This window comes from Microcoleus sp. PH2017_34_RAT_O_A (assembly GCF_020737885.1).
GTDB lineage: Bacteria > Cyanobacteriota > Cyanobacteriia > Cyanobacteriales > Microcoleaceae > Microcoleus.
Window position 1 is genome coordinate 289,500 of sequence record NZ_JAEQDD010000001.1, and the last position, 56,778, is coordinate 346,277.

Here is a 56,778-nt window from a genome sequence, read left to right on the forward strand (position 1 = left end):
CATTCTTTGCCGGCAACTGAAGCACAAAAGCCCAAACAGTTAAAGTATCATTTTCGGTTTCGCCCGTGAGTTGCACGAACACTTCAACGCTCCCGTACTTGAATTTCCAAAGATGTCCGCCAGCTTCATTTTGACCGACCATCACTTTTTGGTCTACAGCCATGCTGGCAATCACAGTTTCAATTTCTTCGGCATAGCTCACTGCTGTGGCTTTTTCGACCTGCTCGGAGGCGATCGCGCTTTCGCTAGAGAGGCTTTCTGCGGAAGGTGTTTGTGGGTTTGGCTCGCTGTTAGTCATGATTAATATTTAAACGGAAAAGTGTTCCAATAATCTTTACCAATACAGTTTACTTCCTCTTCAGGACTTAGCAAAATAGGACTTATAGGATTTTGGATTTTAGGTTTTGGATTTTACATTAAAGAATTCGGTATGACTTAAATAATGAGTGGTTCCCAGGCTGTGCCTGGGAACCCATATCCTGAGCTCTCCCTCACCTGTATCTAAGCCTTGGGCTTAGCAGCCGCGGGCTTCTTCTCAATCGGTTTTAATCCATTGAGGAACATCGGCACAAATTTCTCCACAAATGCTTGCGGATCTCGGTTCCAGGCCCGCTGAGCTACATCGACTCTGGTCATTTGCAAATCGGGGGCGAGCAGAGTGGCTGGCAAGCGTTCCATCAGGTATTGTGGGCGTTCCCACATCGGCATCGTGTTGGCAATGTCCACGAGACGGGTGACGCGACGCAGTTCTGCTCCCAGCATGATATCCATTCCCGATGCAAATGCTGCTTGTTCGATCGCTGCATACTTGCGTTTCGCCTGTTCCACCTTCTCGCGGTGTGCCGGGCTCTTCGCAGCAATTTTACCCAGCCAGCGGTTGCCCCAGCGGACGTGACCAGCTTCTTCGGGAAAAATCTTTTCGATGGTTTCGCGGATTTTGACGTTTTCGTCGGTTTGAGGAGCATTTTTGAGGGCGTGGATGTGCGCTGAGAAATACTCGCATCCCCGCTTCTCGGTGACGTTAATCGCCGCTAGGGAAGAAATTACAAAATCTTCGCGGTCTTTGGTAGGGTCTTTTTGGTCGCTGTCGAGCAACCTTTCAAATTCGTCAATGTAGGAGACTCCTGGCGGCGTTCCCACCTTCTCGCCGATGTCTGCGAGCAAGTCTGTAAGCCACATGGCGTGTCGCGCTTCGTCCGAGATATGCCGAGAAAGATCGCGCACGAGTTCGGCCGGTTCGCCGTCTAGCTGCTCGATCAAGTCGGTGAGGTCTTTGCAACTGCGCTGTTCGCTGTAGCGGTAGCGGTTGAGGGTAATCAAGTGGATTTCGCGATCGCGCACCACTTGACTTAAAATCTCGCGCGCTCCCATGCCGTTGCGAAGCTTGCGGGGATAGGCAACTGTCATGTTTGTATGTTGTTTTGTAAAGATACCTGTATAAGTGTAACGCAGTTTTTAGGATACCAATGACCTCAGCAGGCAGAAACTTTGTGTGCGCTTTTGGCAAAGATCGATCTTGAAGGTTTTGCCAGCTCAGTTATTTATGTCGATCGCTCTGCGTTTACATTTCATACTGCGCCTGGGCGATCGCACGATTCGCGATCGGCTTACCAATGTATTTAGGAACAGGTTGTTTTGCATTAAAATACAATAAAATTTCGATATTTTTATCTACCTTTAGACAGGTATTTTATAAGTTATTTCTAGAAGAATATTTTGCTATTTATATCAGAATAACTGAATAAATAAAAGAAAAATTTAGGTAGCTAAATTAACTTTTAAGCGTTATATTGATTTATGGAAGACAAAACCTAGGTGACTCACTTGGCTGACATCGTTGATACCGCCGTTTCGGCAGGCTCTTTTACAACTCTGGTTGCTGCCGTCAAAGCTGCTGGTTTAGTCGATACTCTCAAAGGCACCGGGCCCTTCACAGTTTTCGCACCCACAGACGAAGCTTTTGCTAAGCTTCCCGCAGGTACTGTAGAAGCACTGCTTAAGGACATTCCTAAGCTCACAAAAATCTTGACTTATCATGTCGTTGCTGGCAAAGTTATGGCTGCTGATGTAGTCAAGCTGAAATCTGCCAAAACAGTTGAAGGTTCAGAAGTGAAAATTGATGCTTCCAATGGCGTCAAAATCAATGATTCTACCGTTACCACAGCCGATGTTGCTGCTGATAATGGCGTCATCCACATCATCGATACAGTCTTGCTTCCTGCGTAAGCACAGATTTAGATAGTGCAATAATACTATCTTGAGGGCGGTGGCTGTTGTTAGCCACCGCCCGATTTTAATTGATAGTTAAAAATAAATATCTTACCATAAAGAATTGGGGTGCATCTCACTTTGGTAAATATGTTTGTAGGGGCGAAGCATGACCGAAATCAATATGAGATTATAACTAATAACTTATATGCGGTCATGCTTCGCCCTCTTCAAAAACCAGATGCACCCAAGAATTGGTTAAAAGCCGGAACCCTTTTAAGGAGAAATTAAAATCAGACTATTCATTACTCCAATCCTCGGACTTCCAGGTAGATGTCGCTATCAACTGTCAAGCGGTCAACCCTTCGACTTCGCTCACGACAAGCTGTCAAGCGGTCAACTGAATGAAGCAGCGCGATCGCAAAAACCATCATAGAGCAGGGGGAATTGGTCGATCGCACGAAGCGATTGTCTGCCCCAAATTTGTCGCCGCTGGATTTACCGGAAAAACAGGCTGTAAGCCAATAGCATTCGTACTCTGAAGCTTATTTGCGGTTGATGCGTAGATGCCATGCCGCGAAACCCAAAATTTCTCCCAGAAACCGGGTTGATGGGGGCTGAGCTTAAATAAGATACAATAAGAACCACAAGGAAAGTGCGATCGACATTATTTGACAGTCAAGTTATGCAATCTACAACTCAGTCCGAGACAGAAACGGCGATGGACGCTCCCAAACACGGATTGCCCGTTACAATCATTACAGGATTTCTCGGCAGCGGCAAAACAACCCTGCTCAACCACATCCTGACCAACCAGCAAGGTTTGAAAACAGCAGTTTTGGTCAATGAATTTGGTGAAATCGGCATCGACAACGAACTGATTGTCACTACAGACGACAACATGGTCGAGCTGAACAACGGCTGCATCTGCTGCACAATTAACGAAGATTTGGTTAATGCAGTTTACAAAGTTTTAGAACGTCAAGAAAAGCTCGACTATCTAGTAGTCGAGACCACCGGACTCGCCGACCCGCTGCCAGTAGCTCTGACTTTTTTAGGCACAGAACTGCGCGACATGACCCGTCTAGATTCAATAGTTACAGTAGTAGACGCAGCCAACTACAGCTTAGATTTGTTCAACTCAGAAGCAGCCTACAGTCAAATAGCTTACGGCGATATTATTATTCTCAACAAAACAGATTTGGTTGAAGAAGCAGATTTAGATTTGTTGGAAGTTAAGATTCGCGATATCAAAGAAGGCGCTCGAATTTTGCGAACGGTAAAATCGCAAGTTCCCTTACCTTTAGTCCTCAGCGTCGGATTGTTTGAATCTGACAAATATTTTCAATCTGAGGAAACTGCTAGCAGTCACGACCATCACGATCACGGTCATCACGATCACGACCATCACGATCACGGTCATCACGATCACGATCATCACGATCATCACGATCATCACGACCATCACGATCATCACGATCATCACGATCATCACGATCATGCCCATCACGACCACTCCGGCCATTTAGACAATGACGGATTTACCTCAATTTCTTTCCAAAGCGACAAGCCGTTTTCTCTGAGGAAATTTCAATATTTCTTAGACCACCAAATGCCAACAAACGTGTTTCGCGCGAAAGGGATTATGTGGTTTGAAGAAAGTCCGAAACGGCATATTTTCCACTTGAGCGGCAAGCGATTTTCAATGGATGACGATCAGTGGAAAGGTGAGCCAAAAAACCAACTTGTTCTGATCGGTCAGGGTTTGGATACCGAGACTTTGCGATCGCAAATCGAAAACTGTCTCTGTATGCCTGCACCCAATCGCGGCAAAGGATTCGGGAAAAACTAACCTGGACGCAACTGTCACATTAAATCCAGGTACGTAGTTGCGCTTAAGCGCTCTTAAAATCCAGGTATGTAGTTGCGCTTAAGCGCTCTTAAAATCCAGGTACGTAGTTGCGCTTAAGCGCTCTTAAAATCCAGGTACGTAGTTGCGCTTAAGCGCTCTTAAAATCCAGGTACGTAGTTGCGCTTAAGCGCTCTTTTTGGGATATCGGAAAGAGCGCTGAAGCGCAACTACGTACCTAAGAATTTATCCCTATATATGTCCAGGACTGTTTGAGATTCCCATGCGAGTCATCATCCAGCGAGTCAAATCATCTCAAGTCCAAGTTAACGGTAAAATTATCGGCAAAATTGGCTGCGGACTCAACTTGCTTGTAGGTATTGCGGACACCGACACCGAAGCAGAACTCGACTGGATGGCTCGGAAATGCCTATAATTGCGTTTGTTTCCCGACTCGGCCAGCGACGGCGGGCGCTGGGACAAGTCCGTACAAGACATCGGCGGCGAGTTCCTGGTTTTGACATACTCCCCGGCGTAAACGCGCGGGGATTCTTTACGCTTCATCGAGATGTGCCTCCTTCGTGGTCTTACCTTCTCTCTGCGTACATTTAGAGTCGTGGCAATGCCCTATCCCGACTTTTTCTATATTTCTCGCAGCGTTTAAATCCCTGTCTTGCTGAGTACCACAATTAAGGCACACTAGCGAACGAACAGATAGGTCTATTTTACCCCACTTAAACCCGCAATCTGAGCACACTTGGCTAGTTGGTTAAGAGCGACTAATTACCCTGAATTCTCTGCCAAACTTTTCAGATTTAGCCTCACATAAAGCTCTAAACTCGTACCATCCTTGCTGACTAATTACTCTGGCAAGTTTCCGATTTTTGACCAGACCCGACACATTCAAATCTTCCAAAATAATAGTTTGATTCTCACTAACAACTTTGGTCGATAGTTTGTGCAGAAAGTCTTTACGGGTATCCCCCATTTGGTTGTGTAATTTAGCAATCTGAATGCGAGTTTTGTTTCGGCGCTTTGAGTCCTTGGGCTGCCTTGCCAACTTGCGTTGCAATCTGCGATTTTTTCGGTCTAACTGTTTGTAGCTTGGACTTTTAGCTGATGTTCCGTCGCTCATTGCTGCAAAGGTTTTAATACCCAAATCGATGCCGATGCTGTGTTTTTTAGCTTCGACTATATCGGGATTTATCTCTACAACAAAGCTCAGGAAGTAGCGGTTAGCACAATCATTGATGATTGTGACAGAGCTAGGAACTGACGGCAGTGCTCTCGACCAAATTGGCTTAACAATACCAATTTTAGCTAAATAAACCCCATCTTCTTTGATTGAGAAGCCTCCGCGAGTCAACCGGGCAGACTGGCTATTCGTGCGTTTTTTGAACTTTGGATAACCGACTTTGCGCCCTTTTCTTTTTCCCTTGCATGACTCAAAAAAATTCTTAAAGGCTGTCTCCAAATCTGCTACAGATTGCTGTAGTGCAATATTTGAGACTTCACTCAACCATGCTCTTTCCTCAGTTTGTTTGGCTTGAGTGATAACCTGATGAAGAAGGTTTGCCGATTTCGGTTTTTTTTCGGATTGTTTGCAAACGGCTAAAGCATCATTCCATACTACCCGCACACAACCAAACAACTGAGCTAAACTCTGTTGCTGTTGGTTGCTGGGATAGAAACGGAATTGATACCTTGCTTTCATTTTTACTGGCTATTTATTTACTCTATTATACTGCTATAGCCTTTATCAAAAAGATGAGGTATGACTGACAGCTTATATAACCGCTTAAACCAAGAGGGCCCAAGCCCAACAACATCCGCGAATCTTTCTGAGAACCGCTATATACTGCCAGTTGCTAACAATATCCAGAATTAAAGCCGTCCTAAAAAGACGGGGCTTGTATCCCAATTTTTTCGGTCAGTCAGTTTACTCTCTACGGCGACTGTCGCAAAGGTCGGCTTCTGGTCGTTCGATCGCTCTGCCGCCCCAGAAGCCGCCGAAAAACTTTATGAAAAATTTGTCGAAAAGTTGCGCCAGAGTGGCTTAAAAGTTGAAACAGGGCTGTTTGGAGCCATGATGCAAGTGTCGATCGAGAATGACGGCCCAGTCACTTTGGTATTAGAGTAGGTACGTTGTTGCGCTTGAGCGCTCAAGCGCAACAACGTACCTTTTTTTAATGTGCCAGTTGCGTCCAAGACTGACACTAATACTTCTTGTTCTCTTCTTTAGTATCTTCGCGGTTCGTTCAAAAAAAGCCGTTGCCCCTTTTAAAAGAAAATTTCTAAATTGACCGGGTTTCCCAACTGCTGTGGCGTAGGTTCTGAAGACATTGCAGTTCGCTACATTCTGCCGAGTCTCAATTCCGCAATCTCCGACGCCGAAAACCCCCTCAAAAGGCCAGTTGCTAAATTGTCCACTCAGCGGCCCCGGAACACCGTCCATCTTTGTCGCGATCGCCACACCCGCATAACAGCTCAGAAGGCTTGTACAGTAAGGCTTTGAAGGCAATAAAATCTATCGTCAACAGCCAGCGCTTAAAATCAGATTCGGCAGCCAAAAAATGTTGCATGAGAGAGTGGAACACTGGCATCACTGTGCCTATCTGTATTTCCCTATATTCAATACATAGAGAGTTGAATCAGCCGTGCCAAGCGAAACCGCCAGCAACTGCCGCCTCGCTCCCTGAAAAATGTCCTCGCACTGCGCTACCACCCGATAAACGCCATGACTGTCACAACTGCCACCAACCCCGTCAACTGCAACACTGTTTCTAACCTCAACTTCATTCCAGCCGCCTCCACCGAACAAACCGCCGAAATCAATACAGTTTCCAGCATCGATGTCTTGGCTTTGGCTGAATTCGCCCTCAAAGAGTTGGAAGCAGAAATGAAAACTGCCAGCCGCAGCGCTCAAGCAGTGGCGATGCGAATTGCTAAGGAAGTCGAACGGATTTGCCAAAAAAGCGATCGCATCCAAATTTCCGGCGAAGTTGAAGCTTGGCAAATCACCTTGGCCGAACACCGGTTGCAAAAAACTCTCGAATTCTACCGCCTCGGTTCCAAACAAGGCCGCGTCCAACTGCACTCTCACCTCGCATCGATGATTTACCGTCATGTTGCTTCCTTCCGATCGAACTTGAACTTCCAAGCTCGCTACAACATGATTGAAGACTTTTTGCAAGGCTTTTACATCGAAGCTTTGCGCGCTTTCCGCCGCGAACACCAACTGGATCTCAACTACACTCCCCGCACCCAGATTGAATTGGCTGAGTACATGGCTTTCACCGAACAATACGCCAAGCGCCAAATCGGTTTACCCGGCCGCAACCGCCAACGCCTGATCGTGCTGCGCGCTCAAGGATTTGCTAAGGGCCAACCTCCTGAAACTGCGATCGACATTGAAATGGCTGTAGAATCCGGCAAGGGAGAAGATGCAGAAATGTACAGCCGCTCTCCGGCGCTGCAACAAGTCCGCGAACAAATGGTTTCGGAAACTGTCGATCCGGCTGATGCTGTGTTGCGCGATCGAGTAGTCACCGAATTGATCGCCTATCTGGAAGCTCAAAATCAGCCCGAATGCGTGAACTACTTGACTTTAAAATTGCAAGATCTTTCGGCTTCAGAAATCGATCGAGTTCTCGGTTTGTCCTCCCGCCAGCGCGACTACCTGCAACAACGGTTTAAGTACCACGTCGAAAAATTTGCCCGCACTCAAAACTGGAAACTCGTCCACGAATGGCTGGGTGCTGATGTCGATCAAAAGCTGGGCATGACTTCAGACAAATGGAAAGATTTTCGCGCTCAACTGTCGCCCGAACAACAACAACTGTTAGCAATGAAGCGGAATCAAGAATGCGACAAGGCGATCGCCACTGCACTCAACTGCACCCCCAAACAAGTCCAAAAACGTTGGGCGCAACTGTTGGATCTGGCAAGCCAGACTCGCAACAGCAGCCAAGCATAACGGGTGATCCAACATGAACGCAAGTGTTTTATTGAGATTGGAAAATGCGATGGGTGCGGCACCGGAACCGGAATGCCCGCCCCGCAGTCCGCTCTCAAATCTACCAGTGCTGCTCGATTATTACCCAAATTATCGCCGCTTTCCGGCAAATTCAATTTATTAAAACAACATTACTTTTATTAATATTTCCCATTCCCAGGTTATGCCTGGGATTTTTTTTATTAGTAATCATTAATCATAATTTATTAAAAATACAGGTAAAATTGGTTCGTAGTGAGGACTTCAGTCCTCATAAAAATTAGAGGACTGAAGTCCTCACTACGAACTTATAAAGATGATTTTACCAGACGTGATGTCAGTCATAACTTATTAGAAAATACCAGCCCAAAGGAGAGTACATCCCTGGGTTGAAAAGTGCTGTATCCGCTGCCTCCCCCCAATAAAAGATCTATAATTTTTATGCAGGTCTAAAAATTTTTGCTTTGAGGTGCGTAGTCATGTTTCCAGTGTGGTTGCAGGCAGAATTTTGGGGTTTAGTGGGTGGTTCGGCGCTGCTACTGGGAGCGGCGGTGGGTTACTTTATCAGGATTCCCCAGCGCGCGATCGCCACAATTATGGCTTTTGGCGCCGGTGTGCTGATTTGGGCGCTATCTTTTGAGTTGATGGATGAAGCTTACAAGCGCGGCGGTTTTGACTCAACGGCGATCGGCTTTTTGGGCGGCGCTGCTGTTTATACAGCCGCCAATTGGTTTTTGAATCAGCAGGGAGCAAAACACCGCAAGCGATCGGGCTCTTTGCACCCTGCTAAAACAGAATCAAGCGATAGCGGATTGGCGATCGCCGCAGCAGGGGGTATTTTAGCCACGATCTCAGATACGATGATTCCCGAAGCATTCGAGGAAACTCACGATTTTGCTGGCTTAATTACTGTCTGCGGGTTTTTAGCTGCTTTTGTTCTTAGCAAGTTAGGGGAAACATAATTAGTCATTGGCGATCGATCATCAATCATCATTATTTATTAGTCAGTGACAACTGGAAATGAGAAATTGCTGAAAGTTATAATGTTTTTGATATGGGCACAGACGAACTTGATATGTTGCCAAAGTGTATCTAGGAACAAAAAAGCGTATAATCAACATCAAAGACCGGAGCCAGTCAACAGGTGCTGAAAAATATATGTGTCTAGAGCCAGGGTATATCCTTCACGAAAGGTACCAAATTATCAAGAAATTGGGACAGGGAGGGTTTGCGATTACCTACAAGGCTAACGATCTAGCCAAACCCGGAAATCCCGAGTGCGTTGTTAAGGAAATTCCTTTTCCTTCATCGAATGCTCCGCACGTCTTGGAGAAGGCAAGGACGCAATTTGAAAAGGAAGCTAGTGCTTTGCGCTGTCTCGGCAATCACCCGTGCATTCCCCAATTATTCGCTTACTTTGAAGAAAACGACCATTTTTACTTAATTCAAGAATACATTGAAGGACATCAGCTCAAGGAAGAACTCACTCCAGGTACACAGTGGGAAGAGGATCGGGCGATCGCCTTGTTGCTGGAAATTCTGGAAATTTTAAAGTTCGTCCATAAACAAAATATTATTCATCGCGATATTACACCTTCTAACTTAATTCGGCGCACAACAGATAACAAAATTGTTTTAATTGATTTTGGGGCTGTCAAAGAAATCAGCACTTTGACTGCTGACTCTACAGGTAGAATATTCACATCGCAGGCGATCGGCACCAGCGGTTATATGTCTCCGGAACAATCAAATGGGCGTACTGCCCATGCTGGTAATGATATTTACTCCGTAGGGATGATCGTGATTCAAGTTCTCACCGGGAAGCATCCCACAGAGCTCAAAAACTACGATGGTGCTGGTGAAATTATCTGGCATGACTCCACGTCCGATCGCACTCCGCTACCAGTGAGTGATAATCTAAAAAATATTCTCGATCGGATGGTTCGCTTCCACTATCGAATAAATCGATATCAATCTGTGACTGAGGTTTTGCGAGACTTGAACGCGATGCGATCGCCTCTATTACTCGAACCTGCGCCGAATTTGGGAGCGTCTGATTCTGATGAAGTTTCGCCAAACCAGGATTCGCCACCGAGCAAAGAACCCGAGTCAGGCCAAACTCCGCCGCAGGGGCGATCGCGCTTTCGCTGGCTGCTGTTGGGTGTTGCGGTAATTGCCGCAGGGGCGATCGTAATTTCAAACATCAAAAAATCCCCGATAATCCATAAAAATTCCCCGCAATCGACCCTACCTACAGCCTCACCTGCACCCTCCCCAGATGGTGTAAGTTCCGGCGAAAAACTCCTAGTAAAAACCGCCGCCATGTGGTCAAAACAAAGGGCAATAAATGAATTTGCGGAACCAAATTATCCTGAAGCTTTAAAATTGTTCAAACAGTCCTGGCAGGAAGACCGCAGAGATCCAGAAACTTTAATTTACACCAACAATGCTCTGCTAGAGGCGATAGGTGCAGAGTATTATACCATCGCAATTGTTGTTCCCATTCGCAGAAATCAGGACGGGACAGGAACTATAGTCAATGCAAGTTTAGCCGAAGAACTGCTGCGCGGTATTGGTCAAGCTCAAACCGAAGTTAATTTAGGTCTTCTGTCTGCAAATAACAGCGAACGAGATTTTCCCGGTCAAGGCTTTCTCGAAGCAAAATCGATTAAAGGAAAAGGTCTAAAAGTAATCATTGCTGATGATGCCAATATCAAATCCTACGCAGTTCAAAGGGCAAATTACCTAGTCACTCAACCAAATATTCTAGCAGTCATCGGACACTACACCAGTGACATGACGGTAGAAACAGTAGATATTTACAATCAAAATAAACTGGCCCTCATTTCTCCGGGAAGCACAACAGAAGAACTAACGCGCAAACCTCGGAAATTTTTCTTTCGGACAGCCCCAACAACTAGCAAAGAAGCTGAAGGCTTAGTAAATCAACTGATTAAAGTCGGTCAAAAAAGAGTTGCCGTTTTTTACAATCCCAATAGTCCGTTTAGCGCATCTTTGTGGGAAGAATTCAAAAAGCAATTTGAAGCCGAAGGAGGTTCGACTTTTAGATCCAGTAATTACGACTTATCTAAAAATGATTTTAACGCCGAAGCAGCTATCAAAGAAGTTGAGAAAGCCAAAATAACAGCCATAGCTCTCTTTCCCGACGGTCAAGTCACTAATTCTCTCGAACACGCGCTCGATATGATTAAAATCAACGATGGTCTCAATTGGATTGTTGGCCCTTGGACTCTATACGATCCGAGAACTTTAGAAGCAGTAAAACAGGTAAAGTCTGTTGAAAAACTCGCCGTATCCGTGTTTTGGCATCCGTTAATCAGTTTTGATAAAAAGTTTCCAGTTAATGCTGAAAAATTGTGGGGAGGCCCAGTCAATACTCGATCGGCTTTAACCTACGATGCCGCTAAAACGCTGATTAAATCCCTAGAATTACAGCCAGAACCCAGCCGTGAAGGAATGCAAAAAACCTTAGCATCTCCAGACTTTAAAGCTGACGGTGCCACGGGTATAATTGAGTTTGACTTGACAACTGGAAATCGGAAAAACCCTCCTAAAGCTTTAGCGCACGTTGTTCCGTGTGCTAGAGAACAATTTGGTGTTACGTTTGTGCCGATCGAATTTCCGACAGCCGCCGCCGCAGGTTTAAAGTGCGACTAACGCTTTGCCAGAAAGAATTGGTTGAAAGCCCGCCCGCCCGGGAGAAATTAAACTCAGACTATTCATTACTTCAATCCTCAGACTTAAGGGTAGAGGTTTCTCTCAAACTGTCAACTGTCAACTGTCAACTGTCAACTGTTGAAAGTACCTGTGGGTATCAGCCCCCAACATTTAAAGAAAAAATTAGATATAGTTAACAAAGCTAGTTTTTTTTATAATAATGCTTATGACGGTCAATCTCGCTCCCTCAACAAGTTCTAGCCTCAAACCAGAATCCCAGAATATCTCGGCACTCAAACAAGTCTTGCAGACGATTGATGCCGATAGCTGTCCGGGTTCCTATAACTTCCATATGCACACAGTCTACTCCGACGGGCGATTGAAGCCCGAGAAATTGATGGAACTTGCGATCGCAGGCGGCCTCAAAGGCTTCGCTATCACCGATCACCACAGCACCAAAGGCTACGTTCAAGCTCAAATTTGGCTGGATAACTGGAAATTAAAGCATCCCGACAGGACTACCGCAGCGCCGACTCTTTGGACTGGCGCTGAAATTAACGCTGAATTGCTCAAAAACGACGTACACATTCTCGCTTACGCCTTCGATCCTGAACATCCCAGTCTCACACCTTACTTGCGAGGTAAAGGCACTGAAGGCCACGCTTCTTATTCCGCAGCCAGGGTAATTGAAGCGATTCAGGAAGCAGGAGGTTTAGCAGTTCTAGCACATCCTTGCCGGTATCGATCGATCGCAGATCAACTAATCCCAGAAGCAGCCCGTCTTGGCATTGACGGCGTAGAAATTTACTATGCTTACGGTAATCCTAATCCTTGGAAACCGAGTCCCAAACAAACTGCTTTAGTCAAAGATTTAGCTGAAACCTATGGTTTGCTGGGAACTTGTGGAACTGATTCTCACGGCCTGAGTCTTCTTGTCCGAATCTAGATACTTTGGGAATTGGGAATTGGTAATTGGGAATTGGGAATTGGGAAACAGTGCGTGACAGTCCAAAGTCACAAGCCACAAGTCAAAGTTTTCTCACTCTCACAAATCCTACAACCCAGATTCCGAACTCGAATTGTCATCTGGGTGCTGAATCTGAGTTAAAATACAACTATCCAGATATTAAACACAGAGAGTTAGTAAAGCCGTGCCTGCTAAAGATATCTTTCACGAAGTCGTTAAAACCGCTCTCCAGAAAGATGGATGGCAGATCACTCACGATCCATACATTTTACAAGCAGGAACTCTAGAACTTTACATCGACTTGGGTGCCGAAAAGGTGGTTGCGGCCCAAAAAGACGGACAGAAAATTGCCGTTGAAATCAAAAGCTTTATTGGCCCATCTAAAATTTCCCAATTTTACACAGCTTTAGGACAATTTATTAGTTATAGAGCAGCTTTAGAAAAACAGGAAGTTGACCGAATTTTATACCTAGCAGTACCTAGCAATGTCTACGATAGTTTTTTCACAACAGGGTTTATTCGGTCTGTGGTTCAACAAAATCAAATCCATTTGATTGTTTATAATACAGAACAGGAGGCGATTGCACAATGGGAAATGTAGACCTTTATCGGCAACACATCCAAAATCTGCTCTCCCAACACGCCAGTCTGGTTTGGGATGAGCGCATTCAGGCTCAAACTATCTTTGATACCACTCGCGATCATTATCAATTAATCTATGTGGGCTGGCGCAATCAGCAGCGAATTTATGGCCCTGTTTTGCACTTGGATATTATAGATAATAAAATCTGGATTCAGCAGGATGGTACTGAGGTGGGTATTGCTAACGAACTTGTTGAATTAGGAGTTCCCAAACAAGATATTATACTGGCTTTTGACCCGCCTAACTGGCGACATTTAACTGAATTTGCAGTAGGATAAATTGGGAATTGGGCATTGGGCATGGGGCATTGGGCATGGGGCATTGGGCATTGGGAATTAGTAGACTTCTTGCAAAAGTCCTTTTAATCAAATTTTCGGACGGGTTCTCCGGCCCATCCCACAAGAGAAAAAACTTTTTGTGGGACGGGCATCTTGCCCGTCCCAGCTATTTTTTCAAGAGGTCTAGTCATTCGTTATTACCAAACAACAAATGACTAATGAATAATGACAACTGTCAACTGTCAACTGTCAACTGTCAACTGTCAACTGACTAACGTTCCGGGAACAACTGACAAGCCCTGATAGTTGGCTGATTTGCCCAATCCAAGCGAGAAGTGCCAAATCGATCCATCCAACCTTCTAAATAAGCCCGATTAGCCTTTTTTTCCTCAGGATCGGAGGTGTTCATCGGATGAGGTGCTAAACCGAAAATAGTCGCTGTTGTCACGCAAAACATCGACTTCTGAAAACTTTGGCAAATTTGTACGCGCAAATCGTCTTCACCGCGACAGCTAGTTCGATAAATTTCGTGCAAATAATCGGGCAGATAATGCCGCATATCTTGCATCAATTGAGTTGGTGGAATTCCTGCACCTCCGATGGGTAAAGGATCTGCAAACAAAGCCCCGTAGCTAAATTCTTTTTGTTCTTCTGGGATTTGATGTGCTTGGGCGTTGTAGGAAACTGTGCCAAAAAAAGCTGTTCCTCTAAAGAAAACTGCTTCTACATAAGGTACTGCTACATCTGCTAAAAATGTCAAGTTGGCCGATGCGGGCAGGATATCGTAGACTTCGCCGCGAATCTTGACGCTGTAGGTGATTGGTAGGGCTGCGGCGCTTACTAAACCGGCTAAGACGAAATCTACTATCTCTGCGATCGACTTAATTGTACCGGCTTCGTAGCGATCGGACAAATCGATAAATAAATCGCTCATTACCCGCCAAAACTGCCCCAAACCCGTGTAATAAGCCAACATCCGCACTTGTTCGGGTAAAAACTCTGGGAATGCTTTGTGGAGTCCCTGCATCAAAAAGTTGCCTTTTAACTTAGCTGCGATCGCCTTTTCGGCCAAATTGCTAAATTCTGGAGTATCCAAATAACTGTCCAAACCGCCGCCGCCGTGCCACATCATGGTTCTCATGCAATATTCGGCATACTCAAAATTTATGCGATCGTGCCACAAATAGCGCAGTAATTTCGGCGCTGTCACTTCTCCGTTGAAATATTTAAAAAACTGGAAAAGCACTAAAAATTGTTCTTCTGCGATGTAGTTAAGATTGCGAGAATACGCATCAAGAACTATGGCGTAACTTTTGAGAACTCCAACCACTTCTACTACATTTTCGGTAGATTCTGGAAGTAAAGCTTTGCCTGATTCCAAGATGTCAATGTAGGCGGATAGGGGATGGGAAGATGGTTTTAATACGGTACTTGTCATTTGATTTCCTCAACCTTAATTGAATAACTATGTTTTAGCTTTGGTTCGTAGTTGCGCTTGAGGGTTCATGAGAGCGAGTCAACGCACAACTACATTGAATAACTATGTTTTAGGTTTGTAGTTGCTCTCTTCGCCGGCCGGCGCTCAAGCGCAACTACATACCTATGAAAGATTTCACTCCAAGTTTTGAGCAACTTGTTTAACTTGTGCGGGTACAGTCGATACTAAGCCGATCGCAGTTTTCTCACTCAAAGCCACTAAAACTCCCGGCTGCAATCCCATGATGGTGATGATTACGGCTAAAACTAGCGAAGGAATGCGATCGCCCCAGCGGACTTGCGGCAAATTCACCACCAAATCGGAAAGGCGCCCGAAAAAGGCGCGGTTGACCATAATTAAAAAGTAAACTGAAGTCAAACCAGTCCCGATCATGCAGAGCAAAGTTTGGATCGGAAACACTGGTAAACTGCCCCTAAATATCAAAAATTCAGCAATAAATCCCGACAACCCGGGAATGCCGGCACTCGCCATTACACCGACAATCATTAAACTGCCAATTACCGGCAAACCGCGATCGGGATTGAACAAACCTTTGAGCACATCTATGTTGCGACTGCCGGATTTTTTGTAAACAATCCCGACACTCAAAAATAGCAACCCGGAGATTAAACCGTGGCTAACCATTTGCAACACAGTTCCTATCATACTAATCTCAGTAGCTGCGGCGCTAGCTAACAAAATGTAGCCCATGTGCGCGATCGAACTGTAAGCTACAATTTTTTTCATGTCTTTTTGGGCGATCGCGCAACTAGCCCCGTAAAGCACACTCACCACCGCCCAACTCGCCAACCAAGGCGCAGCCACCGCCCACGCATCCGGGAACAAACCCAAACCAAAGCGCAGCATCCCGTAGGTTCCCAGCTTCAACAGCACCCCCGCCAGCAGCACCGAAACCGGAGTCGAAGCTTCTACGTGAGCATCTGGCAGCCAAGTATGAAAAGGCACTAATGGAATCTTAATCCCAAAAGCGAGCAATATCCCTGCCAGCAACACAATTTGTCTGACCAAAGGCAACGGCGAGCCTCCTTCCAAATGCGATGCACCGGCTGCACCAACCATATCAAAACTAGAAGCACCGCTGAGCCAAGCTACACCCAAGAAAGCAGCCAGCAATACTATTCCCGAAAATGCCGTATAGATTAAAAACTTAGTAGCGGCATAGCCTCGGCGCTCGCCTCCCCAAATTGCAATTAACAGGTAAAGCGGAATTAGTTCTACCTCGAAAAACAGGAAAAATAGCAACAAGTTTTGAGATAAAAAAGCTCCGGTGACGCCGCCACTAATTAACAGCATCAAAGAATAATAAAGTCGAGGTCTGCGGATCGCCTCATCCGTAGCGTAAATCGCTACACCTGTCAGTAGGGTATTTAAAATTACTAAGGGCAGAGACAAACCATCAACGCCGAGATTGTAATTAAATCCCAAATCATCGATCCAAGGAATAAATTCCGAAAACTGTAATTGACTGCTGTTGGCATCAAACTGAGCTGCCACAAACACCGATAGAATAAAAGTTACACCCGCAATGGCGATCGCGGCATTCCGAACTATTTTAGAGGCGATCGCACCGGGCCAAAACCCAATCAGGGCGGCCGCCAACATTGGTATCCAGATTAAAGCACTGAGCATCAATTAAAACTTTCCTTTATTACACAATATTTAGAACTATATTTAAGATTAACCCAAAGCCACTGCATAAAATAGCGATCGGTTAATTTTCTTATTACAATAGATGCAAATTTCTCGAAAATCCTCCTATGACTTCTAGTCTTACAGATCGAGAAGATTTGCAAGTTAAATGGGAGCATCTCATTTTTGCAAAAAATATCTTTTCTGGGAGTGCTGTCCCCCCCGAGCAAGGTGTACAATACTCGCTCGGGGGCGACAGCACTACGACATAATTTCACTGCCCGAACTTTTACCCGGTTGGGAAGTTCCGGTTATAGAATTGTGGCCGATCGACTTTGAATAAAACTAGGGACAAAGCAGACAAACCAAAAACAATTTATCTGCGTTTATCCCCGTTCATCCACCAAAATCTGCGGTTTAGAATTGCCAAATAATCAGCGCCAGTAACGCCGCAACTCCCCCCGCAATAGTCAACACATAAAACTGCGATTGACCGGTGCCGCTGTATTTCAAACCTTCACCGCTGAAAATTGTGGCAAAACCGAACAAATTCACCGCCCCATCTACTACATACTTGTCAGTCCAAGCGCTGACTTTCGCAATAGAAGCTACGGCCCAAACCACAGTCAAGCGGTAAACTCGATCGATATAAAAGTCGTAAGCAAACAAATCCTGCACCGCTGGAATCGGCAGTCGTACCGGTCGAGGTAAAACGTTGTACCAATAAATCGCCACGCCAGCCCCAACCCCAATCAAGCCAGATAACACCAACAGTGGAGTATCCAGAGTCTTCAACAGCAAATTTAAACTATCAAAATCCCCAGTTTCCGCCCAAGGCCCAGTCCAACTAATTAAAAGTTGCCACTGCTGCAACATCCAAGGCACTAACAGCCCAATCACCGTCAAAATTACCATCGGCAAAGCCATCGGCCAACCGACTTCGGGTGCTCTGCGAGTTTTGGGTTGCGGTTTTCCGACAAATACTAAGGCGAATACGCGAGTTAAATTGAGCGCAGTTAAACCGTTAACTAACAGCAGCACAACTACCAACCACAATGGCACTGTCCAAAAACCGTTCAGCCACCGTCGCATTACCCAAAAGTTGCCCATCGGCAATAGGGCTACCATCCCCGCAGCGCCAACTAAATAAGCCATTGTCGTGGCGGGCATCTTTGACCACAACCCACCCATTTCTGTTAAATCTTGAGTGTTGGTTGTGACAATTACTGACCCTATGCTCATGAATAATAGTGCTTTGGCGATCGAGTGCGCGAACAGCAGCAGCAATGCAATGTCAACGTGATTCTGCCCGACCGCGATAAACACTAAACCCATAGAAGCGCTGGTAGAATGCGATAGTGTTCTTTTGATATCGATTTGGGCGATCGCCACTAAGGAAGCCCCAACAGCCGTCACCGCACCCAAAACCACCAGCACCAAACCAGTTATCGGGGACAGCGCTAAAACAGGCTGAAGTTTAATCAAAACATAAGCCCCACCACCCACAACTACCGTATTCCGCATAATCGAAGCCGGGTTCGGCCCTTCCATCGCCTCGTCGAGCCACAGGTGAAACGGAAATTGAGCGCACTTGGCTGTAGGTGCGGCAATTAAAGCCAAGCCTAAAAGAGTCGCAACTAAAGGAGATAAAGTTGCAGTTTCCGCCCATTCTTCTAAATCAGAAAAATTCAAACTTCCGGCTAAAGTTGAAAGCGTCACTACTCCCATCAGCAGCGGTACATCTCCTACACGCTTGGTTAAAAACGCATCTCTAGCCGCCGTCACTACCAGCGGTTGAGCGTACCAAAACCCGACTAGCAAATAAGTTGAGAGTGTCAGCACTTCCAGCAAACCGTAGGTTAGCAGCAGCGAATCGCTAATCGCAATCCCGCTAATTGCCGCTTCAAAAAAACCTAGCAGCCCAAAAAATCGAGCTAGCGCCCAGTCTTTTTCCATGTAGCCGAGAGCGTAAATTTGTGCTAGCAAACTCAAAACTGTCACTAGCTCCATTGCTCCGACGCTGGTCGTGGAGATTTCTATGGCAAAAGACAAATCTAAATCTGCTGCTTGCACCCAGTGGAGGAGCAAATGTTGGGGCGCTCGATCCCAAGTTGCTGTAAAAATCACTGACCCGTGGATGAAAGCCAACACACTCATCAGTAAATTGAAGTAAGCCGCAGGTCTTGGCCCTGTTGTGCGAACGGTTCCCGTAGACCACGGCAAAGTTAGAATCGCGCCTATTAAGCCATATAAAGGTATCCACCAACAGGTTTGGAGGAGAAATTCTGTCATTTAATTTATTCCTTAAACTTCAAATTACCGGCTACCTTTATACAAAGGCAGTTCCGGGCGATCGCGCCACAACGTAAAACTTTGACTAAACCCGATCGTATAGCTTTAGCAAAATAATTTGCACCCAAAATTAACTATACATTAAAACATCAAAACTGAGAATTATGTCAAGACAAAATTATAGTTTTCTCAGCATCGGCACTCACAGAAAAAAAATGCCCGCAGATGAGTCAAGACAGCTTTTTTTGCCAGTTTATCCGCGATCCCCCTTTGGAAATCCCCAAATTTCCTAAAACCGATCGCCCCAGCTTTTACCCACCGAACTCTAGTTTACAGGTATTTATGCTCACTTGACTGCCTGCTCGCCGCCCGCATCTACTCCTCTATATATTAAGATTATTAAATAAATATTAAAATATTTGAAGTAACATAAAAAAATTTAATTTTTGTTATTAAACATTATGATGTTAGTTTATATTGTCAAGGTGGACAGCTTCCCCTATTCTATAAGGATAGGAAGCTTTACACTGCATTCCTAAATAATGTGGGCCTCCCCGTCCAAATTTTTAGATTTCTCAAAGATTTGTTACGGTAATTCCGCTAATCCTCAACTTGGAGATTCAAAAATGTCAATTGCCGTGGGAATGATTGAGACAAAAGGTTTTCCCGCTGTTGTGGAAGCTGCCGACGCTATGGTTAAAGCTGCTCGCGTTACCCTCGTGGGCTATGAAAAAATCGGCAGCGCTCGCGTCACCGTAATTGTGCGCGGCAACGTGTCGGAAGTCCAAGCCTCAGTTGCAGCAGGAGTGGAATCCGTCAAGCGGGTGAACGGCGGAGAAGTCGTCTCTACCCACATCATCGCTCGCCCCCACGAAAACCTAGAATACGTTCTACCAATTCGTTATACAGAAGCAGTAGAGCAGTTCCGAGGCTACTAAGTTCTTAGCGCGCTAAAAATTCGTTTGACGAAACGTTTGACGAAAAGCAGCGCGATCGTCAAAAATTTACAGTTTAGTTCCCAAAATATTCAATCAGGAGTAAAACCAATGGCAATTGCAGTTGGCATGATCGAAACCTTAGGCTTCCCCGCAGTTGTAGAAGCCGCTGACGCGATGGTCAAAGCAGCCCGCGTCACCTTGGTAGGATACGAAAAAATCGGTAGCGCTCGCGTTACTGTCATTGTAAGAGGAGATGTCTCGGAAGTGCAAGCTTCCGTAGCCGCCGGAGTAGAGTCAGTGAAGCGCGTTAACGGCGGACAAGTGATGTCCACCCACATTATCGCCCGCCCTCACGAAAACTTGGAATACGTGCTACCCATTCGCTACACCGAAGCTGTAGAACAGTTCCGCGAAGGCGTGAGCGGCATTCGTCCTCTCAACAGATCTTAATACAAGCCCGAGGCTGTTAGGGGCGTTTGGTAATTAAAAATTAAAAATTAAAAATTAAAAATCGCGATGTTTTTGATTTAATATTTTTAATTTTTAATTGAGGTAGTCATGGGATATTGGTTATTAGTCAGTCGATTTTAGATTTTAGATTTTAGATTTTAGATTTTAAAATTGACTCCACAGATTAATCTGGGAGATTTAAGTTTAAATCTAAGATTTTGGAATCGACAGTCAAAATCGTCTAGAGCTTGTATCCGTTTGTTTTACGGGTCATGAGTTATGAGTTATGAGTCATTAGTCATTAGTTAGTAGAAGAAACTACTATTTTATGCAGAAATTAGACTAAAAAAAACTCATAAAAAAAAGACAAGTGACGGTGTAAAAATGACAATTACCAATTACCTATTACCTATTACCTAAAATGCAAATGGCCAAAGTTCTCGGCACAGTTGTCAGTACCCAAAAAGAGCCGACGCTGAGAGGATCGAAATTTCTACTGCTGCAATTCATCGATGAAGAAGGTTCGCCAGTTCCCGGCTATGAAGTAGCCGCTGACTGTGTGGGCGCTGGTATAGATGAATGGGTTTTAGTCACCCGCGGCAGCGGGGCCCGGATCGCGCCAGGGAGCGAAAACCGTCCGATCGATGCTCTGGTAGTAGGCATTATAGATACTGTCAATGTAGAAAATCGCCTCATTTACAGTAAAAAAGACGACCCGTACCGCTAGTTGACAGTTGACAGTTGACAGTTGACAGTTGACAGTTGGCAGTTGGCAGTTGGCAGTTGGCAGTTGGCAGTTGACAGTTGACAGTTGACAGTTGGCAGTTGACAGTTGACAGTTGGCAGTTGACAGTTGACAGTTGACAGTTGACAGTGAACAACTAACAACTAACAACTAAAAAAAATTTTCAGTTTTAGGAGAACTTAATTTATGGCAGTCCGCAACGTTGCGGCTCCCCCGACGCCTTGGTCGAAAAACTTGGCTGAGCCCAAAATTCATGACACCGCCTACGTACATTCCTTTTCTAACATTATTGGGGATGTGCATATCGGTTCTAATGTGATGATTGCCCCCGGGACATCTATCCGCGCCGATGAAGGCACTCCTTTTTATATCGGAGGAGGAAGCAACATTCAAGACGGAGTAGTGATTCACGGTTTAGAACAAGGCCGAGTCACAGGAGACGACGACAAATCCTATTCTGTGTGGGTGGGGAAAAATACTTCCCTCACCCACATGAGTTTAATTCACGGCCCGGCATACGTGGGCGACGAGTGCTTTATCGGCTTTCGCTCTACGGTGTTCAATGCCAGAGTGGGCAACGGCTGCATTGTCATGATGCACGTATTAATTCAAGATGTGGAGATTCCTCCCGGTAAGTACATACCTTCGGGAGCCATCATCACTAATCAGCAGCAAGCCGATCGCCTGCCTGACGTTCAAGATTCAGATGTTAAATTTGCGACCCACGTCATCGGCATCAATGACGCTCTGAGAACGGGTTATCGCTGCGCTGACAACATCGCTTGTCTAGCACCAATTCGCAACGAGCAAGCTAAAAACTCAAATATCACTCAAATGAATTATTCTACCTATGCCGGCACCCAATTGAGTTCCTCTCTAGCCGATAGCATCCGCAATTTGCTAGCCCAAGGATACAGCGTGGGAGCGGAATATGCCGACGCCCGTCGGTTCCGTACCGGTTCTTGGCGCACTTGCGGCCCAATTTCCTCAACTCGCGACTCTGAAGTAATCGCAGCTTTGTCGGCTTGTATGGCCGATCACCAAGGAGAATACGTCCGCTTGATCGGGATTGACACCAAAGCCAAGCGTCGCGTACTCGAAGAAATCGTCCAAAGACCGGGAGAAAACGGCTCTAACGGTAACGGCGCCACAACTCACAAATCTAACGGTAAAGTTGCACAAACTGCCTATCAAAATGGCGGTTCCGCATCCAGCAAATTGAGCGCGGAAACAGTGGCTCAAGTTCGCGGCTTGCTAGCTCAAGGCTTCAAGGTTGGCACAGAACACGCCGACGCGCGCCGCTTCCGCACCAGTTCTTGGCAAAGCGGGGCTTCGCTGCAAGTCAGAAACGAATCTGAGGCGATCGCCGCTTTAGAATCTGTGATGAACCAATATCCGGGCGAATACGTGCGCTTGATCGGGATTGACCCGAAAGCTAAGCGCCGCGTAGTTGAAGAACTGATTCAGCGTCCCGATGGCCCTGTGGCTCAATCGGCTAAACCGGGTGCAACATCAGCATTCAAAGCCACGACGACTGGTTCGGCTGGAAGTGGAAAGTTGACCGGCAAGACGATCGACCAAATCCGCAACCTGCTTTCCCAAGGCTACAAAATTGGCACGGAACACGCCGACGCGCGCCGTTTCCGCACAGGTTCTTGGAGCAGTTGCGCGCCGATCGCCACCAACCGCGAATCCGAAGTAATTTCGGCTCTCGAAAGCTGTATGACAGAACACAGTGGCGATTACGTCCGCTTGCTCGGTATCGACTCCAAGGCCAAGCGCCGGGTACTCGAAGAAATTATCCAACGACCATAATTTGTCAGGTAATTAGCTGCTTTCTCCCGTTAAGTGCTCGCGTTGGGCTAGCGGGAGAATCCGTTGACAGTTGACAGTTGACAGTTGACAGTTGACAGTTGACAGTTGACAGTTGACAGTTGACAGTTGACAGTTGACAGTTGACAGTTGACAGTTGACAGGTTGACAAAAGAAGAAATGGGATTGGAGTAATGAATCGTCTGATTTTAATTTCTCCTTAAAAGGCTTCCGGCTTTCAACCAATTATTTCGGGTAATTTGTAAGTCCAAATCGAGCTTTTCATTATTAGTAAATAATCGTTTATTAGATTGATAGAGTTAAAGAAATCATTCTAAAAAGCGATAAATTAAAGTCGTTTTATCTAAAATCATAGCTCATTTCAAGGTGAAGTTGAATGTATTTATCGCCACTGCAATTAAGTAGCAACTCTCAGATTTTCCTGAGTGGCGATGTAGTTGTGAATGAAGGTGTGGCGATCGCCCCAGGAGTCATCCTCCAAGCAGATCCGGGTAGCCGGATCTCGATCGCCGCCGGTGCCTGTATCGGTATGGGAGTGATTCTTCACGCCCGCGAAGGTACTCTCGAAATCGAGGCGGGCGCAATGCTGGGTGCAGGAGTGTTGGTGGTAGGTGCGGGGAAGATTGGCGCAAATGCCTGTATTGGCGCGGGAACAACGCTGATTAATCCTGCGATCGACCAAATGCAAATTTTGCCCGCAGGTTCTCTGATCGGAGATACCAGCCGCCGAGTCGCAGCAGAACCAACCGCAGAAACCGCAGAAACCGCAGAAGCCCAAACCGCTGCACCGGAAACCCCCACAGGCACTACGCCACCAGTTGAACCAACCGTCGATCGCCCGATCGACGACCCGCCCGAACCCGCCCAAACACAGCCTCAAACACCGCCAGAGACAGCCCCAGATCCATCACCAGAAACCGCCGCCAATCCGCCTCCCCAACCAGGAGAAGTCCCAACTATTCTGTACGGTCAAGCTCACATCAATCAGTTGCTGGGGACGCTGTTTCCGCACCGACAAGCTTTTAATCGATCGCAGGACAACGGTCAAACTCTCTCGGGCGGTACCGGATAGAGGTCATTGGATTTGAGATTTTCCATTTTTCGATTTGAGATTTATTCCACAGATGAATCTGAGACGTTAAAATATTGTCTAAATTTTCGATCTCGACCCTCATGAGTGTCTGGTGCTGGTATCCATTTTGGGGCATGGTAATTTCTACAAAAGGCAGTTATGCTTAAGGAAGAATCAAAAAAATATAAATAGGTAATCTCATATTATTTGTAGCTCAGCAATTTTTAAGGTCTTGCAGCATAAATATGTATCTTGCAGCTCGTGCAGTTTGTCTTCTCATCTGAGACACTAAAACTATCAACAAATTTTTATTTTTGGAAGTTTCTAAGGGTAATCGAAGATGGACGGACAAATAGATCGTAACAGCAGTGACTCCGGGCGATCGCAGCGCCAGGAATATTTCAAAGACACCGCTTTGGGCTTGGTATCTACCAAGAGTTTTCCGGCAATTGTCGGGACTGCTGACATGATGCTGAAGTCCGCAGGGGTCATTTTAGTAGGATACGAGAAAATAGGTTCCGGTCACTGTACGGCGATCGTCCGCGGGCGCATTTCCGACGTGCGTTTGGCTGTGGAAGCAGGAGCTCAGACAGCCGAACAATTCGGACAGTTTGTTTCTAAGCTGGTGATTGCTAGGCCTTTGGCTAATTTGGAAGTGGTTTTGCCGATCGGCTTTCGCCTAACTCAACTGTCGGAAAGCGGTAGTTATTCTCGACTGAGCAATCAGGCGATCGGTTTGCTCGAAACGCGGGGATTTCCCGCAATGGTCGGCGCTTGCGATGCTATGCTCAAATCCGCCGACGTACACTTAGCCGCCTACGAGAAAATTGGCGCCGGTTTGTGCACGGCAATTATTCGCGGTGCAGTCGCAGATGTCGCAGTCGCCGTAGAAGCCGGGATGTACGAAGCTGAGCGCATTGGCGAGTTGAACGCCGTGATGGTAATTCCCAGGCCTTTGGAAGATTTGGAACAAACTTTGCCGCTGGCGAGTTGCTGGATAGAACAGCGCACACCTGTGAGGGTGCCTATCTCTGTTCAGGAAAAGGAAAAAGAATTGGTCGAACTTCCCGATTTGGAGAAATTGAGAGTTTATGTGGAAGAGGAAATCAATCGCTAATTGGTAATGGGTAATCGGGAATTGGTAATTACCCAACAAAAGTTTGTAGAGACTAGGTGCGGAAAATACTGAGACCAATTTGAGAATCGAGATATAAATCTTACCAGAACAGAGTACGTGTAGTGATTTGTAGCCTCGCAGCCTCGTAAGCTGAATTTGGTGATTAGCCGATCGCCTCGGCATCTAGAGACAGATAACGCCAACGAAAACTCGATTTTTGCTCAAAAGTCGATCGGGTAAAAAATCGAACTCACGAAGTAAATGCAGCCGAGCTACAGGCTCTTTTAACAGGATTTAACTGCTGTTAAGATAAACCTAAAATCCTGTTTCGGGTAGATTTCCTGGAATCAGTTAAGAGTTAATCGGGGTGCTGTGTGGATGCTCTTTCAACAGATTAACCTCTGTCGAACTCAACACTGAGTGCAAAGGAATCAATCCAGAATCCAGCAAGGAATGAAAGTTGACCTATGAACATCAAAGAATCGAACCTCAACCATTTTTATAAGCGCGGGTTGCACAGCGCCAAGCAAGGCAACTACGAAGCGGCACTTGAGGACTTCGATCAGATACTGCAAGTCAATCCCGCCGATGCCAAAGCTTACAACAATCGCGGCTTGGTTTACTATTATATGAAAGACTACCAAAAGGCGATCGCAGACCTCAGCCAAGCACTAGATATCAATCCTAATTTGTTCGAGGCATACTTGAATCGAGGCAATGCTTGGCGCCATCTCGGAGAAAACGAAAAAGCCATTGACGATCTCAACTGTGCTTTAGTAAATAAGCCTGACAGCCACGCTATCTACAACAACAGGGGACTCGTACTTGCTAATTTAGGACATTACGAAGAAGCAATAGAAGACTACGATCGAGCTCTCTCGATCAATTCGCAAAATTATAAAACCTATTACAACCGAGGCCGCGCTTACTACCTTTTGGGAGAAAAACAAGCAGCAACGGAGAACTTTAACGAAACGCTACGGTTGAATCCAAGATATATCAAAGCTTACATAAATCGCGGACTCTGTTATCACCAATTAGGAGACAACACCCAGGCGATCGCCGATTATAACACAGCACTCGGCATCGACCACAACAATGTTTATGCCTATTATAACAGAGGATGCGTTCGCTATAAATTAAAACAAATGGAGCTGGCGATTGAAGACTTTAACAAAGCAGTGGAACTCGAACCCAACTACGTTAAAGCTTATCTCAACCGGGGTTTAGCGCTGTACAAATTGGGAGATATTGCAACAGCAAATAGGGATTTTTACCACGTAATGTGTATTAATGCTGAAGCTTATTTGTACTATCAAGCCCAGCGCTGCACGCCTGATATTAATTCCTATTTCAAAGAAGCCCCACAGATGGAACTTAATAATGCTGTAGAATACTACAACACCACATTAAATACGATCTCAAGTTCTTTAAGTTCGGCAGCATTAAATGCGATTTGGAATCAAGAAGATTTGGAGAACAGAGACTCGATTATCTGTGAAGGTGAATTTCTTAATGAGTAAATTAGTCAGTTGACAGTTGACAGTTGACAGTTGACAGTTGACAGTTGACAGTAGTCATAGTGCTGTCCCCGCGATCGAATAGCAGTCATTAGTCATTAGTCATTAGTCATAGTGCTGTCCCCGCGATCGAATAGCAGTCATTAGTCATTAGTTATTAAATAGGTTGTCGAAAAAATAAAAAATTCTCAGAAACCTGGTTTCTTCATAGATTTCTCATTACTAAACACAAAATTTTGTAGAAACCGGGTTTCTCGCCTTTTGCTACAGCCCCGAGAGGTTTTTAACGCGGATTGGCTATTTGTTAAAAATTAAAGTCCTGACTGCAAAAAACAGTCAGGACTTTAATTTTTTATCTCTGAGTTTTAAGAACTTGCATTCCTGACTGCAAAGCCTTAAATACTAGCCATCACTTCGCGCGCGGCTGCTAAAGTTCGATCGACATCTTCGTCAGTATGGGCCAAAGAAGTAAATCCAGCTTCAAACTGCGAAGGAGCGAGATAAATTCCGTGCTCCAACATTCCCCGGTGAAAGCGGCCGAACTTTGCTACATCAGACTTTTTCGCATCATCGTAATTGTGAACCGGGCCCGCCGCAAAAAACAAGCCAAACATCCCGCTAATTTGTCCGCCGCAAACAGCGTGTCCCGCTTCCTTACCAATTTTCAGCAATCCCTCGGACAGTTTTTTCGTAATCCTGTCCAACTGTTCGTAAGTGCCGGGTTTTTGCAGCAATTCCAAAGTTTTAATCCCAGCAGTCATCGCCAAAGGATTTCCCGAAAGCGTACCAGCTTGATACATCGGGCCTGCGGGAGCCACCATCCCCATAATATCGCGCCTTCCGCCGTAAGCTCCCACGGGCAAACCGCCGCCGATAACCTTACCCAAGGTTGTCAAATCTGGGGTGACACCGAATTTTTCCTGAGCTCCGCCGTAGGCGATGCGGAAACCAGTCATTACTTCGTCAAACACCAACAAAGCACCGTTATCTTTGGTAATTTCCCGCAAACCTTCGAGAAAACCTGCATCCGGTACAATAAAACCGGCATTTCCTACAACAGGTTCTAGCATCACGCCTGCGATTTCGCCAGGATGTTCGGCAAATAAAGCTTTGACTGCTTCCAAATCATTGTACGGAGCGTTGAGAGTGTGCGCGGTGACAGATTTCGGCACGCCGGGAGAGTCTGGAAGGCCGAGAGTTGCCACGCCGGAACCTGCTTTTACCAGGAACATATCGGCGTGTCCGTGATAGCAGCCTTCAAATTTAATCAGTTTGTCGCGCCCGGTGAAGGCTCGCATCAACCGCAAAACGGCCATACAAGCTTCGGTACCGGAATTGACAAATCGTACCATTTCAATGCTGGGAACGGCATCGATGACCATTTCGGCGAGGACGTTTTCCAACAGCGAGGGTGCGCCGAAACTCGTACCTTTTTCTAAGGATTCGTGGAGGGCTTTGATGACTTCGGGGTGGGCGTGGCCGCAGATGGCGGGGCCCCAAGTACCTACGTAGTCAATGTATTGGTTGCTGTCAACATCCCAAATGTAGGCTCCGTTTACCCTGTCAAAGACGATGGGCTGTCCGCCTACGGATTTGAAGGCGCGGACGGGGGAACTAACGCCACCGGGCATCAATTTCTGGGCGGCGGCGAATATTTCTTCTGATTTGGTGGTTTTCAAGGTTGTAGAAACCAATGTTTTCTCCTTAGTGAAGGTCTGTTGTTGGTAGGATACTTAATATAGCGACTTCTGGTTAAAGGCTAAGCCGATTCAAGGAAACTATAGTAGTAGATTTTAGGATACAAACCAATCAGTAGCAATACTAGCTCGGGTTTTTTAGGATTTGTCGCACTAGCACTCCTAGGTCTCAATTGTAATAATTTGTAAAATAGTTCTTGACAATTGGCCAATCACTTGCCTAATCTCCTCTCTTCTCTCTGTGTCCTCTGCGCTCTCTGCGGTTAATAAAAAAAAATATCCGACACGAAAGCGTTAATTTATATGAAAAGCTGCAATAAAATTATGTCTGGTACTGATTTATCTAGTTTGAGCCGATCGATCCCAATTGAAAAGATCCGTTATGACGATCGCGGTTTAGTGCCTGCGATCGTCCAAGATTACTTAGACGGCACAGTGTTGATGATGGCGTGGATGAATCGCGAGTCGCTACAAAAAACCATGGAAACTGGTCAAACTTGGTTCTGGAGCCGTTCTCGCGCCGAATTTTGGAACAAAGGGGCGACTTCGGGACACGTTCAAAATGTCAAAGGGCTGCGTTACGACTGCGATAGCGATGCTTTGCTGGTGACTGTCGAACAAGTGGGAGATATTGCTTGTCACACGGGTGAAAGAAGTTGTTTTCACCAAGTTGACGGGGAAATTGTGGCGCCGCCGGGGGATATGTTATCTCAATTGTTTGACGTAATTTGCGATCGACGGGACAATCCTAACGAAACTTCTTATACTTGCAAGTTGTTCGAGGGCGGGGATAACAAGATTCTCAAGAAGATTGGCGAAGAGTCGGCGGAAGTTGTGATGGCTTGCAAAGATGATGATAAAGACGGAATCGCCGGGGAAGTTGCGGACTTATTTTATCACGCTTTGGTTGCTTTGGCTCACCATCAGGTTGATTTGAGGGCGGTTTATCGCAAATTGGGCGATCGGCGAAAATAAGTTAATCGGAATGATTAAACCGCGAAGACACAAAGAGCGCGAAGGAAGAACCGGATCATCTTCTTTCTCTTCCTTCGCGTCCTTAGCGCCTTCGCGGTTCGTTTAATCTTACTCCATTGCCAACGGATTTGACATCAATCGCCATTTATTCTATTTGATATGATTAGATTCTACTTTTTAACATTCGATCGACCTTTTGCAAAATTGCGATCGCCAGTATCACACTAATAGCCAAGCCCAACCAGAAATTATCCGCCGCCCATTTACCTCGATCCAAAGCGAAACCGCCCAGCGGTGGGCCGATTAAATAGCCGATCGCCCAACACTGAGAATTAACCGCTAAATACACGCCGCGTAAAGACTCCGGTGCTAAATCCACCACCAAAGCCGAAGCAAAAGGCGTATAAGCAACCGTTGCCACCGACAAAAAAGTCAAGCCAACAACTGCTAAAAATAGATTGCCAGTTGCAGCCATTCCCGTCAAGCCGATCGCAATAAACCCCATTCCCCACAGCAGCGCCGAAATCATCAAAGCTTGGGGATGAGAAAACCGCCTCAAAGCCTTAACAATCGGCATCTGCAAAGCCACAGTTAAAAATGTGCTAAAAGCAAACAAAACCGTAATTGTACCCGTAGAAAAGCCTCTTCCCGATGTCCCCGCCTGCACAAACTTGCTAAAATACAACGGCATCGTGGTTTGAATTTGGGAAATGTAGAGAGTAAACAGAGTATTGACTAAAGCATAGACTAGCAAAGTGCGATCGCCCAACGCCACCATCCAGCCATTTTTGAGACTTTTTTTGCCTGTATCCGTTGAATTAGCTGGTTTGTAGGTTTCTGCGATCGCACTTGCAACCACCGCAAACAGCACTAAAAACGAGATACCATCGATCATAAAGAGCGATCGATAATTCCCCGTTACCGCAATCAAAACACCGCCCAAAATAATCCCAACTTGCAAACCCAAATTATCAGCAAGCCGCGTCACAGCAAAAGCCTCCTGTCGCTGTGCGCCCTCAGTTAAATCTGCAACCATACTTTCCGTTGGAGGCCAATACAAACCCACACCAAAACCCATCAATAAATTAGCCGCCACTAAACCTGGAAAATCATGAGTCGCCGCCAACAGAAAAGAAGCGACAGCCGAAATCATTGCCGCCAGCAATAAAGTTCGCCGCCTTCCCCAAAATTGGGAATCGCAAAAAGAACCGCCCAAAATGCGGCCGAATATTCCCGAGATTGAACCGCTACCCAAACCAATCCCAACAGCAGTTGCAGACAAGCCGACGCGATCGACAAAAAAGATCGGCGCGTAAAATAAAGTAAAGCCGCTACCGCTTTGCGAGAGGAATCTGCCGGCGGCGAGAATCCAGACTTGAGTGGGGAGACGGGGAAGCCAAGATGAGAATTGAAATTTAGGCATATATTATAGCCTTTCTCAGAAAGATGAGGTACTCATGGGGATAGGGGATAGGGGATAGGGCATAGGGCATAGGGCATAGGGCATAGGGCATAGGACTAGCGGGCATACATCACTTTTTTGAGAAAGGCTATATTTATAAGAGTCTGCGGTTGAAACCAGGTATGTATAAACGATGTCTGCCTCCGCAGACTGAAGAATTAAAATAAAATTAAAGCATAATTTAGGTATTGTCGAGTCAAACCAAACCTCAACCGTATTTGTTTGCAAGCTTTTCGATGAATTCAAGTGTCAGCGGATTCATAAATCACCTTTCCTTTTTCGATAATTTCCCTGAGAAATAAATCATTCCAAGCTAGCCGTTGTTCAATTTCAGCAGGAGTTCGCACTAATAAATCTAGAGCAAATTTCGGTTGAATTTTACTTAGTATTTCCCAAGTTTTGCGAAAATTATTACCTTCTGAAGATAAAATTACCAACATATCAACATCCGAATCGCTCGTGGGATTCCCATAGGCGTAAGAGCCGAACAAAATTATTTTTTCTGGTTTAAATTGATTGGCTATTGCCGCACTTAATTCCAGAATTTTGTTTATTTCAATCATTGGCTAATATCTTTGATATTTGGCAATTTAACTGTAATAATAACACATAAATTTGATCGGTATATTGCTGGAATGAGTAATTATCAATCGTTTTTGGCGATCGCCACAATTTTTCAACTGTTACTTTTCGCCGACAAGCTTAACAATTCTTCTAATTCAGTTACACAAAAGTTACCATTAATTTAAAAATACTTAACACGATTTTAGGAAAAAGTTCGTTAAGCTCTAGAAAAGGCAGAAGAAAATTTTAGAGGGTCTAATTTTTATGACAGCTATTACATCGTCGAGAGTAGAATCAATCAGACCCCGCTGGCAAGCAATTGTCATGGTAGCCTTAATTTTCTGGCTCAGCGGTAGCCTGATTATCGATCTAGTTATTATGCCGAGTCTCTACGTATCTGGCATGATGGTATCTTCTGATTTTGCAACAGCCGGAAATTTAATGTTCTGGGGATTTAACCGCGTTGAGTTAATCTGTTCGGGATTCGTAGCAACGGGTTTGATGGTTTTGAGCAATTTAATGGGTGACTCCGGCAAGCGTACTCGCACAGCAATCGTATTATCATTGGTACTTCTGGCGATCGCCCTGATTGACACCTACGGGCTCACACCTCAAATGAGCGCCTTGGGAATGCAGCTAAATCTGTTCGACTCCGCAGCAGAAGTGCCCGCCGGCATGAATACACTGCACCAAGGATATTTTGTTTTGGAAGCGCTAAAGTTGGCTGTCGGCGGTACGCTGCTTGGCTGGTGCTACCAAAACGAAGTTTAATCAACCATAAAAATTAGGACACGGCAGTGCCGTTTCCCTACAATGAATTGGGGTAGGGAAACGGCACTGCCGTGTCCTCTTATTCGGATTCTTCTGACACATCAGATAATTCAGATTTCGGCCACAACAAACGCAAGCCCATCACCGCAAATCCGATCGCAGCGATCGTCTTTACCAACCTCTCCGGTAACACCTCCGCCGTACCTTGTCCAACCAAAACACCAAGGAAACTCGCCAGCAGCAGCGCCGACGCCGTACCAAAAAATACAGCCCGCGGCGAGTTGCAACTGCTACCAAGGGCGATCGCAGCTAATTGACTTTTGTCACCCAATTCTGACAAAAACACCGTAATAAAAGTTATGCCTAAAAGTTGCCAATCCATATTTTTTTTAGTTATCAGTTAGCTCTTGTACAAATATACGACTTACCCACAGCCTCCGATAAACCCGGTTTCTCTGCCAAATCTTCGGTTTGACGACTAAATCTAGCCAGAAACCCGGTTTCTTTCCACCGCAAGCTCCGAGAAACCGGGTTTCTATCCAAAATCCTCGGTTTAACCGCTAAATCTAGCCAGAAACCCGGTTTCTTTGGACTTACCCAAACATAATCAGTAATTCCCAAATCTAAAATCCAAAATCCAAAATCTAAAATCGTTTAACTCAGCACTTCCCAAAGTAAAACCGCCGAAATCGCCAGCAAAATCACTCCCGCAGCCTTCTCCAAAGTTTTCGGATCGATTCGAGTCGCCAGCCACCTTCCCAGCAAAACTCCCAACAAACTCGTTGCAATCAAAGCCGAACCCGCACCCGCAAACACAATCCAAGGATTCCGAGATTCAGCCGTCATCAACAAAATCGCAACTTGAGTTTTATCTCCAACTTCAGCTAAAAAGATAGTTACAAAAGTCGAAGCAAAAATTGCCCAGTGCTTCGGCTTCAGTTGCTTTTCTTCCTGACAGATATCGGGGTTTGCACTCACTGAAACTTCTGCCTGCTCCGGGGTTAAAGCAGCACAAATCTCAGAAGTCTCTTTAAGTTTTTGTAGTTGTACTTGTGGTTGCAAATCAGAATTGGGGGTTTCTGAGTCAGAAGCAGACGAGTTTGGCGGTACAGAATCAAGTTTCACGGGCAATGAGTGCTAAACGCTATTTATTTTTGACTTCTACTTTGGATTTTAACTTTATCTGTGCCTGCTTTTACCTGCGCCAGGCCCATCTTTTTTTGCCGGAGATTCCGCAACCAATTCCAGAAACTGCTCGCCTCACCCAAACACGGATATAAGCCCCACAGTTATCTGTCGAGTCAATCCAAAATCCAAAATCCAAAATCCAAAATTCCCTGGTTTATGTGCCGTAAGTTCGATCGCCCGCATCACCCAAACCAGGTACAATAAACCCCTGTTCGTTGACTATTTCGTCGATCGTTGCCGTATAAAGAACCAAACTCGGGTACTCCGTACTCAGCCGCTTCAAAGCCGGAGGAGCAGCCACCACAGAAATAATCCGAATCAAACTCGGATCAATTCCCCGTGAAATCAATTCCTGCATCGTCGCCACAATCGTCCCGCCAGTCGCCAGCATCGGCTCGCTAATTATCACCCGCGTTTGGGGGTTAAACTGCGCCGGCAATTTATTCAAATAACAAGTCGGCTCCAGCGTCTCCTCATTCCTCGCCATACCTAGATGGTAAATCGAAGCCAGCGGCACAACCGTCTGAATTCCTTCCAGCAGTGACAAACCAGCCCGCAAAATCGGTACCACAACCAACGGAGCTTCCGGGTTAATAAACGTCGCCGCACATGGGCTCAAAGGCGTCTGCACCGTTGCTTCCACTGTCGGTAGCCAATCTCGAATTGCCTCGTAGGCCAGCCAGCGTCCCAATTCTGTCATCGCAGAACGAAAAAGTACCGATGGGGTGGCGGCGTCGCGGGCGACAGCCAGCCAATGTTTAATTAACGGGTGGGGCGGAACGTAAACGCGCAGTTGCAGGGGCATGAGGAAATTGGGGAAATTGCTAGATTTGAAGGATTTGATGCGGTGCGATCGTTTTCGTTGGCGTAGCCCCCCGTAGGGGCGGACTTCGCTAACGATCGCTCTGTGCAACTTATCACAATCTTCCATTCTTTGAATCTAAAATCTAAAATCCTATAAGTCTCTTTGTTTGTAGACCTTCGTCACTTTATTGAAATATATTTTCAATAGTATTGACATAAATTAGCAACAAGGCTATAGTAATTTTTAGTGTTCTCCTCTCAAAGGATAGGCAGACGGGGGCAGTCGGCAATGGTAGACTGTTCCCGCATTTTTTTTGAAGCATTTCTTTTTGAAACATGGCGCATGGCGCATGGCGCATGGCGCATTGGGCATTGGGCATTGGGCATTGGGCATTGGGCATTGCAAGTCAAAAATTAGTATTTCTAACCTTCTTCCTTCTTCCTTCTTCCTTCTTCCTTCTTCCTTCTTCCTTCCTTCCTTCTTCCTTCTTCCTTCTTCCTTCTTCCTTCTGGAGCGATCGACTGTAAAATTGTAGAAATATTAAGATTTTTAACCTAATGTCAGCCCCTACCCAATCCCAGTTATTCTCCGCCAACTCCCGCCCGACAGAGCAAGAGTTTGATGTGATAGTCATCGGTTCCGGCATTGGCGGACTCGTGACTGCAACCCAGCTAGCAGCCAAGAAGGCCAAAGTTTTGGTGCTCGAAAGCTACACAATTCCGGGGGGTAGTGCTGGATATTTCGATCGAGAAGGCTACAGATTTGATGTCGGAGCCTCCATGATATTTGGGTTCGGACAGCGCGGCACCACCAACCTCCTCACCCGCGCCCTCAAAGCCGTCAACGTCACCCTAGAAACAATCCCCGACCCGGTACAGCTTCACTATCACCTACCCTCAGGTCTCGATCTGGAAGTTCCCCAGCCTTATGACAAATACTTGCAAGAATTAATTGACAGGTTTCCTCACGAGCGCGAAGGCATCCAGAAATTTTACGGCGAATGCTGGAACGTATTCAACTGCCTCAACGGCATGGAATTGCTATCCCTAGAAGAACCTGGATATCTAGTTCGAGTCTTTTTTCAGAATCCTTTAGCCTGTTTGGGATTAGTAAAATATCTCCCTCAAAATACTGGCGACATAGCGCGGCGCTACATAAAAGACCCGACTTTGCTGAAATTTATCGACATGGAATGCTACTACTGGTCTGTAGTACCCGCAGACTTAACGCCGATGATTAACGCCGGAATGGTATTTTCTGACAGACATTACGGCGGTATCAATTATCCCAAAGGCGGAGTCGGTCAAATTGCCCAAAAATTAGTAGAAGGATTAGAAAAATGCGGCGGGACAATTCAGTACAAAGCTAAAGCCAAAAAAATTATCACAGAAAACGGCCGCGCTGTCGGAGTCGAGCTAGTAACCGGCGAAGTTTACCGGGCAAAGCGGATAGTTTCTAACGCCACCCGCTGGGATACTTTCGAGAAACTGCTACCTGCTGAAGAGATGCCAGCTAGCGAGAAGAAATGGCAGCAGCGCTATCAAAAAGCCCCCAGTTTCTTGAGCTTGCATTTAGGAGTAGAAGCCAGCGTCATCCCTGCTGGCACTGCCTGCCACCACATTTTGTTAGAAGATTGGGACAAAATGGAAGCGCCAGAAGGAACTATTTTAGTATCAATTCCGACGGTACTCGACCCAGATTTAGCTCCGGCAGGATATCACATTGTTCATGCTTTTACTTCGAGTTGGATGGAAGAGTGGGAAGGACTTTCGCCACAGGAATACGAGGATAAAAAAGAAGAGGCTGGCGGCAGAATTATTGACAGATTAGAAAAGATTTTTCCGGGTTTAGATGCTGGTTTGGATTATATGGAAGTTGGGACGGCGCGTTCTCACCGCCGCTTTTTGGGCCGGGAAGATGGAACTTACGGGCCGATTCCCCGCCAGAAGTTAATGGGTTTGTTGGGAATGCCGTTTAATCGAACTTCTATGCCAGGTTTGTATTGTGTCGGCGATAGTACGTTTCCCGGACAGGGTTTAAATGCGGTGGCATTTTCTGGGTTTGCTTGCGCCCATCGAATTGCTGTGGATTTGGGTTTTTAGTGGTAGGGTTCGTCACATTTAAAATAACCCCAATCAGGTTTGTAGTGAGGACTTCAGTCCTTATCCAACAAGATAGGACTGAAGTCCTCACTACAAACCTAAAGACTAAAAACCCGGTTTCTGGAGAGAAACCGGGTTTTTTAACTTAAAATTGGCACTTCGCATTATTTAAAAGAGTTTACTGCTCGTAGCTGCCGCCTACGCCGATTTGGGTATTGTAGATTTTGGCATCAGTAATAGTCATGTTTTCCATTGATGCGCCTGATACGTCAGCGGTGTTGATGATGGCGGCTGTCAGATTTGCCCGATCGAGGTCTGCGCCATTTAAACTGGCGTTAGTCAGGAAAACTGCGGTTAAGTTGGCACCCGTCAAGTTAGCGCCGGTCAAGTCAGCGCCTTCGAGGTTAGCATTGGAGAGGTTTGCGCCTTGCAAATTCGCTTCTCTCAAATCTGCACCAATCAAATGAGCCTCCGCCAAATTTGCTCCTGACAAGTCACACCCAAAGCATTGCCCAGTGGAGAGTAGCTGCTTGACCTGAGCGGGATTTGCAGCGCTAGCGGGCCCGGCCAACAGTAGGGGAGCAATTAAAAAAGTTGCGGCTAATAGATGGCGTTTCATAATCCCTTTTCCTCGCCAGACTTGGTGTTTAAGTTCTTCTGTTTATATCTACAAGCTTACCACGGTCGTTTTCGCAAATTTGCGATCGAATTCACAGACCTGCTGTGATATTCATTGTCCTCCGCAACTGGCAGGTGGTCTAGAAAAGCTCGCAAAACTTAATATCGTAAAACTTAACACTGCCGAACTTAATACGGTCTGTTTTTGTAGTTACCTTTTCTAGGTTAGCCCGGACAGCAAACAGACGTTTGCTTCTAAAGATGGATATGATTAGTGATGAATGATGTTATAGGTTGATTCTATCGAAAAAAGTTCCCCCAATACATATTTGTTAATAAAACTGTCATTGGACAGAATTTGCACACTTAAAATCCATATACGGTTATAACTTTAGAGGTAGAGGCAGAGCTGTCACCCGCCAGCTCGCCAACCACACATCGGGTGGATTTTTAACAAAAAAATTTAATTATGTCTCAGCAGCGCTGTAAAAATCCACGCACTGCATGGAAAGCAGGGCTTTTTATGACTGTGGTAGAGTCTGTGCGACGATCGCCAAAATGAATTAAATCCTATGATAAAAAATGATTCCTCCAAGCATCTGCCGACTTTAGATCAAGTAATTGACCGCTCCCCCTTGACAGTTGCGCCCGATACCCCATTAGCAGAAGTCATTACCCTGATGGGCCAACGGCGCGGAAGTTGCTCTCTAAACGCAGACATTCCACCCACCGATATCTACCCGCAACTCACAGAAATCCCAAATCCCCTCACCTCAAGCGCCCTCAGAGACGCCAGAGGTATCTGCGTCTTTGTCGTCGAACAATCCCTCGAAAAATCCGACTCCCAATCTGCTCAAAATTCCCAATTGCAAGGAATCTTCACCGAGAGGGATCTCGTCGATTTGATTGCATCGGGCAAAAACTTAAAAAATGTTACGATCGCAGAAGTTATGCAGCAGCCGGCAGCAACTCTGACGAAAGGTGAAGATCGAGACATTTTTAGCGCCTTAATTCTGTTGGGGCAACAACGAATTCACCATTTGCCAATATTAGACAGTGACGGTCAACTTTTAGGAGTAATTACCCCAGAAAGCATTCGCCAAGGCATGGTGCAACCGGCAAATATCTTAAAAATGCGCCTGGTGAAAGAAGTAATGACTGCACAAGTTATTCAAGCGCCTGTTACCTCGTCAGTTATGAGTTTAGCCGAGTTGATGGCGCAGCACCGCGTTAGCTGCGTGGTAATTACAGCGCCAACAGAATTATCGATGAATTTGTCGTTCCCAATTCCTCTAGGTATAGTCACGGAACGGGATATTGTCGAATTTCAAGCTTTAGATATAGATTTGTCGCAGACGATCGCCGAAACTGTAATGAGTAGCCCTTTATTTAGTCTCAAGCCAGAAGACTCGCTTTGGGTGGCTCATCAGGAAATGCAGCAGCGTTTAGTCCGCAGGTTAGTAGTCACTGCCGAAGGCGGAGAACTGCTGGGAATAGTTACTCAAAGCACTTTACTGAGCGTACTTGACCCGATGGAAATGTCCGGGGCGATCGATATTTTGCACGCCAGCGTCCAAGAACAGACTAGCGAATTGCAAAAAGCGATCGCATCTTTGAGCTTGACTAACAGCCGACTGGAACAGGAAATCGTTACCCGCAAGCAGGCAGAGGTGCGGCTGCAACTGTTAGAATCTGCCGTAGTTAACGCTAACGATGCGATCGTAATAATGGATGCGGGATACAGCGATATCTCCGATCCCACCATCATCTATGTCAACGAAGCTTTTACCCAAATGACCGGTTATCGGCCCGCAGAAATTATCGGCCAAACACCGAGTTGTCTGCGCGGGCCCGACAGCGATGGTTCTCAAGTTGCAAAAATTCGTCGCGCTTTCTCTCGCCGAGAACCCCTGCGCTTGGAATTGATCAACTACCGCAAAGACGGTTCAACTTATTGGGTGGAACTCAACAGCGTACCCGTTGCTGACGAGTCGGGAAACCTGACTCACTGGGTATCCGTGCAGCGGGATATTAGCGATCGCAAGCGCATGGAACAAGCTTTTTTTAAGGAAAAAGAACTAGCTCAAGTTACTCTGCAATCGATCGGCGATGCAGTAATTGCTACTGACAGCCACGGCTACATTTCTACCCTCAATCCAGTTGCCGAAAAACTCACGGGTTGGTCAACCTCAGAAGCTAAAGGTTTGCCCCTCGCGGGCGTGTTGAGAATAGTTGACGAAACTACTCGGATGCCGATCGAAAATATCGCTCAAATTGCTTTGTACGAAGGTCGGATTGTTGACCAAGGACACAACAGCTTGCTGATTGCCCGCCACAACCGCGAATTTGCGATCGACCATTGCGTCGCCCCCATCCACGCCAGCAACGGCACAATTGTCGGGGCCGTCGTTGTATTTCGAGATGTCACCCAAGTGCGAACTCAAGCGCGACAACTCACCTGGCAGGCAACTCACGACCCCCTGACGCAATTGGTTAACCGTCACGAATTTGAGTACCAGCTAGAACACGCCCTGCACAGTTCTCAAGGTTACGGTCAAGAACACGTGATGCTTTACCTGGATCTCGATCGCTTCAAAATAGTTAACGATACTTCTGGTCACGTTGCAGGCGACGAACTGCTGCGCCAAGTCAGCCAGCTACTTAAAAGCAATATCCGCAAAACCGATATTTTGGCGCGCCTGGGCGGCGATGAGTTTGCTGTACTCCTGTACAATTGTCCGCCAGAACAGGGCTTAGATGTTGCAAAATTGCTACTGCAAAACATTCAGGAATTTCGGTTTGCGTGGCAGGACAAAACTTTTGCGATCGGCGTCAGTATCGGTTTGGTGGCAATTAATCGCAAAACAGTATCGACTTCTGCGGTGTTGAGCGCGGCAGATCTAGCCTGCTATGCTGCTAAAAATAAAGGCCGCAATCGGGTGCAGGTTTATCAACCGGGCGATCGCGAATTAATCAAACAGCACGGCGAAACCCAGTGGGTGGTCGAAATCAATCAAGCTTTAGAAGATAATCGGTTTCGCTTGTACTCTCAGCCGATCGTACATTTGCGAGAGCTCCCCACCACCGGCACCCACTGCGAAATCCTCCTCCGCCTTCAACTTCAGACTGGTCAGTTAGTCTCACCAATGGCATTTATTCCGGCAGCCGAACGCTATAACTTGATGCACGCGATCGATCGCTGGGTAATTCGCACTTTATTTAGCAATTTATCTCAAATTTTCACGGCAAATCTCTTAGTCCAAAACCACGGGGCAGACGATAATATAGTTACCTTACCTGCTTGCTGCCCCTTGTCTAATTCACAAGCTTCATTTGACAAATATTCTAGCCTTTATGCGATCAACCTTTCTGGGGACAGCATTAACGAAGAAAAATTCATCGACTTTATTCAAGAGCAGTTTTCTCTCTATCAAATACCGCCGGAAATAATTTGTTTTGAAATTACCGAAACCGTGGCGATCGCGAATCTCAGCAAAGCAGCCTGCTTAATTTGGAAACTCAAGGAACTCGGCTGCCAGTTTGCCTTGGACGACTTCGGTAGCGGGATGTCTTCTTTTGCTTACCTGAAAAATTTGCCTGTTGACTATATCAAAATAGATGGCAATTTTATTAAGAATCTTGCCGAGAATCCTATTGATATTGTCATGGTTGAAGCTATTACCAAAATTGCCCACGCCATGGGAATTAAAACTATTGCCGAGTATGTGGAAAGTCAAGCAGTTATGGATAAACTCAAGGAACTTGGGGTAGATTACGGTCAAGGTTATTATTTGGGAAAGCCTCAAACTTTTACTTTTGGCTCTCCTATTGTAGAGGAAGTTTTGGGAGAATTTTCGGTTGATTCTTTGGGTTTTGAGACCAAGTTAGCTTCTTGAATAGTTGACAGTTGACAGTTGACAGTTGACAGTTGAGAGGGGAGCATCTCAGTTTTGCTATAGTGCGAGCGTCCCCGCTCGCGTGCTTGTACACACGCGAGCGGGGACGCTCGCACTGTAAGAAAAAATGCTTCTTGCAAAACTGAGATGCTCCCGTTGAGAGAAGGAAGAGGGAGAATTTCCCAATTACCAATTCCCAATTACCAATGACAACTATTCAACAAGCCAACCGCCAACTGCTTTCCTGTCAACAGTCAACAGTCAACAGTCAACTGATAGCAGCTTCAATGTACTGACTGTCTAAGAGAAAAGCACCTTTTTCAAATCGAATGCCCCAATAATTGCCGGGACGCCGATCGATCACAACACCCTGGGCCCCGATCGCAATTACATTCGCAGGCCGCAGCATCGGCATCGGTTCGGCAGTTTTCACGAAAGGTGGCATCGCCACAACTCGGACTTTTTGACCAATGGTAAATTCTTTATCCATAGTTTTTATGTTTTTATTGGCGATCGGGACACGGCTAGGTTAGCCAAAATTCATTGTGGCGTACTTTTGGCAGAACTCCCGCCTACGGCTTTGTGTCAAACTAAGAATTGATAGAAAATGGCTGATATAAAAGTAGGGGATAATTGGTATGGCTACAAGTCGTCGCATAGAGCGCGTAGCTTCAATGATTAAGCGGGAAGTCAGCCTGATGTTGATCAACGGCATTAAGGACGATCGAGTCGGTGCAGGTATGGTTAGCGTTACCGATGTCATTGTTTCGGGAGACCTTCAGCATACAAAAATCTTTGTCAGCATTTACGGTACTGATGAGGCCAAGGCCGAGACTATGGAAGGTTTGAAATCGGCAACTAGCTATGTCCGCAACCAGTTAGGCCAGCGGGTACAACTGCGTCGGACGCCGGAAGTGATATTTCTCGAAGACCGTTCCCTGGAACGGGGTGATAAAATGGTGATACTGCTGAATCAGCTTTCTGCCGATCGCAAACCAGGTATGTTTGACAACGAAGAATTGACGGATGATGGCGAAAAATTGGCAAATGATGATGATGATGATGATTTAGAAGAAGACGAGGATTAATCTCAAATCCGGTGGCATTGGAATTATGTAATGCGAGTGTCCAAATCTATAATTCCAATGCCCAATTCCCAATTCCCAATTCCCAAATCCCAAATCTAAAATCCCAAATCTAAAATCGAATGATTGACAATCTTTCCTTGCCCGAACTTGTAGCCCAGATGTTCGTGGTGCGCGCTTCAGGCTACTTGTTTGACCACCAAATTCGCTATCGGGCCTGGGAACCAACGGCCGACAAACTCCGCTATTATCTGGAAAATTTGGGCGTGGGTGGGGTAATTTTGGTGGGGGGAAGTGCTGCGGAATTGGCTGTTCGATCGCACCAATTGCAGTCTTGGGCAAAATTTCCGCTGCTGCTGGCTGCTGATATTGAGGAAGGTGTCGGCCAGCGGTTCGCCGGAGCGACTTGGTTTGGGCCGCCGATGGCTATTGCTGAAATTGCGCGGCACGATGCAGGTAAAGCCGATCGCTATGCGGAACAAATGGGGGCTGTGACTGCGATCGAAGCTAGGGCGATCGGTCTCAATTGGATTCTCGCACCGGTGGTCGATGTTAACAACAATCCCGACAATCCTGTGATTAACGTCCGCGCTTTTGGCGAGACATCGGAAATTGTCGGAAAATTGGCAAGTGCTTTTATTCGCGGTGCTCTCGAACACCCGATTTTAACTACGGCTAAGCATTTTCCCGGCCACGGAGATACGGCGGTTGATTCTCACTTGGAATTGCCGGTTTTGCCGCATTCGCCCGATCGATTGGCTGAGATCGAGTTGCCTCCTTTTGTAGGGGCGATCGCCGCCGGGGTCGATGCTGTGATGAGTGCTCACTTGCTGATTCCGGCTTGGGATGACCAGTTTCCGGCTACTCTTTCTCGCAAAATTTTGATCGGGAAGCTGCGGGAAGAGTTGGGATTTGATGGTTTGATTGTAACGGATGCTTTGGTGATGGGCGCGATCGCCAATAAGTACGGCGCGAACGAGGCTGCTGTTTTGGCCGCTGAGGCTGGTGCTGATGTTTTGCTGATGCCGCTTGACCCAGAAGGGGCGATTCTGGCTGTCTGCGAAGCTGTCACTCAAGGGCGACTTGACATAGCACAAATCAAGGAATCTGTCAAGCGAATTTGGCAAGCGAAAATTAAGGTGGGTTTGTCGATCGACCAAACAGCGACAAATCCCAAATTCGACCCTCCGCAGCCCCCTCTGAGCAAGGGTGGGAGTTCCAGCGACTTAATTTTGCTGGCAACAGCAGAGGCAAGGGCGACGGCTGCCGATATTTTGCGAGATTCTTTAAAATTTGGTGGCGCTTTGCCTTTAGTGGCTAAAAAACCCTCGGAAAAGCAAATTTTGCGGAATTTGATTGTGGTAGATGATGTTTTGGGTTGCGAGTTTTTGGGAAAACACACTCCGGCGATCGCTATTCCCGAACAGTTTGGTTACGAATTGCAACTAATTGACGATCGGACAGGCGATTTGAGTCATAATTCAAGCGCAGAGCATTTTTCTCCGACACTGCTGCAAATTTTCATTCGCGGCAATTGCTTCCGAGGTAGTGCCGGATTGACCCAAGCGGCTCAAGATTGGTTTAAGAATTTATTAAAGACGGGAGAACTGCAAGCTGTGGTAGTTTACGGAAGTCCCTACGTTTTAGAACAATTTTTGCCGCACTTGCCTCCGACTATTCCTTATATATTTTGTTTCGGACAAATGCCCGCAGCGCAATCTCTCACTCTAGAGTTGCTGTTCGGCATTAACAAAACGGGGAATGCTTGATCTGCCAGACTGCTGAGTCTTTCCTTGGCTTCATCAGCACTTAAATCGATCCACCCGGTTTCTGTCAAAAATTTTGCTTTTGCGGCGCAGCATCCAGAAACCGGGAATCTGTCGCAACTTTCTAAGTCCTGAATGAAGCTTTGCCGTATATTCGCGTGTTAGCCTGGAATATCTGCCACGTCTCAAAATCCCCAAGCAGATCCCATTGCTCGCTCATCATCTCTATAAGTTTTTCAAATTAATCTGCAAACAGTATCTCAGTATACAGAAAAAAAATTAACTTCCATAATCCTAAGTTTGGATTATATTATTAACAGGGCCATAATTTTTTAGTAGTAAAACCTTGAGGGCGCATTATGATTCAGTCAACTATCAGAATCCAATACTCTTTAGATGTTATCCAAGACGAAGCACGCCACCTCGTCCATGAAGGCGTACTCAGCAGGCAACAGCCTATTTACACACTGTGTCAGTTCATTCCGCCCCGAGAATGGGCTTGCGTAGAAGGAGAATTGGAAAAATGCGATTTCTTGTTGCGCGATCGCATCGCCGACTTAATCGGTACTGAAAACTGGGACAACGACTAAATTGTGGTTCTGTTTAATAAGTTTGCAAGTGGGTTTGCAAGTGGGTTTCCAACTCAATTCGGGCTGTGTTAAAGATGCTTGATCCTTTAATCAGGGTAATTTTCAGCGCGCAAATTTTCCAACTCTATTCTGAGCGCTGCCATCTGTGCAGTTAATTCTTGAATCTCTAGTTTTACATCAGGCTGTACAACCAACTCGGGAGGAGTGTCAGTTGCTGTATCCGATTGCTGATGCGATCCGGATTCCTCGCTGCGTGCATTCTCCCGATCGCCTGGTTGAGAGAAAATAGTATCGACAAAATTACGGGCTTCTCGATCGGTCATTTCTCCTTTTTCAACCAACTCCGAAGCTAGTGGACTTAAATCCGACTGACGAAGTTTGTCCAGATTTTCTTCTCGCTTCTGGGGATCTTGCAGTGTCTCAAGTAAAAAGGAAGTTGCACCTAAAGTTAGGTGAAATCCAGTTTGCAGCATTTGAGGCAGGTTATCGGGATTCATCTAAGAAATGCCGCTAGAAAGTTTTTCGGAGTTTTTGGTTCGCCAGTTAATCCCTATGCGGCGGGATTGCCGCTTTTCGAGCGCAGATGCGAAGTTTTTGGTCGCGATGCCCGTTCACAAAAGTACGCCTTTAGAGGGATGATTTTTTTTCGCAATACAATCATTCTATCATTACTGCGTAAATTCCGAAACGTCAAGTGTAAAGTTTTGTGAAGAAGACTGAGACCTAGCCTGTGGATGGAACAGTCGAGCGATTTGAGATTTGAGATTTGAGATTTGAGATGGAACAGGAGTTACCGACTGCGATCGCAGAAAGCCGGGGCTAGAAACCCAGTTTCTGAGAAAAATTTGCAACGAGAAACGAGAAATATTCGTAGAAACCGCGTTTCTGAGGTTGCAAGTGCATAAATCAAATCTATTTGACCTTTGAGATTTAATGCGGTTAGGGATACAGCGCCTCGCCGGTGGATGGGTCAAAAATAAATAGTCGATCGAAGTCAAGCTGTACCGTCAGCCGATCGCCCGGACGCAAGCGAACACCCGCCGGTACTTGTAACTGTACAGTAGTTTCAGCACCCAACGCAGGTAAACTCGCCCGGATTAAAATTTCTCGCCCCAGAGGTTCAACTACTTTTACCTCTACATCGAGAGGGACTTTTTCTAAAGCCCAAATATCCCTATTGAAATCATCCTCTTCTGCTGTTTGTGGCGTAAAGATTTCTATATTTTCTGGACGAATTCCCAAATCAAATGCTTGTCCTTCTTTCGCCTGCAATCTTTTATGAATCGAGGGCGGACAGGCTAAAGATTGACTTCCTACCTGAAAAGATTCGTTTGCATAAATTGCAGGTAAAATGTTCATAGCAGGATTGCCTAAAAATGTGGCAACCATCCGATTAGCTGGTTTAGCGTAAATGCTTTGCGGGTCTCCGATTTGCTGAATTTTGCCTCCATTTAAAACTACAATTTTATCAGCTAAAGTCATCGCTTCCACTTGGTCGTGGGTGACATAAACTGTGGTAATTCCCAGCCTTTGATGGAGTTGTTTGAGTTCGGCCCTAGTGTCGTCTCGCAGTTGGGCGTCGAGGTTGGAAAGCGGTTCGTCTAAAAGAAATACTTTGGGTTCGCGGGCGATCGCCCTTCCGAGTGCTACCCGCTGCTGCTGTCCGCCTGATAGCTGTTTCGGCTTGCGGTTGAGGAGGTGATCGATCGAGAGCGATCGGGCTACAATTTCGACTCTTTCTTTAATTTTTGCAGCATCAACATTCCGCATCCGCAATCCAAAAGCCAAATTTTCGGCGACAGTCATGTGCGGGTAAAGCGCGTAATTTTGAAATACCATTGCGACATCGCGCTGTCTCGCCGGAATGTTATTAACTAAATTATCTCCAATATAAAGATTGCCAGAAGTTGCAGTTTCCAAACCTGCAATTGTCCGCATAATTGTAGACTTTCCGCAGCCGGAGGGCCCGACTAATACCCAAAATTCTCCATCCGGGATTTTGAAACTGATGTTTTCAATCGCGGTGACATTTTGGTAGCGTCTAGTAATATTTTCTAAGCGAACGTTTGCCATTTGTTAGTAGTTATTGGTTACTGGTTATTAGTTATCTGCTAGACCTCTAGGGTGCGTCAGACGAAGTTATACAACGATTATCTAGGGTTCCAGATTTGACGCACCTACGATATGTGCCAGTTGGCATTAGTCCTATGGCTTTTACCTTTTATCTTCGGAAAGCTTGTTCAATTCTAAAACTGTGCGGGCTAATTCTTCAACGATTGGTGTAGATTCAGCTTGGCGTAATGCTTCTACTAAAGAATTGTAATACCAGAGAGTACCATCTTTTTTGCCTTTGAAGCGTTCCCAAACGCGATCGCCTAATTCACGGTAATCTTTCAGGATCGATCGCGCATTATAAAGTTTATCAGCCGCCGAGACCAATCTGACGGAGTGGGAAGCTTGAGAAATGCGATCGATATAAGCTTGTTTGCGATCGCGCCAAGGGGGTTTCGCCGTCGCATCGCTGTCGGTACAGCCGTCTACAATCGCTGTGACGATATCCCCAAAGTGGTTGCGGATGGCTTCGCGGGTGGTGGGGCCGCCTCGATCTTCGATCGCATCATGAAGCAAAGCTGCGATCGCCTCATCTTCATTGGCGCCATATTCCAAAGCTATACTAGCAGTACCCAATAAATGAGCGATATACGGAACACCAGAACCTTTGCGGACTTGAGTTGCGTGCAATTCGGCGGCATAGGTGAGGGCTTCAGAAAATCGGTTTGATAGTATCATAGAAGTTACCTTATTTAATCCAGTCATCAAAGGCTAATCTCCTGTAAACTTAAAATATTCAAAGAGAGGTTGCGATCGTGACAGCTACTATAATCATACCAAAAAATGCCGACAAAAAATCACCGCCAGAATCACCGCCCGAATTAGAAAATACACCACAAATTCAACCCAAATCTGATCCACAAAAAATCATATCTCTCGAAGATTTTTTAGTCAAACCGCCTGATAGAATGGAATGGGTTGACGGCAACTTAGTAGAGAAAACAGGAATGACATTCAAACACAGTTTGGCTCAATCTAAACTATCTACATCCTGGAGAAATTACCAAAATTCCAGCGGACAGGGAGGAGAAGTTCTGACCGAAATACTTTGTCGCACTAACAAGCAGGGTCGCCGACCAGATATCGCTTACATTACTCCCGAACTGCTGCCACAATCAGGCAATTTTACAGCATTTTCCCAAAGTTTTCCCTTGATAGCAGAAGTTGCTTCTCCCGAAGATAGCGGCGAAGAATTATTTGCAAAAGCTCACGAATATTTGGAGTCGGGCTGTCAAGAAGTCTGGCTGCTTTTTCCTGAAGCTAGATTAATATTTGTGAATGCCGGGGAACGCTGGCTGTTGTTTAATGCAGATGAAGTTGTTAACACTCAAACTGTACTTGCAGGTTTTAGGGTAGCTGTCAACGAACTACTCATTTAAAAAACTTAAATTGTTTTGCTAAATATTCAGATTTTATTGAAATTAATGATTGCTTAATCTCTCTCTTCTCCTCCACTGCACCCTCTGCCCCCTCTACCATGCGGTTCATTCATAAAAATCTTGGTAAAATTTTAGCAAAAATGTCCTCAAAGTTTGTTAAGCTGTTCTAGCAGTTTTTTTTGACTTGTAGTCACCATCACAGTAATGAGTCAGCAGGCAACCCTATTCCAGTACAAACCACTACACAAGCCAAACCAACTGATTTGCGGAACTGGTCAAACCGCTGTAGTGACTGGATGGACTGTAAAGCAAGCGATCGCCAAACACCTTCACGCCCATGAGTTTGCTGTGATTGGACAGTTGTACAGTTCAACTCGTGGAATTAGCTTTCTGATTCGGAATCTTTTATTCAATCCCCATGTCCGCTTTTTAGTAATCATGAACGCTACAAAAGAAGACCTCAATGCTGGTGGATGTAAATGCCTGCTGGACTTCTTCCGTAATGGGTTTACAGAAGGAACCAGTGATACCGGACGAAAATGTTGGGTGATTAATTCTCCTATTACTGGGTATATTGATATTGAAATTCCAGCTAGTGCTTTGGAACAATTACGACAATCGATAGAGGAACCTGTAGAAGCAAAATCCATTTCTGAAGCTGTAGCCTCTGTCAAGTCTTACTCACAACAGAACATACTTGAACCGTGGGGTAATTACTTAGAATTTCCTATCTCTGAAATCGTTCCTACTATTCAACCTGGACCGCGTTACGGTCATCGGATAGAAGGAACAACTATTGCAGAAACTTGGGTTAAAATTATTCATCGCATCAAAACAACAGGTACAATTCGACCGACTGGCTACGATGGCAAATGGCAAGAATTAATTGATTTAATAGCTGTGGTGAAAAATGAGCCACCAGGCTTTTATTTCCCCGAACCAAATTATCTGCCCATTGACCGTCCTTTTGTTCAAGAATACACTTCACAAATATTAGATGATTCAGTGAAACGAGAAGGTGTTAAATACACTTATGGGCAGCGTCTTCGTTCTTGGTTTAATGGACGCGACCAGATTGAACAAGTTATTAATAAATTAATAGGTGAGATTGACGCTGCTAGTGCAGTTATGTCGCTGTGGGATGTAGCCGATCACGATTCAGGTGGCAGTCCATGCCTTAACCATATCTGGCTAAGAGTTGTGGATAACGAACTGTCAATGACTGCTACTTTCCGCAGTAACGATATGTTTAGCGCCTGGCCTGCTAACGCTATAGGATTGCGAAAATTGCAAGAACACATTCGAGACGCGATCGCCGATCGATCGGAGTACGATCTAAAGATGGGTCCACTGATTACGATTAGTCAGAGTGCTCATATCTACGATGATACTTTCGATTCAGTTGACCGGATTATCAACCAGCACTATCAAAAAATAGTTGATGCAGAACGTAGACGTTATTTCGATCCAAGTTATTCTGATTGCGATTCAGTGGGAAACTTCATCATCAAATTGGAGGATAAAACAATAGTTGTTTCCCAAACAACTCCTGGTAGTGGTGAAATTACCAAGCATTATAGTGGCAGAGATCCTCTCAAGCTATTACGAGAAATTTGTGCTAATTCTCCGGCAATACAGCCTGAACATTCAGGTTACTTAGGGCTAGAAATCCAGAAGGCTTTTGGCTGCATTGCAACTGGCAAAAAATATATTCAGGATCAATAAATCTAAGCGTCGTAAAGTTAAAGCATAGGAAATAGTTTATGTCGGTTCTAAGCGAGTGGGATATTATCAATGAGCTAGGTAGAGGGATATTTATTTATCCTTTTAAAGGGAGAGAACATAGCATCAGAGGTTGCTGTTTACGCCTAACGGCAAGTGAATATGCTTATACATTTAACATAGATCAACAGACTCAACAGAAACAAACATTGCTTTTAAAAGATCGACAGGATAATAAACTTATTAAAATTCCAAGCCGAAAAACAGCTATAATATGGACTAATGAGTCAGTATTTGTTAACAATTATTTATGTGGAGTAATTCATTCACAAGTAAAATTAGTGTCACAGGGAATAGGACATCTTGGAACAAGAGTTAATCCTAATTATGGAGGTGTGATGGCTATAGCTCTTCATAATTTATCAGACAACGATATACAGATTAAAGTAGGTGATACTATTGCATATTTAAGAATTCATAGGTTGAGTTCAAAATCTTCTTTTTCTTCGGCATATAGAGACGATCCTGGTAAGCTTCATGATGCTATTCCTGAAGACTATCCAACACCGCCGGAACTTAGAAGCTGGTTAAACGATTCACAAAATCTGTGGAGAAAAGGAGATAAAAATGATATTTTAAAAGCGTTAGAGCAATCGTCTGAATATAAAAAAGCCAAGGATGAGCTTAAACAGAAATCTATTCGCTACCGTTTAGTTTTTAAGTATTTGCCACAGTGGGAACCGATGGTTTGGGCTACGATTGTCGCGGCATTAGCAGCAATTGGGGGAGCAATTGGGACATGGGTAGCAGTTTTGAAACCTTCTTCACCACCTTCTTTTGATCCAAAACCAATCATCACACCAAAGACACAAATAGCACCCACCCCTAAAGCAACCTCTGTTCCAAAATAATACTGTTGAGAAAGCGTAAAAATCAATGAACAAAGTATATATATCTGGTGCTTTAACAGGAATTGAGAAACCAGCAGAAGTCAAGAGTTTCTATGAAGCCATTGGTCTGCTTTGCCAAGAAATAGGTTTTCAAGCGTATGTTCCACATATGTATACCGATCCCATCAATAACCCTGACATTAGTCCTAGCCAAGTATTTGAGAGAGACAAACATCAAGTTAGTACATCAGATTTAGTCATTGCTTACCTTGGCTCCTTCTCTTTTGGTGTGGGAATGGAGCTAGCTTATGCTGAAATGAATAATATTCCTATTGTGATTATTTATGAAAAAGATAAAGTTATATCAAGATTTCCACTGGGTATCCCTACAGTAATTGCTGAAGTTCAGTTTCAGACTTATGAAGATGCTTTGAACCAACTTAAAAACGTTTTGGAACAGAAAAAAATACAGCAGCTTATGAATAAAACCTATCAAAGACCAAATTGGGATGAATACTTTTTGATGTTGGCAAAATTGGCCGCAACGCGATCGACTTGTCTGGCATTTCCCGTCGGCGCGGTAATCGCTAAAAACAGGCAAGTTTTAGCTACGGGTTACAACGGTTCCCCCTCAGGTTCGGTACACTGCACGGCTCAAGGCTTCTGCTATCCGGGTTTGAGCAGTTGCGATGCTAGCAAAACTTTGCCGTCGCGGGCGGTTCACGCTGAAGCAAATGCGATCGCCACTGCTGCCAAACACGGCATATCTACGGCTGGAGCTAGCATTTATGTGACTTTAGAACCCTGCATTTATTGTTTGAAATTAATTATTTCCGCCGGCATTCGCGAAGTATTTTACGAAACTGTTTTTAACAGCGGAGAAAAGGCGGCCTTGAGAGATTCTTTTATAGCCGATGGTATTGTTGAATTCAAACAAATTAAGCTATCTGAAAGTACAGCAAAAAGATCGGCTTCATTTCTGCTGAATCCTACATCTGTTCCAAAAGACGATCGACCATTCGGTTCGTAGTCAGGACTTTAGTCCGCATTCAAGAAGGACTAAAGTCCTCACTACAAACCTTCTCTCTTGGGTTGGTAGTGAGGACTTCAGTCCGCATTAAAGAAGGACTAAAGTCCTCACTACAAACCTTTTCAATCAAACTCATTCACAGCTTGCAAATAGTCGATCGCCGCATCTATCCTCGAACTATACTTAAAAGCAAACTGATCGAACCAATATCTCTCATCGGAATTTTTATCCAAATTCTTCAGCCAAACCTGAGCTTGCCTAACTTTCTGCCTGTGCGTTTGTACGTCTAACTCTGACTGCACAATCTTTTCTGCTGGCTGCGGTGCTAGTGCCGTCACTTCCTGAGGTTTATTTTCTGCTTCGTGCAGAGGCTGAAGCGGTTGTTGTGCAGCCACTTCCTGAGCTTTATTTTGTGCTTCGTATTCAGCCTTGATTTCAGCTAAATCCTTGTCAAAAGTACCAGAATACTTGATATCTGCTGTTTTAAAAGTTTGATTTGACGGCACTGCTGCTGGTTGGGAAAGCGGTTGTGCTTCCACTGGCGGCTGACTTGGCGCGTCGCGATTTTTTTGAGATGCTTGATATTCTGCCCTAAGTTCAGCTAACAGGCGATCGATCGATTCCATGACTTAAAACCCCCTTTAAAAAATCCTGCCCAGCAACCAGGCACAAATATAGTCCCGCAAACAACCCGCAGCCTCCTCAATCAGTTATTGCATTCAGCAATACTTCCGTCAGGGTCATTCCTTCGATATCATCCATCGTCACTGTATCAACGATATCGAATTTAGCTCCGGCGCTTTGCAGTTCGTCATCCAATATCTTGAGAAACTTAGTCGCTTCCGGGGCATTCCCTACTTGAATGAAGGAAATCGCCAGCTCTTCATCTCGATCGAGCTTCCGCGATGCCTCTATAATTGTTTTCATTACTTCCTTGCGATCGTCCGGTTCGCCGTCCGTCACCACTAATATGGTTTCGCCATTTGGCTTGGTCTTACCGGATGCTTTGCGCTGAAAATAATTGTTGAGAGAATCTAGCAGCACCGCAGCCAAATTTGTAGTCCCGGAAGGTTCGTTTTCTTGGAAGATTTGCACTACTTTAGCTGATGTTACATTTTCGTAGCGTTTGAAGCGACCAGAAAAAACGTAAACTGTGATGCCGTCTGGGTCAAGTTCTTCGCATTTATTCGCCAGTGCGACAGTCGATTCTTGCATCAGCGCCCAGCGACTTTTTCCTCCCATCTGGTCTTTGGTGTACATACTGCCGCTTTTGTCAATGATGATTGTATAATCGCGGTTCTGAAGCATAAGATTTTTCCTGTTAATTAAGAAGTTTTTCCCAAAAAGAGCAAAACCAGCGAGCATAAGCGGTTGAGCTTGATTTTGCTCGCTGCGTTTTTTTAGTTGATTTGCGATCGCAAATACCCGAATTTAAGCTGCAACTAAAGCGTTTTTAAGCGGCTTCCAGCTAAAAGCTCGATCGCCCCCCATCTCTACTGCTATTTTAACTCGCGGCTCTAGCGTCGGCAAAACAGTCAAATACTCAACTTCCTGACTCGACAAAACCTGCCCTTCAATAATCCAAAGCACCAGTCCTTTTGATTTTGGCGGCAAATTATCTAATTGAGTTTGCAACATCGGAGGTACATAGTAGGTGTAACCCACAGCCCCTTCATTACCAGTAGTTTTCTTGCCCAAATGCGGCGGCCGCACCCCGTGAACTCCGGTCAAATACATCGCCAAATCGCCCAAACCCCGCGCCGTAATCGTGTACGCACCGTAGCCGGCAGCCCGCAGCCGTCGCAGGTAACGGCCCTCAAATCCTCCCTCTAAAGGAACGTACAGGGCTAGCGACCCCGACTTTTCCAAATCCCGAATCATATCCGCACCAGTTGTAATCAGTCCCATAAATTTGTCTAGCCTGCTGTTTAAAATTTGGTCGATCGCCCATTGCGAGCTTAAAGTATTATAAATGCTAAAGCTGAGGCGAAAAGTTATCAAAAAAGGCCTTGACAAATAACAAACACTTCATGTAATATTGTTAACTGGCGCTGTGAAAGGATACTGAGTAGCTTGCTATTCAAGTCCTAGCCCAAATAAGCAAGACCGACATTAAACTCGGAGATCGAATAGGTAAAAAACCTAGAATCTCAACCCTTGCAAGACTTCCACAAGCTCGCTCCCAAATTTAAAACTCAAATTTTAAACACCGAGGAAAGCTGTTGGTTGATAACAGTTAATTGCAGGAACACTGAAATAGATGTTTCTGCACAAGAGCAAGCGGATTGACGTAAACTTCGCAATCCGAAACCTCTTGCGTAAATAAAAGGAAAAAAATCCGTGTCTGTAGGCATTCTTGGCACTAAACTAGGCATGACTCAAGTGTTTGACGCTGAAGGGAGAGCAATCCCCGTCACCGTCATACAAGCAGGGCCTTGTACAGTAACTCAAATCAAAACTAAACAAACTGATGGCTACACTGCCATTCAGATTGGATACGAAGAAGTAAAACCAAAGGCTCTCAACAAGCCAGAATTGGGACACCTTGCCAAGTCGGGGGCGAATCCATTGCGCCACTTGCACGAATACCGCTTGGAAGATACCAGTTCCTTTGAATTAGGCCAACAAGTAAAAGCAGACGCTTTTACACCGGGACAAATCGTAGATGTCATCGGTACCAGCATCGGTAAAGGTTTTGCAGGCTTTCAAAAGCGCCACAACTTCAAACGCGGCCCCATGTCTCACGGTTCTAAGAATCACCGCGAACCTGGATCGATCGGACCTGGAACCACTCCCGGACGCGTCTATCCCGGTAAAAGAATGGCAGGACGCATGGGCAACGTTCAAGTTACCGTCCGCAAACTGACAATTGTCCGGGTGGATGCAGAGCAGAATTTGTTGCTGATCAAGGGAGCAGTTCCCGGAAAAGCTGGCGCCTTAGTCAATGTTGTTCCTGAGAAAAAAGTTGGGTGGTAGTTATTGGTTATTGGTTATTTGTTATTGGTTATTGGTTATTAGCAACAACTAACAACTAACAATCAACAAATAACAACCAACAACTGACAACTAACAACTAACAACCAACAACTGACAAAGGAAAAAGGACAAAAGATATGGTTAACTGTGTAGTGCGAAATTGGCAAGGCGAAGAAGTTGGAGAAACAACTTTAGAGCTTCGCGTAGCCAAAGAAGAAAATGCGTCTCACATCGTTCACAGAGCCTTGAGACGGCAAATGGTCAACGCCCGTCAAGGGAATGCTTGCACCAAAACTCGATCGGAAGTTAGAGGCGGCGGCCGCAAACCCTGGCGTCAAAAAGGCACAGGTCGAGCCAGAGCAGGTTCGATCCGTTCTCCGTTGTGGCGGGGCGGCGGTGTCATCTTCGGACCGAAACCCAGAGACTTTGAAGTCAAAATGAACAAAAAAGAACGCCGTCTCGCTTTGCGGACAGCATTCTTTAGCCGTACCGAAGACATCATTGTGGTTGAAGAATTTGCAGAGCAATTTCCGAGACCGAAAAGCAAAGAATTGCTAAGTGCGATCGCCCGTTGGGGTATCGAAGCCCATAAAAAAGTTCTGTTAATCTTGCCAGAACCGCAACTCAACGTTTACCTGTCAGGACGCAACATCGAATTAGTCAACGTCATCTTGGCAACTTCTCTGAATGTTTACGACGTTCTCGCGGCTGACAAAATAATCGTCACCTCTACAGCCATAGCAAAAATTCAGGAGATTTACGGTGAGTAAAATCGACCCCCGCGACTACGCAGATTTGATCCAGCGTCCGATTCTCACCGAGAAAGCTACCCGAATGATGGAATTAAATCAATTCACATTTGACGTAGCGCCAAAAGCGACCAAGCCTCAAATCAAAGCTGCAATCGAAGAACTATTTAAGGTCAAAGTCATTGGCGTCAACACCCAAAACCCGCCGCGAAAAAAGCGCCGAGTAGGTAAATTCGTCGGCTTTAAACCTTGCTACAAGCGAGCAACAGTAACTCTGCTAGACGGAGACTCGATCCGCAAACTCCTATTCCCAGAAGTTTAGCCAATTTTGGATTTTAGATTTTAGATTTTAGATTCCAGTTAACTGATGCAAACTTCCCATCCAGGAAACTCGCAAGTTAACTTAATCCCAAATCTAAAATCCAAAACTGTCAAGTCCAAAATCCCAAGTCTAAAATCTAAAATCTAAAAGCGATTATGGGCATTCGTTCTTACCGACCTTATACCTCCAGCACCCGGGAACATACCGTCTCGGACTTCGCTGAGATTACCAAGTCAGAGCCTGAAAAGTCTCTAACTAGCAACAAGCACACCAAACAAGGCCGCAACAACCGAGGCGTCATTACCTGTCGCCACCGGGGAGGCGGTCACAAACGGCTTTATAGAACGATCGACTTCCGCCGCGACAAACACAGCATTCCTGCTACCGTCAAGGCGATCGAATATGACCCCAACCGCAACGCCCGCATCGCCCTTTTGTTCTACAAAGACGGCGAAAAACGGTACATCCTGCACCCGCTCAACTTAAACGTCGGTACAGTAATTGTCTCAGGCCCAGACGCGCCGATCGAAATTGGCAACGCCCTACCCCTGAAGAACATTCCCCTCGGTACCAGCGTCCACAACGTCGAGCTAGTACCAGGAAAAGGCGGACAAATCGTCCGTTCCGCAGGCTCCAGCGCTCAGCTAATGGCAAAAGAAGGTAGCTACGTCACCCTCAAACTGCCATCCGGCGAACAACGGAAAGTCCGCGCCGACTGCTACGCTACGATCGGTCAAGTTGGCAACACAGACGCCAGAAACATCAGCCTCGGTAAAGCAGGCCGTACCCGCTGGAAAGGTCGCAGACCAACCGTTCGCGGTAGTGTAATGAACCCGGTGGATCACCCGCACGGTGGTGGCGAAGGCAGAGCGCCCATCGGGCGTCCGGGGCCTATGACTCCTTGGGGCAAACCAGCATTGGGTGCCAAAACTCGAAGCAAAAACAAGCGCAGCGACGCTTTAATCGTCCGGCGCCGTCGCAAATCTTCCAAGCGTGGGAAGGGCGGCAGACAAAGTTAAGGAAGAAGGAAGAAGGAAGAAGGAAGAAGGAAGAAGGAAGAAGGAACAACGAAAAAGTTGTCCGTACTCTTTTATTCCTGCAACTTTCTTCCCTATTCAATTCCAACTACTAATTACTAATTACCAAAACCATGTCTCGATCGTTAAAAAAAGGCCCATTTGTCGCAGATCATCTGATGACAAAGATTGAAAAACTCAACGCCGCAGGCCAAAAACAAGTAATTAAAACTTGGTCGCGATCTTCCACAATCCTGCCTCAAATGGTAGGTCACACGATCGCAGTTCACAACGGCAGACAGCACGTCCCAGTCTACCTGACAGACCAAATGGTAGGTCACAAACTCGGAGA

Annotated in this window: 56 protein-coding genes and 2 pseudogenes (2 of these 58 running past the window's edge); 35 read left to right on the forward strand and 23 right to left on the reverse strand. The window is 45.7% G+C overall.

The genetic code is table 11. The annotated features are described in order from the left end of the window. Positions 1–298: the 5' portion of a YbjN domain-containing protein gene (locus JGK11_RS01220; RefSeq protein ID WP_293176532.1), read on the reverse strand. The gene continues 206 nt to the left of window position 1, outside the view; the window shows 298 of its 504 coding nt (coding positions 1–298); the start codon lies at positions 296–298; its stop codon lies off the left edge, out of view. 203 nt (positions 299–501) lie between these two features. After that, complete coding sequence (locus JGK11_RS01225; protein ID WP_293185554.1) at positions 502–1,407, reverse strand: ferritin-like domain-containing protein; 906 nt, start codon at positions 1,405–1,407, stop codon at positions 502–504. A 93-nt stretch (positions 1,408–1,500) separates the two neighbouring features. Between JGK11_RS01225 and JGK11_RS01230 the strand changes: the two genes are divergently transcribed. The 4 genes and pseudogenes from JGK11_RS01230 to JGK11_RS01245 form a co-directional block, all read left to right on the forward strand. Continuing rightward, entirely contained in the window at positions 1,501–1,623 is a 123-nt protein-coding gene (locus JGK11_RS01230; protein ID WP_293202748.1) for a hypothetical protein, read from the forward strand. Positions 1,624–1,824: 201 nt separating this feature from the next. After that, complete coding sequence (locus JGK11_RS01235; RefSeq protein WP_293185555.1) at positions 1,825–2,226, forward strand: fasciclin domain-containing protein; 402 nt, start codon at positions 1,825–1,827, stop codon at positions 2,224–2,226. A gap of 667 nt (positions 2,227–2,893) precedes the next feature. Continuing rightward, on the forward strand, positions 2,894–4,060 hold the full coding sequence (locus JGK11_RS01240; protein ID WP_293195892.1) for a GTP-binding protein: 1,167 nt from the start codon (positions 2,894–2,896) through the stop codon (positions 4,058–4,060). Positions 4,061–4,340: 280 nt separating this feature from the next. Beyond that, positions 4,341–4,580 (forward strand): annotated as a pseudogene (locus tag JGK11_RS01245) (D-aminoacyl-tRNA deacylase); the annotation flags it as partial. Positions 4,581–4,610: 30 nt separating this feature from the next. Here JGK11_RS01245 and JGK11_RS32785 read toward each other — a convergent pair. Both JGK11_RS32785 and JGK11_RS01250 read right to left on the reverse strand, forming a co-directional pair. After that, positions 4,611–4,814 (reverse strand): zinc ribbon domain-containing protein, encoded by a 204-nt coding sequence (locus tag JGK11_RS32785; RefSeq protein ID WP_325315276.1) that lies wholly within the window; start codon positions 4,812–4,814, stop codon positions 4,611–4,613. A gap of 12 nt (positions 4,815–4,826) precedes the next feature. Beyond that, positions 4,827–5,771, reverse strand: a complete 945-nt coding sequence (locus JGK11_RS01250) for a transposase (protein ID WP_325315275.1) — start codon at positions 5,769–5,771, stop codon at positions 4,827–4,829. Between the two features lie 215 nt (positions 5,772–5,986). Between JGK11_RS01250 and JGK11_RS01255 the strand changes: the two are divergent. Further along, positions 5,987–6,197 (forward strand): annotated as a pseudogene (locus tag JGK11_RS01255) (D-aminoacyl-tRNA deacylase); the annotation flags it as partial. A gap of 277 nt (positions 6,198–6,474) precedes the next feature. Here JGK11_RS01255 and JGK11_RS01260 read toward each other — a convergent pair. Next, positions 6,475–6,627, reverse strand: coding sequence for a hypothetical protein (locus tag JGK11_RS01260; RefSeq protein WP_293210289.1), 153 nt, complete (start codon positions 6,625–6,627; stop codon positions 6,475–6,477). 167 nt (positions 6,628–6,794) lie between these two features. Between JGK11_RS01260 and JGK11_RS01265 the strand changes: the two genes are divergently transcribed. From JGK11_RS01265 to JGK11_RS01295, 7 genes are all read left to right on the forward strand, one after another. Further along, complete coding sequence (locus JGK11_RS01265; RefSeq protein WP_293210292.1) at positions 6,795–8,033, forward strand: HetZ-related protein; 1,239 nt, start codon at positions 6,795–6,797, stop codon at positions 8,031–8,033. Between the two features lie 13 nt (positions 8,034–8,046). Further along, positions 8,047–8,196, forward strand: coding sequence for a hypothetical protein (locus tag JGK11_RS01270; protein ID WP_293189555.1), 150 nt, complete (start codon positions 8,047–8,049; stop codon positions 8,194–8,196). Positions 8,197–8,530: 334 nt separating this feature from the next. Further along, positions 8,531–9,013: a hypothetical protein gene (locus JGK11_RS01275; RefSeq protein WP_293195900.1), complete on the forward strand. Its 483-nt coding sequence runs from the start codon at positions 8,531–8,533 to the stop codon at positions 9,011–9,013. 196 nt (positions 9,014–9,209) lie between these two features. Next, complete coding sequence (locus JGK11_RS01280) at positions 9,210–11,729, forward strand: bifunctional serine/threonine-protein kinase/ABC transporter substrate-binding protein (RefSeq protein WP_293210294.1); 2,520 nt, start codon at positions 9,210–9,212, stop codon at positions 11,727–11,729. 226 nt (positions 11,730–11,955) lie between these two features. After that, on the forward strand, positions 11,956–12,675 hold the full coding sequence (locus JGK11_RS01285) for a PHP domain-containing protein (protein ID WP_293185546.1): 720 nt from the start codon (positions 11,956–11,958) through the stop codon (positions 12,673–12,675). Positions 12,676–12,880: 205 nt separating this feature from the next. Continuing rightward, complete coding sequence (locus JGK11_RS01290) at positions 12,881–13,297, forward strand: element excision factor XisH family protein (protein ID WP_293189563.1); 417 nt, start codon at positions 12,881–12,883, stop codon at positions 13,295–13,297. After that, positions 13,285–13,617 (forward strand): XisI protein, encoded by a 333-nt coding sequence (locus tag JGK11_RS01295; protein WP_293189565.1) that lies wholly within the window; start codon positions 13,285–13,287, stop codon positions 13,615–13,617. Before JGK11_RS01290 ends, JGK11_RS01295 begins: the two co-directional genes overlap by 13 nt. A 271-nt stretch (positions 13,618–13,888) precedes the next feature. Here JGK11_RS01295 and JGK11_RS01300 read toward each other — a convergent pair whose 3' ends face one another. From JGK11_RS01300 to JGK11_RS01310, 3 genes are all read right to left on the reverse strand, one after another. Beyond that, positions 13,889–15,055 (reverse strand): CO2 hydration protein, encoded by a 1,167-nt coding sequence (locus JGK11_RS01300; RefSeq protein WP_293210296.1) that lies wholly within the window; start codon positions 15,053–15,055, stop codon positions 13,889–13,891. A gap of 174 nt (positions 15,056–15,229) precedes the next feature. Continuing rightward, positions 15,230–16,744: an NADH-quinone oxidoreductase subunit M gene (locus JGK11_RS01305; protein WP_293189627.1), complete on the reverse strand. Its 1,515-nt coding sequence runs from the start codon at positions 16,742–16,744 to the stop codon at positions 15,230–15,232. Between the two features lie 417 nt (positions 16,745–17,161). Continuing rightward, a complete protein-coding gene (locus JGK11_RS01310) occupies positions 17,162–19,036 on the reverse strand; it encodes an NAD(P)H-quinone oxidoreductase subunit F (RefSeq protein ID WP_293185539.1) in 1,875 nt (624 codons plus the stop codon). Positions 19,037–19,662: 626 nt separating this feature from the next. Between JGK11_RS01310 and JGK11_RS01315 the strand changes: the two genes are divergently transcribed. The 7 genes from JGK11_RS01315 to JGK11_RS01345 all read left to right on the forward strand — a co-directional run bounded on the left by JGK11_RS01315 (position 19,663) and on the right by JGK11_RS01345 (position 26,714). Next, a complete protein-coding gene (locus JGK11_RS01315; RefSeq protein ID WP_006635059.1) occupies positions 19,663–19,974 on the forward strand; it encodes a carbon dioxide-concentrating mechanism protein CcmK in 312 nt (103 codons plus the stop codon). Positions 19,975–20,082: 108 nt separating this feature from the next. Then, entirely contained in the window at positions 20,083–20,424 is a 342-nt protein-coding gene (locus tag JGK11_RS01320; protein ID WP_006635058.1) for a carbon dioxide-concentrating mechanism protein CcmK, read from the forward strand. Between the two features lie 421 nt (positions 20,425–20,845). Then, on the forward strand, positions 20,846–21,151 hold the full coding sequence (locus JGK11_RS01325) for a EutN/CcmL family microcompartment protein (RefSeq protein ID WP_293185538.1): 306 nt from the start codon (positions 20,846–20,848) through the stop codon (positions 21,149–21,151). A gap of 204 nt (positions 21,152–21,355) precedes the next feature. Next, positions 21,356–22,984: a ribulose bisphosphate carboxylase small subunit gene (locus JGK11_RS01330; RefSeq protein ID WP_293185537.1), complete on the forward strand. Its 1,629-nt coding sequence runs from the start codon at positions 21,356–21,358 to the stop codon at positions 22,982–22,984. Between the two features lie 394 nt (positions 22,985–23,378). Further along, on the forward strand, positions 23,379–24,074 hold the full coding sequence (locus tag JGK11_RS01335; protein WP_293185535.1) for a carbon dioxide concentrating mechanism protein: 696 nt from the start codon (positions 23,379–23,381) through the stop codon (positions 24,072–24,074). 340 nt (positions 24,075–24,414) lie between these two features. Beyond that, positions 24,415–25,191, forward strand: a complete 777-nt coding sequence (locus JGK11_RS01340; RefSeq protein ID WP_293185534.1) for a BMC domain-containing protein — start codon at positions 24,415–24,417, stop codon at positions 25,189–25,191. Positions 25,192–25,658: 467 nt separating this feature from the next. Next, positions 25,659–26,714, forward strand: coding sequence for a tetratricopeptide repeat protein (locus JGK11_RS01345; protein WP_293185533.1), 1,056 nt, complete (start codon positions 25,659–25,661; stop codon positions 26,712–26,714). Between the two features lie 392 nt (positions 26,715–27,106). On the opposite strand, the gene hemL is transcribed toward JGK11_RS01345, so the two are convergent. After that, complete coding sequence (gene hemL, locus JGK11_RS01350; RefSeq protein WP_293185532.1) at positions 27,107–28,405, reverse strand: glutamate-1-semialdehyde 2,1-aminomutase; 1,299 nt, start codon at positions 28,403–28,405, stop codon at positions 27,107–27,109. 327 nt (positions 28,406–28,732) lie between these two features. Between hemL and hisIE the strand changes: the two genes are divergently transcribed. Further along, positions 28,733–29,383, forward strand: a complete 651-nt coding sequence (gene hisIE, locus JGK11_RS01355) for a bifunctional phosphoribosyl-AMP cyclohydrolase/phosphoribosyl-ATP diphosphatase HisIE (RefSeq protein ID WP_293185531.1) — start codon at positions 28,733–28,735, stop codon at positions 29,381–29,383. A gap of 163 nt (positions 29,384–29,546) precedes the next feature. Here hisIE and JGK11_RS01360 read toward each other — a convergent pair whose 3' ends face one another. Further along, entirely contained in the window at positions 29,547–30,806 is a 1,260-nt protein-coding gene (locus tag JGK11_RS01360; protein ID WP_293185529.1) for an MFS transporter, read from the reverse strand. A 281-nt stretch (positions 30,807–31,087) separates the two neighbouring features. Next, the gene (locus JGK11_RS01365; RefSeq protein ID WP_293185527.1) at positions 31,088–31,408 is read right to left on the reverse strand and encodes a nucleotidyltransferase domain-containing protein; all 321 of its coding nucleotides are present in this window, start codon (positions 31,406–31,408) and stop codon (positions 31,088–31,090) included. Positions 31,409–31,673: 265 nt separating this feature from the next. Here JGK11_RS01365 and JGK11_RS01370 point away from each other — a divergent pair, with 265 nt between their 5' ends. Then, positions 31,674–32,180, forward strand: a complete 507-nt coding sequence (locus JGK11_RS01370; RefSeq protein ID WP_293176026.1) for a DUF4149 domain-containing protein — start codon at positions 31,674–31,676, stop codon at positions 32,178–32,180. Between the two features lie 79 nt (positions 32,181–32,259). Here JGK11_RS01370 and JGK11_RS01375 read toward each other — a convergent pair whose 3' ends face one another. The 4 genes from JGK11_RS01375 to JGK11_RS01390 form a co-directional block, all read right to left on the reverse strand. Beyond that, on the reverse strand, positions 32,260–32,562 hold the full coding sequence (locus JGK11_RS01375; RefSeq protein WP_293176024.1) for a TMEM165/GDT1 family protein: 303 nt from the start codon (positions 32,560–32,562) through the stop codon (positions 32,260–32,262). A gap of 272 nt (positions 32,563–32,834) precedes the next feature. After that, positions 32,835–33,305 carry a TMEM165/GDT1 family protein gene (locus JGK11_RS01380; protein WP_293176022.1) on the reverse strand — a complete coding sequence of 157 codons (471 nt, stop codon included), beginning with the start codon at positions 33,303–33,305 and terminating at the stop codon, positions 32,835–32,837. Positions 33,306–33,522: 217 nt separating this feature from the next. After that, the gene (upp, locus tag JGK11_RS01385; RefSeq protein ID WP_293176030.1) at positions 33,523–34,173 is read right to left on the reverse strand and encodes a uracil phosphoribosyltransferase; all 651 of its coding nucleotides are present in this window, start codon (positions 34,171–34,173) and stop codon (positions 33,523–33,525) included. Between the two features lie 406 nt (positions 34,174–34,579). Then, positions 34,580–34,807 (reverse strand): hypothetical protein, encoded by a 228-nt coding sequence (locus JGK11_RS01390; RefSeq protein WP_293210356.1) that lies wholly within the window; start codon positions 34,805–34,807, stop codon positions 34,580–34,582. Here JGK11_RS01390 and crtH point away from each other — a divergent pair. Next, a complete protein-coding gene (gene crtH / locus JGK11_RS01395; protein WP_293195911.1) occupies positions 34,731–36,275 on the forward strand; it encodes a carotenoid isomerase in 1,545 nt (514 codons plus the stop codon). The two genes, JGK11_RS01390 and crtH, sit on opposite strands and share 77 nt — an antisense overlap. A gap of 178 nt (positions 36,276–36,453) precedes the next feature. Here crtH and JGK11_RS01400 read toward each other — a convergent pair whose 3' ends face one another. Beyond that, positions 36,454–36,894, reverse strand: a complete 441-nt coding sequence (locus JGK11_RS01400) for a pentapeptide repeat-containing protein (RefSeq protein ID WP_293210298.1) — start codon at positions 36,892–36,894, stop codon at positions 36,454–36,456. Positions 36,895–37,465: 571 nt separating this feature from the next. Between JGK11_RS01400 and JGK11_RS01405 the strand changes: the two genes are divergently transcribed. Further along, on the forward strand, positions 37,466–40,789 hold the full coding sequence (locus tag JGK11_RS01405; protein WP_293176016.1) for an EAL domain-containing protein: 3,324 nt from the start codon (positions 37,466–37,468) through the stop codon (positions 40,787–40,789). Between the two features lie 268 nt (positions 40,790–41,057). Here the strand turns inward: JGK11_RS01405 and sipA are convergent, their stop codons facing one another. After that, a complete protein-coding gene (gene sipA / locus JGK11_RS01410) occupies positions 41,058–41,279 on the reverse strand; it encodes a regulatory protein SipA (RefSeq protein WP_293176014.1) in 222 nt (73 codons plus the stop codon). 148 nt (positions 41,280–41,427) lie between these two features. Between sipA and rbfA the strand changes: the two genes are divergently transcribed. The 3 genes from rbfA (at position 41,428) to JGK11_RS01425 (ending at position 44,230) form a co-directional block, all read left to right on the forward strand. Further along, positions 41,428–41,877, forward strand: coding sequence for a 30S ribosome-binding factor RbfA (gene rbfA, locus JGK11_RS01415; RefSeq protein ID WP_293176012.1), 450 nt, complete (start codon positions 41,428–41,430; stop codon positions 41,875–41,877). Between the two features lie 119 nt (positions 41,878–41,996). Then, positions 41,997–43,643 (forward strand): glycoside hydrolase family 3 N-terminal domain-containing protein, encoded by a 1,647-nt coding sequence (locus tag JGK11_RS01420; RefSeq protein WP_293210300.1) that lies wholly within the window; start codon positions 41,997–41,999, stop codon positions 43,641–43,643. Between the two features lie 356 nt (positions 43,644–43,999). Then, complete coding sequence (locus JGK11_RS01425) at positions 44,000–44,230, forward strand: DUF4327 family protein (RefSeq protein WP_293150704.1); 231 nt, start codon at positions 44,000–44,002, stop codon at positions 44,228–44,230. An 86-nt stretch (positions 44,231–44,316) separates the two neighbouring features. On the opposite strand, the gene JGK11_RS01430 is transcribed toward JGK11_RS01425, so the two are convergent. The 3 genes from JGK11_RS01430 to JGK11_RS01440 form a co-directional block, all read right to left on the reverse strand. After that, on the reverse strand, positions 44,317–44,727 hold the full coding sequence (locus tag JGK11_RS01430; protein WP_293176008.1) for a hypothetical protein: 411 nt from the start codon (positions 44,725–44,727) through the stop codon (positions 44,317–44,319). 442 nt (positions 44,728–45,169) lie between these two features. Beyond that, entirely contained in the window at positions 45,170–46,303 is a 1,134-nt protein-coding gene (locus tag JGK11_RS01435) for an ABC transporter ATP-binding protein (protein WP_293176006.1), read from the reverse strand. A gap of 141 nt (positions 46,304–46,444) precedes the next feature. Next, positions 46,445–47,020, reverse strand: a complete 576-nt coding sequence (locus JGK11_RS01440) for an HD domain-containing protein (protein ID WP_293210302.1) — start codon at positions 47,018–47,020, stop codon at positions 46,445–46,447. Positions 47,021–47,097: 77 nt separating this feature from the next. On the opposite strand from JGK11_RS01440, the gene JGK11_RS01445 reads away from it, so the two are divergent. The 4 genes from JGK11_RS01445 (at position 47,098) to JGK11_RS01460 (ending at position 51,363) form a co-directional block, all read left to right on the forward strand. Next, positions 47,098–47,721 carry a Uma2 family endonuclease gene (locus tag JGK11_RS01445; RefSeq protein WP_293176002.1) on the forward strand — a complete coding sequence of 208 codons (624 nt, stop codon included), beginning with the start codon at positions 47,098–47,100 and terminating at the stop codon, positions 47,719–47,721. A 204-nt stretch (positions 47,722–47,925) separates the two neighbouring features. Beyond that, on the forward strand, positions 47,926–49,446 hold the full coding sequence (locus JGK11_RS01450; RefSeq protein WP_293210304.1) for a thymidylate synthase: 1,521 nt from the start codon (positions 47,926–47,928) through the stop codon (positions 49,444–49,446). A gap of 38 nt (positions 49,447–49,484) precedes the next feature. Then, positions 49,485–50,354 carry a hypothetical protein gene (locus JGK11_RS01455; protein ID WP_293195921.1) on the forward strand — a complete coding sequence of 290 codons (870 nt, stop codon included), beginning with the start codon at positions 49,485–49,487 and terminating at the stop codon, positions 50,352–50,354. A 457-nt stretch (positions 50,355–50,811) separates the two neighbouring features. Beyond that, entirely contained in the window at positions 50,812–51,363 is a 552-nt protein-coding gene (locus JGK11_RS01460) for a dCMP deaminase family protein (RefSeq protein WP_293176028.1), read from the forward strand. 122 nt (positions 51,364–51,485) lie between these two features. On the opposite strand, the gene JGK11_RS01465 is transcribed toward JGK11_RS01460, so the two are convergent. The 3 genes from JGK11_RS01465 to JGK11_RS01475 all read right to left on the reverse strand — a co-directional run bounded on the left by JGK11_RS01465 (position 51,486) and on the right by JGK11_RS01475 (position 53,271). Beyond that, a complete protein-coding gene (locus JGK11_RS01465) occupies positions 51,486–51,989 on the reverse strand; it encodes a hypothetical protein (protein ID WP_293210306.1) in 504 nt (167 codons plus the stop codon). A gap of 76 nt (positions 51,990–52,065) precedes the next feature. After that, positions 52,066–52,671 (reverse strand): VWA domain-containing protein, encoded by a 606-nt coding sequence (locus tag JGK11_RS01470; protein ID WP_293133918.1) that lies wholly within the window; start codon positions 52,669–52,671, stop codon positions 52,066–52,068. Positions 52,672–52,794: 123 nt separating this feature from the next. Continuing rightward, on the reverse strand, positions 52,795–53,271 hold the full coding sequence (locus JGK11_RS01475) for an NAD(P)H-quinone oxidoreductase subunit N (RefSeq protein WP_293133916.1): 477 nt from the start codon (positions 53,269–53,271) through the stop codon (positions 52,795–52,797). Positions 53,272–53,703: 432 nt separating this feature from the next. On the opposite strand from JGK11_RS01475, the gene rplC reads away from it, so the two are divergent. From rplC to rpsS, 5 genes are all read left to right on the forward strand, one after another. Next, entirely contained in the window at positions 53,704–54,339 is a 636-nt protein-coding gene (gene rplC / locus JGK11_RS01480) for a 50S ribosomal protein L3 (RefSeq protein ID WP_293133914.1), read from the forward strand. A gap of 137 nt (positions 54,340–54,476) precedes the next feature. Then, positions 54,477–55,109, forward strand: a complete 633-nt coding sequence (rplD, locus tag JGK11_RS01485) for a 50S ribosomal protein L4 (RefSeq protein ID WP_293175994.1) — start codon at positions 54,477–54,479, stop codon at positions 55,107–55,109. Continuing rightward, a complete protein-coding gene (locus JGK11_RS01490) occupies positions 55,102–55,410 on the forward strand; it encodes a 50S ribosomal protein L23 (protein ID WP_293133910.1) in 309 nt (102 codons plus the stop codon). The genes rplD and JGK11_RS01490 overlap by 8 nt, the downstream gene beginning before the upstream one ends. Positions 55,411–55,565: 155 nt before the next feature. Further along, on the forward strand, positions 55,566–56,429 hold the full coding sequence (rplB, locus tag JGK11_RS01495) for a 50S ribosomal protein L2 (RefSeq protein WP_293175992.1): 864 nt from the start codon (positions 55,566–55,568) through the stop codon (positions 56,427–56,429). A gap of 131 nt (positions 56,430–56,560) precedes the next feature. Next, positions 56,561–56,778 carry the 5' portion of a 30S ribosomal protein S19 gene (gene rpsS, locus JGK11_RS01500; protein ID WP_041623488.1) on the forward strand. 64 nt of this gene lie beyond the right edge of the window, so 218 of the gene's 282 nt are visible here — the first part of the coding sequence; its start codon is at positions 56,561–56,563; the stop codon falls past the right edge of the window.

Excerpts from the sequence above, each read along its gene's own strand:
- rplB (WP_293175992.1), top strand. The coding sequence starts at position 55,566 with ATGGGCATTCGTTCTTACCGACCTTATACCTCCAGCACCCGGGAACAT.
- JGK11_RS01285 (WP_293185546.1), top strand. The coding sequence starts at position 11,956 with ATGACGGTCAATCTCGCTCCCTCAACAAGTTCTAGCCTCAAACCAGAA.
- JGK11_RS01275 (WP_293195900.1), top strand. The coding sequence starts at position 8,531 with ATGTTTCCAGTGTGGTTGCAGGCAGAATTTTGGGGTTTAGTGGGTGGT.
- JGK11_RS01365 (WP_293185527.1), bottom strand. The coding sequence starts at position 31,408 with ATGATTGAAATAAACAAAATTCTGGAATTAAGTGCGGCAATAGCCAAT.
- hisIE (WP_293185531.1), top strand. The coding sequence starts at position 28,733 with ATGTCTGGTACTGATTTATCTAGTTTGAGCCGATCGATCCCAATTGAA.
- upp (WP_293176030.1), bottom strand. The coding sequence starts at position 34,173 with ATGCCCCTGCAACTGCGCGTTTACGTTCCGCCCCACCCGTTAATTAAA.
- JGK11_RS01345 (WP_293185533.1), top strand. The coding sequence starts at position 25,659 with ATGAACATCAAAGAATCGAACCTCAACCATTTTTATAAGCGCGGGTTG.
- JGK11_RS01370 (WP_293176026.1), top strand. The coding sequence starts at position 31,674 with ATGACAGCTATTACATCGTCGAGAGTAGAATCAATCAGACCCCGCTGG.
- JGK11_RS01360 (WP_293185529.1), bottom strand. The coding sequence starts at position 30,806 with ATGCCTAAATTTCAATTCTCATCTTGGCTTCCCCGTCTCCCCACTCAA.
- sipA (WP_293176014.1), bottom strand. The coding sequence starts at position 41,279 with ATGGATAAAGAATTTACCATTGGTCAAAAAGTCCGAGTTGTGGCGATG.
- rbfA (WP_293176012.1), top strand. The coding sequence starts at position 41,428 with ATGGCTACAAGTCGTCGCATAGAGCGCGTAGCTTCAATGATTAAGCGG.
- JGK11_RS01435 (WP_293176006.1), bottom strand. The coding sequence starts at position 46,303 with ATGGCAAACGTTCGCTTAGAAAATATTACTAGACGCTACCAAAATGTC.
- JGK11_RS01430 (WP_293176008.1), bottom strand. The coding sequence starts at position 44,727 with ATGAATCCCGATAACCTGCCTCAAATGCTGCAAACTGGATTTCACCTA.
- JGK11_RS01250 (WP_325315275.1), bottom strand. The coding sequence starts at position 5,771 with ATGAAAGCAAGGTATCAATTCCGTTTCTATCCCAGCAACCAACAGCAA.
- JGK11_RS01405 (WP_293176016.1), top strand. The coding sequence starts at position 37,466 with ATGATAAAAAATGATTCCTCCAAGCATCTGCCGACTTTAGATCAAGTA.
- JGK11_RS01320 (WP_006635058.1), top strand. The coding sequence starts at position 20,083 with ATGGCAATTGCAGTTGGCATGATCGAAACCTTAGGCTTCCCCGCAGTT.
- JGK11_RS01455 (WP_293195921.1), top strand. The coding sequence starts at position 49,485 with ATGTCGGTTCTAAGCGAGTGGGATATTATCAATGAGCTAGGTAGAGGG.
- JGK11_RS01440 (WP_293210302.1), bottom strand. The coding sequence starts at position 47,020 with ATGATACTATCAAACCGATTTTCTGAAGCCCTCACCTATGCCGCCGAA.
- JGK11_RS01340 (WP_293185534.1), top strand. The coding sequence starts at position 24,415 with ATGGACGGACAAATAGATCGTAACAGCAGTGACTCCGGGCGATCGCAG.
- JGK11_RS01470 (WP_293133918.1), bottom strand. The coding sequence starts at position 52,671 with ATGCTTCAGAACCGCGATTATACAATCATCATTGACAAAAGCGGCAGT.
- JGK11_RS01310 (WP_293185539.1), bottom strand. The coding sequence starts at position 19,036 with ATGACAGAATTTCTCCTCCAAACCTGTTGGTGGATACCTTTATATGGC.
- JGK11_RS01420 (WP_293210300.1), top strand. The coding sequence starts at position 41,997 with ATGATTGACAATCTTTCCTTGCCCGAACTTGTAGCCCAGATGTTCGTG.
- JGK11_RS01300 (WP_293210296.1), bottom strand. The coding sequence starts at position 15,055 with ATGACAAGTACCGTATTAAAACCATCTTCCCATCCCCTATCCGCCTAC.
- JGK11_RS01240 (WP_293195892.1), top strand. The coding sequence starts at position 2,894 with ATGCAATCTACAACTCAGTCCGAGACAGAAACGGCGATGGACGCTCCC.
- JGK11_RS01270 (WP_293189555.1), top strand. The coding sequence starts at position 8,047 with ATGAACGCAAGTGTTTTATTGAGATTGGAAAATGCGATGGGTGCGGCA.
- JGK11_RS01450 (WP_293210304.1), top strand. The coding sequence starts at position 47,926 with ATGAGTCAGCAGGCAACCCTATTCCAGTACAAACCACTACACAAGCCA.
- JGK11_RS01280 (WP_293210294.1), top strand. The coding sequence starts at position 9,210 with ATGTGTCTAGAGCCAGGGTATATCCTTCACGAAAGGTACCAAATTATC.
- JGK11_RS01390 (WP_293210356.1), bottom strand. The coding sequence starts at position 34,807 with ATGACTATCACATCAAACTCTTGCTCTGTCGGGCGGGAGTTGGCGGAG.
- JGK11_RS01465 (WP_293210306.1), bottom strand. The coding sequence starts at position 51,989 with ATGGAATCGATCGATCGCCTGTTAGCTGAACTTAGGGCAGAATATCAA.
- crtH (WP_293195911.1), top strand. The coding sequence starts at position 34,731 with ATGTCAGCCCCTACCCAATCCCAGTTATTCTCCGCCAACTCCCGCCCG.
- JGK11_RS01305 (WP_293189627.1), bottom strand. The coding sequence starts at position 16,744 with ATGCTCAGTGCTTTAATCTGGATACCAATGTTGGCGGCCGCCCTGATT.
- JGK11_RS01330 (WP_293185537.1), top strand. The coding sequence starts at position 21,356 with ATGGCAGTCCGCAACGTTGCGGCTCCCCCGACGCCTTGGTCGAAAAAC.
- rplD (WP_293175994.1), top strand. The coding sequence starts at position 54,477 with ATGGTTAACTGTGTAGTGCGAAATTGGCAAGGCGAAGAAGTTGGAGAA.
- JGK11_RS01425 (WP_293150704.1), top strand. The coding sequence starts at position 44,000 with ATGATTCAGTCAACTATCAGAATCCAATACTCTTTAGATGTTATCCAA.
- JGK11_RS01325 (WP_293185538.1), top strand. The coding sequence starts at position 20,846 with ATGCAAATGGCCAAAGTTCTCGGCACAGTTGTCAGTACCCAAAAAGAG.
- JGK11_RS01375 (WP_293176024.1), bottom strand. The coding sequence starts at position 32,562 with ATGGATTGGCAACTTTTAGGCATAACTTTTATTACGGTGTTTTTGTCA.
- JGK11_RS01225 (WP_293185554.1), bottom strand. The coding sequence starts at position 1,407 with ATGACAGTTGCCTATCCCCGCAAGCTTCGCAACGGCATGGGAGCGCGC.
- JGK11_RS01265 (WP_293210292.1), top strand. The coding sequence starts at position 6,795 with ATGACTGTCACAACTGCCACCAACCCCGTCAACTGCAACACTGTTTCT.
- JGK11_RS01315 (WP_006635059.1), top strand. The coding sequence starts at position 19,663 with ATGTCAATTGCCGTGGGAATGATTGAGACAAAAGGTTTTCCCGCTGTT.
- JGK11_RS01400 (WP_293210298.1), bottom strand. The coding sequence starts at position 36,894 with ATGAAACGCCATCTATTAGCCGCAACTTTTTTAATTGCTCCCCTACTG.
- JGK11_RS01295 (WP_293189565.1), top strand. The coding sequence starts at position 13,285 with ATGGGAAATGTAGACCTTTATCGGCAACACATCCAAAATCTGCTCTCC.
- JGK11_RS01335 (WP_293185535.1), top strand. The coding sequence starts at position 23,379 with ATGTATTTATCGCCACTGCAATTAAGTAGCAACTCTCAGATTTTCCTG.
- JGK11_RS01475 (WP_293133916.1), bottom strand. The coding sequence starts at position 53,271 with ATGGGACTGATTACAACTGGTGCGGATATGATTCGGGATTTGGAAAAG.
- JGK11_RS01460 (WP_293176028.1), top strand. The coding sequence starts at position 50,812 with ATGAATAAAACCTATCAAAGACCAAATTGGGATGAATACTTTTTGATG.